At 62.1% G+C, this 57671-nt stretch carries 39 protein-coding genes and 1 tRNA gene (1 of these 40 running past the window's edge); 4 read left to right on the top strand and 36 right to left on the bottom strand.

The genetic code is table 11. The annotated features are described in order from the left end of the window. The 33 genes from IPI01_10730 to IPI01_10570 all read right to left on the bottom strand — a co-directional run. Window positions 1-67, bottom strand: the 5' portion of a protein-coding gene (locus IPI01_10730; GenBank protein MBK7258251.1) for a flagellin. Its footprint begins 779 nt before the window's first position; 67 of the gene's 846 nt are visible here — the first part of the coding sequence; its start codon is at window positions 65-67; its stop codon lies beyond the left edge, outside the window. Between the two features lie 270 nt (window positions 68-337). Continuing rightward, on the bottom strand, window positions 338-1924 hold the full coding sequence (locus IPI01_10725) for a tetratricopeptide repeat protein (protein MBK7258250.1): 1587 nt from the start codon (window positions 1922-1924) through the stop codon (window positions 338-340). Beyond that, the gene (locus IPI01_10720; GenBank protein MBK7258249.1) at window positions 1924-4788 is read right to left on the bottom strand and encodes a tetratricopeptide repeat protein; all 2865 of its coding nucleotides are present in this window, start codon (window positions 4786-4788) and stop codon (window positions 1924-1926) included. The genes IPI01_10725 and IPI01_10720 overlap by 1 nt, the downstream gene beginning before the upstream one ends. After that, window positions 4785-8945, bottom strand: a complete 4161-nt coding sequence (locus IPI01_10715) for a tetratricopeptide repeat protein (protein ID MBK7258248.1) — start codon at window positions 8943-8945, stop codon at window positions 4785-4787. Before IPI01_10715 ends, IPI01_10720 begins: the two co-directional genes overlap by 4 nt. Then, a complete protein-coding gene (locus IPI01_10710) occupies window positions 8942-9529 on the bottom strand; it encodes a class I SAM-dependent methyltransferase (GenBank protein ID MBK7258247.1) in 588 nt (195 codons plus the stop codon). The genes IPI01_10715 and IPI01_10710 overlap by 4 nt, the downstream gene beginning before the upstream one ends. A gap of 75 nt (window positions 9530-9604) precedes the next feature. After that, a complete protein-coding gene (locus IPI01_10705) occupies window positions 9605-11503 on the bottom strand; it encodes a tetratricopeptide repeat protein (GenBank protein MBK7258246.1) in 1899 nt (632 codons plus the stop codon). Continuing rightward, the gene (locus tag IPI01_10700; GenBank protein MBK7258245.1) at window positions 11500-13137 is read right to left on the bottom strand and encodes a glycosyltransferase family protein; all 1638 of its coding nucleotides are present in this window, start codon (window positions 13135-13137) and stop codon (window positions 11500-11502) included. The genes IPI01_10705 and IPI01_10700 overlap by 4 nt, the downstream gene beginning before the upstream one ends. Next, window positions 13134-13973 (bottom strand): hypothetical protein, encoded by an 840-nt coding sequence (locus IPI01_10695; protein ID MBK7258244.1) that lies wholly within the window; start codon window positions 13971-13973, stop codon window positions 13134-13136. The genes IPI01_10700 and IPI01_10695 overlap by 4 nt, the downstream gene beginning before the upstream one ends. A 22-nt stretch (window positions 13974-13995) precedes the next feature. Further along, window positions 13996-15189, bottom strand: coding sequence for a glycosyltransferase family 4 protein (locus tag IPI01_10690; GenBank protein ID MBK7258243.1), 1194 nt, complete (start codon window positions 15187-15189; stop codon window positions 13996-13998). After that, window positions 15186-15923: a class I SAM-dependent methyltransferase gene (locus IPI01_10685; GenBank protein ID MBK7258242.1), complete on the bottom strand. Its 738-nt coding sequence runs from the start codon at window positions 15921-15923 to the stop codon at window positions 15186-15188. Before IPI01_10685 ends, IPI01_10690 begins: the two co-directional genes overlap by 4 nt. 12 nt (window positions 15924-15935) lie before the next feature. After that, a complete protein-coding gene (locus tag IPI01_10680; GenBank protein ID MBK7258241.1) occupies window positions 15936-17813 on the bottom strand; it encodes a glycosyltransferase in 1878 nt (625 codons plus the stop codon). Further along, window positions 17810-22969, bottom strand: a complete 5160-nt coding sequence (locus IPI01_10675) for a glycosyltransferase (GenBank protein ID MBK7258240.1) — start codon at window positions 22967-22969, stop codon at window positions 17810-17812. The genes IPI01_10680 and IPI01_10675 overlap by 4 nt, the downstream gene beginning before the upstream one ends. 112 nt (window positions 22970-23081) lie before the next feature. After that, the gene (locus tag IPI01_10670; GenBank protein ID MBK7258239.1) at window positions 23082-24524 is read right to left on the bottom strand and encodes a glycosyltransferase; all 1443 of its coding nucleotides are present in this window, start codon (window positions 24522-24524) and stop codon (window positions 23082-23084) included. Window positions 24525-24542: 18 nt separating this feature from the next. Beyond that, window positions 24543-26696: a glycosyltransferase gene (locus IPI01_10665; GenBank protein ID MBK7258238.1), complete on the bottom strand. Its 2154-nt coding sequence runs from the start codon at window positions 26694-26696 to the stop codon at window positions 24543-24545. Next, entirely contained in the window at window positions 26593-27678 is a 1086-nt protein-coding gene (locus tag IPI01_10660; protein ID MBK7258237.1) for a class I SAM-dependent methyltransferase, read from the bottom strand. Before IPI01_10660 ends, IPI01_10665 begins: the two co-directional genes overlap by 104 nt. After that, window positions 27675-28502, bottom strand: a complete 828-nt coding sequence (locus IPI01_10655; protein MBK7258236.1) for a glycosyltransferase family 4 protein — start codon at window positions 28500-28502, stop codon at window positions 27675-27677. Before IPI01_10655 ends, IPI01_10660 begins: the two co-directional genes overlap by 4 nt. A 292-nt stretch (window positions 28503-28794) precedes the next feature. Beyond that, window positions 28795-29931: a hypothetical protein gene (locus tag IPI01_10650; protein ID MBK7258235.1), complete on the bottom strand. Its 1137-nt coding sequence runs from the start codon at window positions 29929-29931 to the stop codon at window positions 28795-28797. A 124-nt stretch (window positions 29932-30055) separates the two neighbouring features. Then, window positions 30056-30415, bottom strand: coding sequence for a hypothetical protein (locus IPI01_10645; GenBank protein ID MBK7258234.1), 360 nt, complete (start codon window positions 30413-30415; stop codon window positions 30056-30058). Continuing rightward, a complete protein-coding gene (locus tag IPI01_10640; protein ID MBK7258233.1) occupies window positions 30405-31160 on the bottom strand; it encodes a class I SAM-dependent methyltransferase in 756 nt (251 codons plus the stop codon). Before IPI01_10640 ends, IPI01_10645 begins: the two co-directional genes overlap by 11 nt. Then, complete coding sequence (locus IPI01_10635) at window positions 31157-31762, bottom strand: methyltransferase domain-containing protein (protein MBK7258232.1); 606 nt, start codon at window positions 31760-31762, stop codon at window positions 31157-31159. The genes IPI01_10640 and IPI01_10635 overlap by 4 nt, the downstream gene beginning before the upstream one ends. Before the next feature lie 262 nt (window positions 31763-32024). Further along, window positions 32025-33524 (bottom strand): tetratricopeptide repeat protein, encoded by a 1500-nt coding sequence (locus tag IPI01_10630; GenBank protein ID MBK7258231.1) that lies wholly within the window; start codon window positions 33522-33524, stop codon window positions 32025-32027. A gap of 272 nt (window positions 33525-33796) precedes the next feature. Continuing rightward, window positions 33797-34369 carry a PepSY-associated TM helix domain-containing protein gene (locus IPI01_10625; GenBank protein ID MBK7258230.1) on the bottom strand — a complete coding sequence of 191 codons (573 nt, stop codon included), beginning with the start codon at window positions 34367-34369 and terminating at the stop codon, window positions 33797-33799. 26 nt (window positions 34370-34395) lie between these two features. Then, window positions 34396-34860 (bottom strand): DUF4920 domain-containing protein, encoded by a 465-nt coding sequence (locus tag IPI01_10620; protein ID MBK7258229.1) that lies wholly within the window; start codon window positions 34858-34860, stop codon window positions 34396-34398. Window positions 34861-34895: 35 nt separating this feature from the next. Continuing rightward, window positions 34896-34970, bottom strand: a tRNA-Val gene (locus IPI01_10615). 15 nt (window positions 34971-34985) lie between these two features. Continuing rightward, the gene (locus IPI01_10610) at window positions 34986-35801 is read right to left on the bottom strand and encodes a tetratricopeptide repeat protein (protein MBK7258228.1); all 816 of its coding nucleotides are present in this window, start codon (window positions 35799-35801) and stop codon (window positions 34986-34988) included. 131 nt (window positions 35802-35932) lie between these two features. Next, entirely contained in the window at window positions 35933-38290 is a 2358-nt protein-coding gene (locus IPI01_10605) for a glycyl radical protein (protein ID MBK7258227.1), read from the bottom strand. A 4-nt stretch (window positions 38291-38294) separates the two neighbouring features. Continuing rightward, window positions 38295-39197 carry a glycyl-radical enzyme activating protein gene (locus IPI01_10600; GenBank protein ID MBK7258226.1) on the bottom strand — a complete coding sequence of 301 codons (903 nt, stop codon included), beginning with the start codon at window positions 39195-39197 and terminating at the stop codon, window positions 38295-38297. A gap of 10 nt (window positions 39198-39207) precedes the next feature. Then, window positions 39208-40404 carry an aminopeptidase P family protein gene (locus IPI01_10595; protein ID MBK7258225.1) on the bottom strand — a complete coding sequence of 399 codons (1197 nt, stop codon included), beginning with the start codon at window positions 40402-40404 and terminating at the stop codon, window positions 39208-39210. 69 nt (window positions 40405-40473) lie between these two features. Continuing rightward, window positions 40474-40800, bottom strand: a complete 327-nt coding sequence (locus IPI01_10590; GenBank protein ID MBK7258224.1) for an EamA family transporter — start codon at window positions 40798-40800, stop codon at window positions 40474-40476. A gap of 23 nt (window positions 40801-40823) precedes the next feature. Beyond that, complete coding sequence (locus tag IPI01_10585; protein ID MBK7258223.1) at window positions 40824-43229, bottom strand: PAS domain S-box protein; 2406 nt, start codon at window positions 43227-43229, stop codon at window positions 40824-40826. Between the two features lie 1934 nt (window positions 43230-45163). Then, entirely contained in the window at window positions 45164-46180 is a 1017-nt protein-coding gene (locus IPI01_10580; GenBank protein MBK7258222.1) for a hypothetical protein, read from the bottom strand. Window positions 46181-46186: 6 nt separating this feature from the next. After that, window positions 46187-46393 carry a hypothetical protein gene (locus IPI01_10575; protein ID MBK7258221.1) on the bottom strand — a complete coding sequence of 69 codons (207 nt, stop codon included), beginning with the start codon at window positions 46391-46393 and terminating at the stop codon, window positions 46187-46189. Window positions 46394-46439: 46 nt separating this feature from the next. After that, a complete protein-coding gene (locus IPI01_10570) occupies window positions 46440-48017 on the bottom strand; it encodes a M20/M25/M40 family metallo-hydrolase (protein ID MBK7258220.1) in 1578 nt (525 codons plus the stop codon). A gap of 163 nt (window positions 48018-48180) precedes the next feature. Between IPI01_10570 and IPI01_10565 the strand changes: the two genes are divergently transcribed. Then, on the top strand, window positions 48181-50067 hold the full coding sequence (locus tag IPI01_10565; GenBank protein ID MBK7258219.1) for a PAS domain S-box protein: 1887 nt from the start codon (window positions 48181-48183) through the stop codon (window positions 50065-50067). Window positions 50068-50095: 28 nt separating this feature from the next. Here the strand turns inward: IPI01_10565 and IPI01_10560 are convergent, their stop codons facing one another. Next, complete coding sequence (locus tag IPI01_10560) at window positions 50096-50833, bottom strand: hypothetical protein (GenBank protein MBK7258218.1); 738 nt, start codon at window positions 50831-50833, stop codon at window positions 50096-50098. Between the two features lie 149 nt (window positions 50834-50982). Here IPI01_10560 and IPI01_10555 point away from each other — a divergent pair, with 149 nt between their 5' ends. Continuing rightward, window positions 50983-52545, top strand: a complete 1563-nt coding sequence (locus IPI01_10555; GenBank protein MBK7258217.1) for a tetratricopeptide repeat protein — start codon at window positions 50983-50985, stop codon at window positions 52543-52545. 163 nt (window positions 52546-52708) lie between these two features. Further along, a complete protein-coding gene (locus IPI01_10550; GenBank protein ID MBK7258216.1) occupies window positions 52709-54226 on the top strand; it encodes a T9SS type A sorting domain-containing protein in 1518 nt (505 codons plus the stop codon). A 121-nt stretch (window positions 54227-54347) separates the two neighbouring features. On the opposite strand, the gene IPI01_10545 is transcribed toward IPI01_10550, so the two are convergent. Then, window positions 54348-54632, bottom strand: coding sequence for a DUF2202 domain-containing protein (locus IPI01_10545; GenBank protein ID MBK7258215.1), 285 nt, complete (start codon window positions 54630-54632; stop codon window positions 54348-54350). Further along, window positions 54535-55755, bottom strand: coding sequence for a hypothetical protein (locus IPI01_10540; GenBank protein MBK7258214.1), 1221 nt, complete (start codon window positions 55753-55755; stop codon window positions 54535-54537). Before IPI01_10540 ends, IPI01_10545 begins: the two co-directional genes overlap by 98 nt. Before the next feature lie 208 nt (window positions 55756-55963). On the opposite strand from IPI01_10540, the gene IPI01_10535 reads away from it, so the two are divergent. Beyond that, a complete protein-coding gene (locus tag IPI01_10535; GenBank protein ID MBK7258213.1) occupies window positions 55964-57517 on the top strand; it encodes an alpha-N-arabinofuranosidase in 1554 nt (517 codons plus the stop codon). The last annotated feature ends 154 nt before the right edge of the window (window positions 57518-57671 follow it).

The following is a 57671-nucleotide window of genomic DNA, read 5'->3' as shown; positions in this document are numbered from 1 at the left end:
AAACCGTATTCTGCAGACTGAGCAGGTTCGCGCGCATCGCGGAGGTGAGGGATATCTGCTGTGCCATGTTCTACTGCCCCCTTTCTGGGTGGTGGTTGATGTTTGGATCTACAAGTGGTGGTGTCTTCTGTAACTTCTTGTCTCGATTCACCTTCTGAGAATATTATCGGTAGGTTGCTGGAGGACTTTAGAGCGTCAGGGAGAATTTTTCGGCGTGCAGGGCGGACGATGGGACGGGGGTACGCAACGACAGTATCGGATGATCAGCGGAAGACTTTAGGGGAGACACACCACTTTTTTCGTGCCGGCACCACACGACGGCAACCCACCCCAGGGGTCACGGCAGGGAAGCAAGGTCGGCAACGACACGGGCAATAACGGCACCCCAGTTGCCGGGAGCAGGCTGACGGTAGAGACGCGCCGTCGGATACCAGACCGTTCCCTCCCCCTCCAACAACCACCGCCAATCCGGCGCGTACGGCAACACGACCCATACCGGCCGACCTAACGCCCCCGCCAGATGCGCTACCGCCGTGTCCACCGTGATCACAAGATCCAACTGCATGAGCAATGCCGCCGTGTCCGCAAGATCATGCAATCGCTCCCCCATATCCTCGATCTGCACCCCCCGCGGCACCTCCAAACGACGATCACCCCGCTCCCCCTTCTGAAGACTTATCCATCGCACATCCCCCGCTTCCATGAGCCCCGACAGATACGATGCGGGCAACGACCGCCGCATATCGTTCCGGTGCGACGGATTCCCCGCCCATACCACCCCGATCCGACGCCCCGCCCCCCCGTCCCGACTCCACGCCTCCCACACCGCCGCCTTTGCAGGATCCGGAACCATGTACGGGACCTCCTTCGGAACAGTCGCCAATGTGGTCCCGAATACTCCCGGAAGCGACATGAGGGGACATTCGAGTGCACAAGCAGGAACCTCTGCCCCCCGCACGACAACTTCCGCAACACCCCGCACGGTCCGCATGAGCTCAACGAGCTCCGGCTGACATTCAACGACCACAACACCACCCGCCGCCGCTACCATCGGAATGTACCTGGCACACTGGATCGCATCTCCAAGCCCCTGCTCGGCGTACAACAGAATGCGCTTGCCCGCAAGCGGCTCGCCAGTCCACTGGCGCGACGCATCCTTGCGGCGATACGTGGCATTCCTCATCTTCTCCCAACGCCACTCGTATTCCTTCCAGCCCCGCGGATACTCGCCCATGACCAACAACGCATGCGACAAGAGCCAGTGCACATCGGGATGCTCGGGATGATGCCCGAGCGCGGACTCCAGCACGGCAACCGCGAGAGCCGGTTGGCGCTCCTGGATGGAGATGTAACCAAGATTCAGCGCTGCAGGCAGGAACGCCGCATCGAGGCCCAACGCCGACCGATATGCCGTTATCGCGTGCGCAGCATCGCCGGTCTCCTGAAAGAGCAACCCGAGATTGTTGAACATCTCGGGCACCGGCGGACCGAGTTCCAGAGCTTTCACGTATGCTGCCATCGCACCCGGAATGTCGCCAAGTTCCCTGCGGGCATTGCCCAGATTGTACGCGATGGCCCCGGCCCCCGGCGTTGCACGAAGCGCGGTCTCAAACGATCGTACCGCCTCGCTATAGTCCCCCGTTCCGTGGAATGCGAGCCCGAGACTGTTCAACACCGCGGGGTTGTTCGGAAACCTTCGCGCCGCTTCCCGCAACGCCGTCACCGATCCCTGCGCGGCACCCGTTCCGCCAAGGAATTCCGCCCACTCGACGAACAACTCCCATGATGCATCCCTGCCGGCGGACAGTTGCTCATATCCCGAACGCGCGAACACCAGATCGCCCCGGCGGCGCGCCTCCCGGACCGCCTGCAGCGTCACGGAAGGCTGCTTCTGCTCCATCGGTATGTCCCAGCGGGCATTCATCACCGTCCCCGATGCCTGTCCACCAATGAATGCAACGCCTCACCGACACGAGCTATCACGGGAGACCAACCCTCCCCCCGCCTCTCACGGTACAGATGCATCCCCGGATACCACGGTGAGTCGTCACGATCACGCATCCACCTCCAGTCAGCATCCTCCGGAAGGATCAACCACACCTGCCTCCCCAGTGCGCCTGCAAGATGGGCCACCGCCGTGTCAATGCTGATCACCACATCGAGCATGCTCACCGCCGCGGCGGTGTCCGCAAAGTCACGCAGGTGCGGACCAAGATCCACCGGCCGAAAACCTGTCGGCACCTTCGCGAGTTCCGCGGCCGCATCCCCGACCTGAAGACTGTACATCCGCACACCCGCCACCGAGAACAGAGGGGCCATCAAGGGAAGCGGACACGTCCGATTGCGAAGCACCTTCACCTGCTGGGTCCCCGACCAGACGACACCGACCGCGGGCCCTTCGCCATTGATGATGGAACGCCATTGCCGCACATCGGCGCCATGCACATTCAGATAAGGGGTCTGCTTCGGAATGGTCTTCAGCGAGGTCCCGAAGATCCGGGGGAGCGACATCAACGGCACATGGACGTCGAATGCAGGAAGCGGTGAACCCGTTCCCACGACGGCATGCACCATCGGCAGGCCCAGGAAGAGCCGGACCAGCGCCGGTTGGCATTCGAGGACGATACGCGCCCCGCGTGCATGCACCATGGTCAGATAGCGGATGAACTGTATCGTGTCACCGAATCCCTGTTCCGCATGGACCAGGATAGTCTTCCCCCGGACATCCTCGCCGTTCCAGAGCGGCTGTGAGAACTTGCGCAACGGGCTGGTGAAATCCGATCGCCGCCAGCGCCATTCATACTCCACCCACCCCCGCTCGAACTCGCCGTCCTGGAGGAGCAACTGCGCCAGATTCCAGTGCGGCTCAGGAAAGTCCGCCCTGCAGGAGATCGCGGTCTCATACGCGAGCCGCGCCCCCACCCGATCATCCTCGGCTCTGAGGATATTCCCGAGGTTGTTGTGTGCTTCCGCGAGCGCGGGGTCCAGCGCGATCGAACGGCGGAGGACCTCGGCCGCGCGGGCACGGACACCGTACTCGCTCAACGCAAATCCGAAGTTGTTCAGGACCGCGGCATTCGAGGCATCCAGCTTGGCAGCACGTTCGAACGCGGCGATGGCATCGGAGAGGTCGCCTTCCTGCTGGAGACAGACCCCGAGATTGTTCCACGCGGGAGCTATCGTCGGGTGGAAGGCCAGAAGCCGACGGTACGTATCAATGGCATGGCGGCGGTTGCCCGCCTGCGTCAGAGCGTCCGCATAGGCAAGCAACGGTGCCGGATCCAGGAGCGCCCGCACATCGTGGCGGGGTGGTGCACCTCGCAAGACCGGACCCCGCAACGACGTGCCACCGGAGAGAGCGCGCGACGGTTGATGCGGCATCGATGCCATCCTGCGCAATTCTCTGGCGACCACCGCGAAAACCTCCGACCATTCCCCGGCATGCTCCTGACGATAGATCGTCATGGAGGGATACCACGGACTGTCCTTGCGCCGCAGCATCCACCGCCAATCCGGCGCGTGCGGGAGCAAGAGCCAGACGGGTTTCCCCATCGCCCCTGCCAGATGTGCCACAGCGGTGTCCACCGTGATAACGAGATCGAGCACGCTGATCAGCGCTGCCGTATCACTGAAATCACGGATGTTGTCGGTGAGGTCATGACACATGGGGAACAACGCGCGGGATGCCGCGGTATCGTTCCGGACCTGAAGACTGAAGAACTGGATGCCGGGGATCGCGGCCAATGCCGTGAACTCTCCCGGGGGACACGACCGGGAGCGGTCGTTGCGGTGACGCGGATTGCCGGACCACACGCATCCCACACGCGCTCCTGCAGGGGATCCCTGAAGGCGCGATCGCCACGCTGTCACGTTGCCCTGATCGGAGAACAGATACGGCACCGAAAGCCCGAACACATGTTCGTTGTCCATCCCGGTGATCGCCGGGACGCTCAGCATGGGGGTCCACATATCATACGAAGGCATCGCGCTGCCGCGTGGCACCACCGCATCAACGCCAGGGGCAGAGAGAAGAAGCGCAGCGAGCTCCTGGGCACATTCCACGATCACATGCGCCCCCCGGTCCTTGAGGTCGCGTGCAAAACGTATGAACTGGATCGTATCGCCGAGCCCCTGTTCGGACGCCAGGAGGAGTGTCTTCCCCTCCAACGGTCCACCGGTCCACCGCGGATGCACATCCGGGCGAAGGGGATTGGCGTGGTCGCTGGTGTCGAAGCGGTATTCGAATTCCCGCCATCCGTCCGTGAAGCGTCCCTGCAGAAGCAACACCAGGGCATGATTGTAGTGGAGATCCGCATACCCGGGATCGATGGCAAGGCCAACGCAGGCGACCGCATCGGCCTCATCCAGGCGCCCCAGCGCCTGCAATGCCACGGCAAGATTGTTGTACATCCGGACATCTTCCGGGCGGAGTTCAAGGGCACGGCGATAGGCATGCTCTGCTTCGGCGTGTTCGCCCAGCATCGCACAGGTATTCCCCATGGTGTACCATGCATCGGCATCTGCAGGATGGAGAGAAACCACCTTCCGGAACGCGGCAAGCGCCTCCACGGTCCGTCCTGCATCCTTGAGCGCACGCGCAAGATTGTACTGCGCCCCTGCAGACACCGGGTCCGTTGCCGCAGCCTGGCTGAACAACGACACGGCTTCGGCGTAATCGCCACGCTGGACCGCCCTCATGCCGAGAACGTTCAACGCTTCGGCCTTGGATGTCCGCCGGATCGCTGCATCCTTGTCGGATGCCGACTGCTTCTCATTACTGATGATCATAGTGCTCTCGTATCCGGTGAATATCGTGCCCCACACCCTGCAACACATCCTCCCAGACTCCGCGTTGCGACTCGGCGCAACCTCATTGTCGGGTACCACGCTGTCGTTTCGCCTTTCGTGAGCCAGCGCCAATCCGCATGGACAGGGATCAGGTTCACGACCGTCTTGCCCAGGGCACCCGCCAGATGGGCGACCGCGGTATCCACGCTGATGACCGCATCACAATGGCTGATGATACGGGCGGTATCCATGAAATCCCCGATCACCGGCGATGCATCGATCACGTGATGTTCTCCGTCCTGTTCCTCCACTCCTGCACCCGGGTGGCCAGGCTGGAGACGTACGTACGTGACGCCATCGGAAGGAAGGAACCGCAACATCTCCTGCCGTGAGAGCGATCGTTCGCCGTCGATCGACGACACACTATTGCCCGACCATACCAATCCGATCATGGGTCCCGGCTGAGCCTCTGCGAAGAGTACAGGCCTCTCCGATGCTGGCCCTTCCGGCAGTACGATATACGGAATGTTCGCCGGCACATTCTGCGGCGTCGTTCCGAGGATCCCCGGGATGCTCAACATCGGAACGTGCAGGTCGAACGCCGGCGGGGCGTCGCCTCGCGCGATCACTGCATCAACACCGGCCACGCAATGGAAGAGCGCCGTCAGTTCCCGCCGGCACTCAACGATGACGCGTGCACCGAGATCGTGCAGGAGGCCGGCATACCGTACAAACTGAATGGCATCACCAAATCCCTGTTCGGCGTACACAAGTATCGTTCTTCCCCGGATGGATTCGCCGTGCCACCGCGGTTGCGGGTACGGACGGCATGAGGCGTGCGCACCTTCCATGCGCAGGCGCCATTCATATTCCACAAACCCACGGGTCCACTCCCCCGTGGCCAGCAGCGCAAGGGCCAGATCGAAGTGGACGCCAGCGTGGTCAGGGGCAAGGGCCACCGCCCGCTGAAGGTCGCGCACCCCCTGCCCGGGATTCCCCTCGTGCATCCGCGCGACCCCGGCATTGGCTGATGCTTCAAAGGAGATCCGCCGTTCCAGCATCGCATGGCATCGCGCGACCACATCCTGCCAATCGCCCTGCCGGGATTGTCGTAGAAGCCGGACCGACCTGTACCACGGGGTCGTTTCGCCTTCACCTCCCCAGCGCCAGTCGTGATGCTTCGAGAGCAGCAACCAGACTTCCTTCCCGAGGGCGCCAGCAAGATGCGCCACAGCGGTATCGATCGTGACGACGACATCCAGGACGGAGATAAGTGCCGCGGTGTCTGTGAAATCGATGAACTCACGTGTCCAGTCTGCGCCGATCATGGCAAGCGGCGACCCGGCGAAGTCATGGTCCGGATCGTCCTTCTGAAGGTCGACATAGACAACACCCGGCACGTCTGCAAGCGGGGCCAGGGCGGCGATCGGAACCGACCGGTAGCGCCCGGCGGGATTTGTGCGGCTTCCGGACCACACCATCCCGACCCGCAGAGCGGACCCTATATGGACGAACCTCTCCTCCCATCGTTCGCGTGCCGCATCATCAACCGTGATGAACGGGCCCGATGGGAACGCCCCCCTGGGATGTCCGAGGACACCGGGGAGGCTCATGAGTGGAAGCTGTACGTCGTGCGGCGGCAGGGATCCACGGCGGACGACGTCCGCTACGTACGGCGATGCTGATACGAGCCGCTGGAGGGGCAGCGGCGCCTCCACGATGATGCGTAAGCCGCGGTCAGCCACCGCCTGCAGATACCGGAGACAATGGATGACATCACCGAAGCCCTGTTCTGCCCAGAGGAGGATCGTCCTGTCCGGCATCGGCGTACCGTCCCAGCGTGGCATCGTGTACGGGACACGTAAGCTCTGGAAATCCGGACGCGCCCAACGCCACTCGAATTCTTTCCAGCCCTCTCCGAACTCACCGGTGTGGAGAAGCGCATGGGCGAGATTCCAGTGCGCATCCACGAATCCGTGATCGAGTGCAAGAGCCCTGCGATACTCATCGATGGCAGCCCCGAACCGTCCCTGACGGTAGAGCACGAGCCCGGCGTTATTCCTCGCGAGCTTCTCCGGCACTCCCATCATTCTCGCACGCTCACTGCATGCCAGCGCTTCATCCAACCGCCACAGGTCGCACAGGACCCGCCCCATGTTGTACACAACGTCGCCGTAGTCCGGCCTGATCCGGAGCGCCTTCTCGAAGGCATCCACGGCTCCCTGCAGGTCCCCCGTGTCATGCAGAAGATTGCCGAGGCTGTTCCATCCTTCGGCGTGCGAGGGCTGAAGTTCCAGCAGCCGCCGGACACAACGAAGGCCATCACCGGCGCGCCCCGTCTGATGCCCGAGTACGGAGAAAAGATACAATGCGTCATGGTCGTCCGGCGCATTGCGGAGGATCGCGCGATAGGCAGCACCCGCCGCTGCAAGGTCACCGGCCTCATGGAGTTGAAGCGCTTGCTCGATGCCTGGCAGGGCGGCCACGGACGGAGCCGGGGAGACACGTTCCGATACGAACCCCGACAGTTCCTCCACCACACGATCCATGACCTCAGTCCATGCACCGGGTTCCGGTTGACGGAAGAGGTGCATCGTCGGGTACCACGGCGAATCCCTGCGGCCCAGCATCCACCGCCAATCCGGTGCGTACGGCACCATCAACCACACGGGAATGCCGAGGGCACCGGCAAGATGCGCCATCATGGTATCCACCGTGATGACCAGATCGAGATGCGCGACAAGGCCGGCAGTATCCATCACATCATGGAACGCCGCACTATGATCCACCCAGACACTCCGGAGGCTCCCCGGGACACTCCCGGCGTTCACGTTCTGTTGCAGGTTATACACCGTGACACCGGGAACCTCCGCTATGCGGCTCATGAGGTCCACGCCGCAGGAACGGCGGCGGTCATCGATGTGCCCCGTACTCCCCGCCCACACGAGTCCGACCCGGATGCGGGAGGGGTCGCACTCGACACGTTCCTTCCAATGATCCGCCGCAGGCGTCACACGCAGGTACGGTACGTTCGCCGGGATCGTTGCCAGGGTCGTCCGGCAATGACCGGGAAGATCCAGCAACGGACAGTGGGCATCATGCGCTGGAAGGGGTGTGCCCCGCACCACGACCCGTTCCACGCCGGCAACGGTGCCAAGCAGGCGAACGAGCGCTTCGGGGGCTTCCACGATGACGCGCACCCCCTCCGACGCAAGGAGGGGGGCATAGCGGATGAACTGGATCGCATCACCGAGTCCCTGTTCGCAGACGAGGAGCAACGTCATCCCGCGGCGTGCCGTACCGTCCCAACGGGGAGAATCGAAGACACGGGCATCAGGTACCGTGGCCAGCCGCCAGCGCCACGCATACTCCTCCCATCCCCGGTCGAGCTGACCGGCAAGGAGATGCACAAAGGAGGATCCCCAATGTGCGTCCGCGGACGCCGGATCGATCCCCAGGGCGCGGCCATAGAGTGCCCGTGCGTTCACAAGGTCGCCGCGCTCCCGAGAGAGCTTCGCAAGATTGTTCAGCGGGCTGAGATAGTCCGGACGGAGTTCGATGGCACGCGTATAGGCATCCATCGCTTCGCCGGTGCGGTCAAGACCGGCGAGGATATTCCCTTTGCTGTTGAAGGCTTCGGCAAGACCGGGACGAGCTTCCGTGGCACGGGTGGCGGCATCCAGAGCGCCGTTCAGGTCGCCGATACCACGCAGCGCATTGGAGAGATTGCAGAGCGCATCCGCCGACGCCGGCGCAAGGTCGAGTGCGGTGCGGCACGCATGCACCGCATCGCGGTAACGTGAGCATCGGACCTGGACCATCCCCAGATTGTTCCAGACGCCCGCCTGACCGGGGTCGAGCGTGAGCGACCGCTCCAGGCACTCCAGGGCTTCCTCGCTACGCCCCGTTTCGGAGAGGACAAGCCCGAGGTTCCCATATGCGGGGGCGTATGCAGGGGCAAGCGCGATCGTCCGGCGGAACCAGGATTCCGCCTCGTGCCATTCATGACGCTGGCTGCAGATCACGCCCATCAAGTGCACGGCGGTCACATCCTCCGGATGGCCCTCGAGGATCAGGCCATAGGCCTCCCGGGCACCGGCAAGGTCCCCGCTACGGTGCTTTTCGAGAGCGTGTTCTATGGAGGCGGTGGTCGTCATCCCTTCACGGCGGATTTCTTCTGACAAACGAACATGAGGTACGCATCCGGCCCGGCCGGCACCTGGAACTCGAAGTCATTCTCCCAGAGTATCGAGAAGCCGCACCGCTGCAGGAGCGACTTCCATGAACTCTTCGTCAGGACGCTGTAGTGATTCACGTTCATTTCGTGGTGGCACGCCGTATCCGGAGCCGGCACTTCAAGGTAGAGGAATCCTCCCTCCTGCAGGATGGCCGCGAACCCGAACAGCGTGAAGAACGGCATCACGCTGTGTTCGACGCAATGGCGCGCCCAGATCAGATCGAAACTTGAAGACGGGAAATCGAGGAACGACTGCTCCATCTTGTACACGTCATGTCCCTTCTCCCGGCACACGCGCAGGTCCTCATCGTTCACCGTGATCCCGACAGCGTGATATCCCCGTTCACGGATCACATCGAGCGCCGGCCCCTGTCCACACCCGACGTCAAGTATCCGGCTGGGTTTCCGCAGCCCGCTCAGGTCGAGCACCTTATCCAGCATGATCGCGGTGACACTCACATGAGGTTCGGATGGCTTCTCCGGATACGTCTGATCGATCGTCATCGCAAGGAAATCGGCGAACCGCTCCAATCCCCCCGCCGGGATCGGCAGCACAGCATCACGCGTGAGCATAGATTCCTATTCCTCCGTACGATGAGAATGGACATGGACACGAGACCGGAGCAGAGTATCGAGTGCCTCGCCGACAGCGTGCACCGCCCCGCTCCAGTCGCCACAGTGTTGCTGACGGAACATCGTTACATCCGGGTACCAGGGCGTTGTCGCACCGGACACACCCCATCGCCAGTCAGGGATCGCCGACACGAGGAGCCAGACCGGACGCCCGAGGGCACCCGCGAGATGGACGCTCCCGGTATCCGTGCTGATCAGCACATCGATATTCTGCAGCGCGGCAGCCGTCTCCGCGAAAGTTGTCAGCCCCGCCGAAAGGTCGATGACGGATGACGCCTCCGGGCGATCAGCAAGCTCGTGGGTCGGTTCTCCCTTCTGCAGGCTGTACACATGGCACTGGTCGCGCCCGAGGAGAGGCAGCAGGTCGCTCAGGCTGCACGCCCGGTGACGGTTGTTCTCCTGCTTCGGATTGCCGGACCAGATGATCCCGATACGGAGCTTGCCATCATCGGGGAACCGTGTGCTCCAGGCGCGGACCTTTTCCGGATCGGCGAAGAGATACGGCACGGTTGCCGGAACATTGCCGGGATGCGTACAGAAGAGGCGCGGCAACGACATCAGCGGACAGATCACATCACACGGAGGGGCATCCGACCGTGAGGTGACGACACCGCGGATACCGGGAATGCCTGCAAGGAGGTCGGCGAGTTCCGGTGGCGTGCCGAGGTAGACGTGTGCACCGCGTTCTGTGAGGAGCGATGCATACCTCACAAAATGGAGGGTGTCGCCGAACCCCTGCTCGGGGTACAGCAGCATGGTTTTCCCCTCAACCGGCTCCCCCTGCCACGCACGCATCGAAGGGTCCCACCCCGGGGTGAGGAACCCCTCATGCTTCCATCGCCATTCGAATTCTTCCCATCCCTGCTCATACTCCCCGAGAAGGAGATGGAGGTCGGCGAGGTGCCAGTGCGCGTCGGCATACGACGGATCGGCGTCGAGCGCCGCGCGGAGGTACATGCGGGCATCCTCCAGGCGTCCGGCACGGCGCGCGGTGAACGCCAGCGCCGTGGTGATCTCCGGGCGCAACGGCTGTGCCAGCCGGGCGCGATCGAGCAGGTCGTGCGCCGCGGCCAGATCGTACTGATGCAACCGGACAAGTCCCAGCAGGAACGTCGCCTGCACATCGGCCGGATCGAGGCGCAATGCCTCGGTGAGCGCGATCGCGGCATCCTGGAACTTGTGTTCGATCGTATACACCGAACCGAGAAGAGTGTGTGCGGGAGCGAACCCCGGCGCACGGGTGATCACAGCCCGGAAGGCCTTTTTCGCGTCGGCGAGTCGCCGGAGTTCCAGTGACGCGCGGCCATACAACACATGTGCTTCAAGCAGAGCGGGATCGGCAAGACGGACACTGCCGGCATCGTCGGCGGCCATGGCATACTGTCCGGCAGCAAAGTGTATCGATGCACGATTGAATCGTGCTGCATGGAGCCCCGCATCGGCCTCCAGCGCGAGGGTGTAGGCATCCACTGCCTGCACACGAGCGCCCAACGCCTCCAGCGTCACTCCCTTGTTGAAATGGGCCGGACCGAACTTCGGGAACAGACGCAGTGCGTCATTGAACGCATCGAGCGCCGCATGAACATCCCCCTTCGCACGGAGCGCAAGCCCGAGGTCGTTGAAGATCTCCGCCGCACCGGGTTCCAACGCGGCGGCGGCCTGCAGCACCATCACCGCCTGGTCGTGATCGCCACGGTGGGTGTGCAGGATACCCATGAGCCGGAGCACGGCAACATTGGACGGGTCCGCGGTGAGCACGTAGCCATACTCACGCGCCGCATCGTCCAGCCGTCCGGCACGATGATGCTCGAGCCCTGCCTGCACGTGTTCCGCCACGGCGGTCATGCATCCTCCCCCGGGACCGTGATCGTTGCGATCCGTGACAGTTCCTCGCGGATCTGTTCCACCACCGGCATCCAGGCACCGGGGCCGGGTTGACGGAACAGCCGTGCCGTCGGATACCATGGGGTATCATTCCGCACAAGAAGCCAGCGCCAATCCGGATTGTACGGCAGCATCACCCACACCGGGCACCCGAGGGCCCCGGCAAGATGCGCCGGTGCGGTGTCGGCGCTGATGAGCAGATCGAGGTTCTCCATGAGCGCGCCGGAATCACCGAAGTCCCGGATCTCGTCACCATGATGGACCACGGGCAGTCCCGGAGGGAAGCCTTCCGCGTGCACATCCGATGGCGAGAAGAACGTGTGCCACACCACGCCCTGCACCCCGAACAGAGGGAGAAGTTCCTGCTGTGGGATGGATCGCTTCCGATCGTTCTTGTGAGAGGGATTGCCCGATGGAGCAATGCCAACATGCAACGCGCGGCGGCCGGCACTGAGCCGCGTCCGCCATGCAGCTGAGCGGTCTTCGGGCGCGTGCAGGTACGGCACGCGGGACGGGATCGTGTAGGGCGTCGTGTGGAGCATGGCGGCGAGTGAAAGCAAACCGATCTCATGTGTCACGCCCATGACGGGCCGGTCCGGCGTCGTGAGCTCGACCGGTCCCCGCAAGGATGCAAGCAACGGCAGGAGCTCCGCACGGCATTCGACGACCACGCGCACGTTGTCCGCGGCCAGGAGCGGAAGGAACCGCACACACTGCAGCGTATCCCCGTAGCCTTGTTCGGCGCGGACCAGGAGCGTTCCCTGTGGACGGACGACACCATCCCATGCCGGGTGCGATCCCTCACGCGTGTGGGTGAGACCCTCCGCGGTCTTGTGGCGCCATTCGAATTCCTTCCATCCTTCTTCCCATGCACCGCTTTGCAGCAATGCCAGGCCGAGATTGAAATGAGCCTCCGCAGAGGCAGACTGCAGGCTGACCGCGTGCCGGAGCAACTCGATCGCCTCGGTGAACCGGCCCAGATCCTGCACGACCCCTGCAAGGTTGATCACGGCCTCCACGAACTCAGGCCGCAATCGGAGAGCGCCGCGGTACGCGGCTTCAGCCTCCCTCGGCCGGTCCTGGCGTGCAAGCACGCCGGCAAGATTGTACCAGGCATCGGGCAGGTCCGGCTGGAGCCTGAGGGCACTGCGATAGGCTTCTTCGGCACGCGCATGCTGGCCCCGTTTGTCGTACACGTTGCCAAGATTGTTGAAGGCCTGTGCCGACCGCGGATCACACCTGAGTGCTTCCCTGTATGCACCAACAGCGCCGTCAAGGTCCCCGGCATCATCAAGAGCGGACCCCAGATTCAGATGGATCACGGCAGTATTGGCGTCCCACGTGATGGCAGTGCGGTACGCGGCGATCGCAGCCTCCGTATCACCTGCCCGCCGGAGGGTATTGCCCAGATTGTAGTGCACGGAAGCATCCCCGGGTCCCAACTCGACCGAGCGCCTGTACGCAAGAACGGCTCCGGCAAATGCTCCGGCATCGGCGAGGGCTTTGCCGAGATTGAACCAGGCATCGGGGGAGGATGGATGCTGTTTGACGGTCGCCTGGAAGGCGGCCATGCTATGTGTCATTGTCTGTGTCATGTCTCTACCGGATTCCTGGCAGGATCACTCAACCCGGCGCGGACCGCTTCGACGCGCACCTTCACCGAGGCATCGTCCGGCCGCAGGTGATGGAGCATCACGAAGATCTCTTCAGCAGCGTCACGGTTCCCATCGGCGATATGCTGCGCTGCCTGCTGCAGCTTGATCGCTACGAAACTATGATCGCGGTGAACGAGGTACAGCTCGAATCCAGGAGGGATCTGCCCGAACTGAACACCCTGGTTCAACATCAATCCGCTGAAGACCCGTTCAAAGACCTGTGCCGCCGCCTGCACACTCCGGTGGAGATGCGGGATGCCATCCTGCTCCAGCATCGCACGGATGACCTCTCCTTTGTATGACCCGGCCAGCCCCTGCACGAAGTGCGGATACGGCCTGCCGATCACCTCGGTATATCCCATGTCGCTGCACAGCCGGTCATGATACTCCTTGAAATCCCCCGTGAGATCGAACCGCACCAGATTCCCGAAGACGCCGATCGCCGGGGATGATGCATGCAATTCCTCCAGGCGCTCGAACCACATATCATCGTAGAACCAATGGTCGTCGTGCAGGAGGATATAGTGCGCATACCCCGGTATGTTCTTGATAAGATTGTCAAAGTTCGCCAGATCGTGACCGGTATTGGGCCGCGTCAGGATGTACTCGGGGGTCAGGGTGTCAAGGTATCTCCTCCCTTCAGGATCGTCCCCGTTGAATCCGACCGCAAGGTCGAACCTGTCACGGTTCGCGATGAACGGCGCATTGAAGCAATATCGCCCGAGCGATCGCCAGGTCCGCTCCGACGTTGCCACACAAACGACTGTCTCCTGCATTGCAGACTCCCCGCACCGCACATCAGGCATACTGATGGGCAGGTACGTTGTGTGATACCTGTTGCTTGTTCAGGACCGCATGAAATTGCCGTGCCGTGCGCTCCCAGGTCAGGGGCGCCATGGATCGTCCGGCCTCACTCCCGATCGCGCGCACCTGATCGCGATGGTGATATGCCCAATCCAGCCGCTCGACGAGCTCATCGAGCTGCGGATCATCCCACACTGCCACCTGCTCGCCGCCATGGGATATGGAGATGGGGCGCAGCGCCCGGAGAGGCATGCTGTTCCTGTCGGTCAGCACATCCCGGTGGCCCGACGAATATGAAGCGATCACGGGTTTGCCGCACGCCATATACTCCATGAGCACGAGATTGGTTCCCCCTTCGCAGCGGTTGGGGAACACACCGATGTCCGTATTCCGATAGATCCGTGTCATCATGATGTTCGGCAGCGGAGGCAGGGTGATCACCCGCGATGGATCGATGCCATTCTCGACGAACATCCTCTCCATGATCGCCATATACTCGCCTGACTGCGGGTTGAAACGGATGTGCGGCGATGCCGTCATGGTCTGCATGCTGGCAGCCCAATGGTTGTACCAGCTGTTCACCAGCATGACATCCCGATACCGGTCCTGCATCACCTTGAACGCCCGGACCACCAGGTCCTGCCCTTTCCGAAGTTCGAACTTTCCCCCGGAAAATATCACGAAGGCATCCTGCAGATACTCCTTCTCCGCATGGCCGGGGTTGAAGATCGTCGGATCGATCCCCTGGATGATCGTCGTGACATTCGTGAGCCCGTATCCGCGGAGCACCTCCTCGCACCAGGAGGATCCCGTGACCACGACATCATAGAACCGCCGGCCATTCTCTATGAAGGACGGCTGCAGCACAGTATCTTCAAAGAACGTGTATCCGGCATTCCATGATCCATGGAACGCAGGCAACGCAGGACGGAGCGTCTTATCCACGATATTCTGGAGGACGGGCACATCCACGGTCACCGCCGCACCATTGCGAAGCTGCTGCTGTTCGTGCTCCGGCACCAACAGACCCTTCAGGAGCCGGTAGTCGAACACGTCCTGGATCGCGGCCTGGTCAAACCCTTCTGTGATGAGTCCGACCGGAGTGATGCGCGACAACTCTTTGGTGATGTACTTGCCGCATACACCCCAACCGTGAAAACTGCCCGTCGGCAAGACCGCATACATCATGGCCTTCCTCCTGTGCCGTTCGCCGGCTGACGCCGCGCACGAACGAGATATTGGAACGTGTAGAGCTGCTGGAGATCTTCAAGCGTGACGCCATGCAGGGTCACCTTGCCAAGGGTCAGGTCCCTCGGCCAGCTCCCTCCGGACGGCATGTCCGCATCGCAACTGCTGATCAACTGATCGATGAGATAGCCGCTCCCCGTGAACATCCGGCCGATCTCGATCATCGTGAAGAACCGGATGTGCGTGGCATCGAGCAATCCCTGGTTGCCGTAGGTCCAGAACCCGTTCACAAGGTTCTGGAGCAGGCGGACGTTCTGAGCATTCGGGATACTGGCCACCACGGCGCCTTCCGGACGGAGGTGCGCGTGGAGGGAACGGAGCAGTTTCCACGGGTCATACAGATGCTCCAGCACGTCCGCCAGGATCACAACGTCCACCTCCTGCAGCGGTATCCCGGCGTCTTCCAGGGTGAATCGCTCCACATCGCAGGTGACCACATGATCCAGGACCTTCCGGGCTTCCCCCGCCGCTTCACGGTCGATCTCAACGCCGATATACGTCGTCCCTGGATACTGTTGCTTGATCATCTTTCCCGTCGCCCCACCTCCGCACCCGATCTCCAGGACCGTCCGGAACGGCATATCCAACAGCCCCAGGAGCTCCATCCGGGGACGGTCCTCATATTTCTCTTCGTAACGTGCAAGGAGCGGCGAAAATGTCCGCGTGGCTGTCATGGTCCTTCCTCTCTATCTTTCCACCGGTGAGGCTGCCGCGGCCTCATGAGCGGCACGGTAGTCGGTCCACAACGAATCCAGGAACCCCGCTTCCCCTGCTGAACGTGCGATGCGTTTCCACTTTTCCAGGAAGAGGACCCGGTTGCGGTCCAGGATCTCACGCGACGTTGCCTCCGAACGGAAGTACTTGATGGTCCGCAGCGCCCGTATCGACCCGCTCCATTCGTGCTCGTACCCCGCTGTCGGAACGATGTAACACTTGACACCCATGAGACGGCACTGCAGGCCGAGATCCCATTCCTCGAAATAGCATGGGGTGAACATGTTCTCGAACTGCATGCCGCCGGGACCGAACACGTTCGTGCGGACGCCGAACAGGAATCCGGACACCGCATCCACATTGACGGGCGCGGAGAACGATCCCCGCTGGAAGTACTGGATATCCTGTGCCGTGGCAAAATCAAAGAAACTTCCCTGGGGCCCGACGACCGCCGCATCCGGAAGCTCGTTGAGCGCACGCTCAAGGTTGGCGAACACTTCGCCCGAGACATGAAGGTCGGCATTCAGGATGAACGTCACCGGGCTCTGCGACATCGCCAGGCCGATATTCCAGGCCCGGGCGACGCCGACATTGTGGCTCATCGAGGCCATGTAGTCGATCCGCGGATGCCCCTGGAGCTTCGCCGCCATCTCCGGACTGTTGCACACCACGATCACATCGCCGGGGATGGTACGAAGATCCTCCAGCAGCGTCATGATGTTATAGGGACTGGCCGGCGACATGTCGAGCACGGGGATGACGAAGCTCCGCTCCACCGGCGCCGGCGTTGTGGATGGCACCACAAGCGGACGTGAGGATGGTGCCGGAGCCGGCTCACCGGCGATGGACTGCTCCCGGAGTTCCTGCGCCGAGAACGTGTCCGCTTTCCCCCCGATCGCCACCTGGAGAAGGTCATCGATCCGGTGGGCGTACGTGTGAGCCCGGTGGATCAGCCGCCGTCCGCGTGCTGCAATACGTTCGCGCTCCTCTTCATGCTCCAGGTAGTACCGCGCCATTTCGACGAGCGTGTCGTCCGTATATTGTCCGAGATCTTCACACCCCCGGAACATCTCATCCTGCCCGCTGCCGGCCGCGTTGTCCGTGAGCAGGAATGTCCCCGTCGACATCACCTCGAACAGCCGCATGTTCAGGTCGTTCTTGATCGCATTGTTGAACACGATCCGGCTCTCGGCAAAGAAATCAGCCATGTCGGTCCAGAAACAGCGCTGATAGGTGACCTTGTGGAATTTCTCCAGCGCATTGAGCAGGCGGACGCGCCGTTCGGTATTGAGCGAACCAACGAACCCGATGTCGTGTTTCTTTTCCCCGGTCGCCCGCCGGTGGATATCCGGATCGGCGCCCAGGGGGAGCCAGTGGACATGCTTGTTGCCCGCTTCCCGGAACGCAGGAATGTATTCGCGCTGCGCGATGAACACATGATCGAACTGCCGCGCCCATTGAACATGCCACGCAAGGTTCAGGTGGCTGTCGATGAGGTAGCAGGCCTTCGGGACCGGGACCGATTCCAGGTTCCGCGGGAAGTGCCCGTTCACCGACTCCACCCAGAGATAGAGGTCGGGATGCATCGACGTGGGCAACTTCCGAAAGAGCGCGGCAAGGTCCGGCTCGTACTCCGTCGGGATCTGCTGGTCCCTGATCGGCTGGCGCATCGCCTGCAGATTCCACGCCTGGATCAGCCCATCATCCATCTTGGGCCCGATCGTCACCACCTGGTGATCCGTCCGCAAAGCACGTTCGAAGTACACCGCCGTGGTCACAGGATAGTACACATACGCAAGCATGACGCGGGCCTGCTGTTTCTGTGGGTTCGGCTGGGAGAGTGTGTTCATTGTGCGACCGCCATCCCTTCTGTTGACTGAAGAACCATCATAAGAGAACGCGCAAGGGGATCCTGCCCCGCCCCCATCAGATCCCGGACCACCTGCGCGAAGAATCCGCGTCCATCGATACCCCGACGGCGCAGCTCGTCCATGGACCGCTGCGCACCCTGGATATCGCCGCTGCATGCGAGTGCCGCCGCATGTGCGGCGATCGCAAACGGGTACTCCGGCGTGGCCAGGCGCGCCTGTTCCAGCGTCCTGACCGCACCGGCAACATCACCGGCCTCAAGCGCTACAAGGGCATACTTCACCGGGGCTTCAGGCATCACAGGGTCCAATCGCATTGCACACGCCAGAGCTTCAAGAGCACCCGGAGACTGCCGTTCTTCCGCAAGACTCACACCCAGGCCCAGGAAGGCACGCGCATCGGCCGGATCGAGTTGCACAACTTTTTGCCAGAGCGGGATCGCAGCGGCATGGTTGCCGAGCTCCTGTTCCTGTACCGCAAGTTCCCGCACTGCGCGGAGGTCATTCGCTTCTCCGCGCGCAAGCTTCTCCCGGCCGATCTCAGCATAACGGATCGCCTTCTCGCGCGTCCTCGCTGCATCCAACCGTCCATAGTGATGGACCGGGATCTCGATGCGTATGAGCGGGAACCCGCAGCGCTGCAGGGACGCTTCGACGACCTCGTGCACCGGCTGCTCGTACACGACCCGGGGATCACGCGGGAAGAGGCGCACCTTGTCGCTCGGGATCCAGCCCGACCCGGCCTCTTCGGCATACGTGCCGTCATTTCTTCGCCATCCTTCGACCCCGGCCTCGGTGACGTAGTTGCGCGTCGTGAACACGACACCGGCAGGTGACCGTCTCAGGGCCTCCATCATGGCGGCGAACTTCTGACGGTCCGCCAATGCCAGCCGTTCATCTGCATCCAGAGACAACACCCAGGCGCCGCGGGCATGCGACATCGCCACGTTCCGCGCCGCCGCATAGTCATTCTGCCATGACATGGCATGCACCTGTGCGCCGCATGCCGTCGCAACCTGCACGGTACGATCGGTGGATCCTGTATCCACTACAACGATCTCATCGACGAACGCCGTCGCATCGGCCAGACAACGTGCAAGCGCGGCCTCCTCGTTCCTGACGATCATGCAGAGCGACACCCCGTCGGCCGGGGCGGGGCCGTACGGGCCCTGCTGCCGGCGGACAGCGCACGCCATGTCCAGCACATCCTGGGCCGGCCCGTGTTCCGCGATCACATGTACAAGGACTTCCAGAGCCGCCGCGATCCGGCCGGCACCGCTCAGGATCTCAGCATGGACCACCGCCAACGTCCGGTGGTGCGGATGATACGTGCAGGCGTCACGGACGACGGGCACCGCGGACGCATAGGCGCCGCTCTCGTGGACCATCTCGCGATAGCTCACGAGGACCGCCGGGTGGGTGGGCTCCAGTATGAATGCCCGTTCGATGGCGCTGCTCGCCTGCACACGCTCACCGGTGACCCAGAGCAGGGCACCGAGATGAGCGAACGCCATGGCGGATGAGGGGTCGGCGGTGACCGCCTCCCGGAACGCTCTGATCGCTGCCGCATCATCGCCATCATCCACGGCGAGCATTCCCCTGAGAACCAGGGCGCGGGCACACGTCGGATCGAGAGCGAGGGCCTTGTCGGCACATTGCCGCGCCAGCGTCGTCTCGCCCATTCCCTGCATGGCACATCCTGCGATCTCCAGCCACACGGGATCCCGCTTCACACTGTCCGGCGTCGGGAGCAGGAGGTTCGACACCCGTTCATACTCATTCATCCGGAGAAGGAGCCAGGCGCGCGCGGTATGCAGGCGCGGACTCTCCGGCACGCGGACGATCGCTTCGTCCAGGATCGTGACGGCTTCTTCATATCGTTCGGCTTCTTCAAGAGCACGTGCAAGCGTACACGCCCGCAGCACCTCTCTCCGCGCACCGTCGAAGTGGTCGCTCGCCTGCTGCGCGCGCACCGGCAGGGGGTTTTCCCTGACGGTCACAGCCGCGGCTCCGGCTGGCACCGTCACGGCGCATTCTCCTATCGACCGGATATCCCCGCCCGCAAGCAGAACCCGGTAAGCAAGATCATCCACGACGGCTTCGATCGAAGCGAGTGTCTCATCCAGCAACCCGACCTGCGCAATGAGGCCACCGCGGAGCATCCACGCATGGACCGGAAGTGTCGACAGGGACACTCTTCTTCCTGATGTACGTTCCTCAAAGGCACGTACGGCTTCGTGCCCCTGGACGTCAGATCCTGAAAGCACCGAAGGAGCAACTGCTGCACATGCGGGTTCCGCCTGAAGGACCGCGCACAGCCTCTCCTGCCATCCCGCTGCGCCTGCAACGCCATCCCGGATCACGCACAAAGGCCCGTCACCCGATTCCCGCCATGTGTTGTTGACGAGCCTGGCGTACGATCGGCCGTCGGTCACATCCTGCGGAACGACGACACACGTCACGGCATTCTCATTCCGGGCGGAATGAACTGATGATCTGTTCGCACTTCCTGCAGGGAGCGCGCGTGCGATCAGGGAGAGCATGGTGCTCCATTCGCGGTCCGCCGGACGTTCATCCGCGGTCGCACGCCCGCCATCCCGCAGGCGCCGACGAAGATCGCCGTCGTGCAACACTGCACGCACCGCGGCTGCAAGTTCCTGCGGCCGGGCGGGGGTGACGAGCAGGGCGTTCTTGCCCTGCACACAATATTCCGCTGCTCCCTCCGTAGCGGTGCATACCACCGCCAACCCGGCGGCCATTCCCTCCAGCGGCGGACGCGGACAGGAATCATAATGCGAAGCATACACCAGAATGTCGGCCGTTCCGAACAAGCGGGTCTTCTCCTCATCCGGCGGTGCCTGATGGAACTCACACTCCACATCACGAAAGATCTCCGGGGGCGTGTTGGAGATCCTCACGATCTCAAAGCGTTCGCCTTCCGCACGCAGGGCCGTGAGCGCCTCACGGATGTCGCCGATCCCCTTGAATGTCAACGGCTCCAACGCTGTCCCTGTGCTGTCCGGCCCGACGATCAGGATGCGGGGCAGCACCTTCTCTGCGGGATGCGGGAGGGGATGGAAGATCGCGTGGTCCACACACACGGGCACGATGTCTTCGATCGTCTCGCCGCCATGTGCGCGGATCTTCCTCTGGAGCGTCCGGGAATTCGCCACGACCTGTACCCCTGCCAATCGGTACGACGCAGCCGACATGTCGCGCATCTGTCGGACCTGCGCCGCCGCCGGCCCGCCCGCCGTGCCCGGCGTGTCGCCGAAGATGAACTGGTCCCCCTGTGCGAAGTAGATCTTCACCGATGCGGTGACTCGTTCCAGTTCGAAGGCATTCAGGAAGTATGTTGCGATCACGGCATCCACGGCAGGGACACCTGCCGCGAGTGGCATGCTGACGGGAACGCGGACGACCCGGGCGTGCACTGCGATCCACTCCGGAGGCTCTGAATAGGTCACGATCGTGACGTCATGACCCAGATTCACCATCGAGTTCGCATGATGCAGCAGGGTCTGGTTCCCTCCCGTCACGCCCTGAATGCTGTGGATCAGATAGGCGATCCTGAGGGGCTGGATGTTCCCGGGCCGATCGATGCTCGTTCCACTCACGTGCTGTTCTGCCCACGTTCTTGTTGACTGTTCGTACAATGAAGGATGATTCATGACGATACGCGCGATGAGGTCCATCCTCCGCCGGTTGGCGCTGGTGTTCGTCCCTGTCGGCTTGATCCGGTACTCAAAGAGCGGTTCCGGAATGCGCACCCCGACCCATCCCTTCTCGATGCAACCCACCCAGAAATCCCAATCCTCATATCCTTCGCGCATAGCTTCATTGTACCCGCCAACCTGGTCCCACATGGCCCGGCGGATCAAGGCGCAGATCGCGATCGTGTTGTCCTTGTGAACGACCGTCTGTGCGTCGAATGACGGCAGCACGAACACCTCGTTCACAAGTCCGAATCGCCTGATATGGGTATACACAAATCCGGCCTCCGGCGCCGATCGGAACGCCGCAAGGCATGTCGCGATGAACCCCGGCGCGATCCGGTCGTCCGCATCAAGCGGAACGAGAAAGTCCCCCGTTGCCGCACGGGCGCCGGCATTCCGGGCGTTCGAGACCCCGTGGTTGGGCCGCTCGAGAAGACGCACGGCGCGGTCAGGGTGATCGGCCATGAACGCCCGGGCAACATCAGAAGCATTGTCCGGACTGCCATCATTCACAACGATCATCTCCCACCGCGAGTATGTCTGCGCGAGCACACTCTCCATTGCTTCCCGGAGGTACTGCGCTTGTGCATAGCACGGGATGATCACGGAGACGAGTGGCGCATCCTCCCGCGGCGGCGCCCCTGCGGCAGGCAGACCTTCGATCTCGGCGATCCGGGTGTCGATCATCGCCACGCGCGCCTTGTCTTCGGCACGGACGAACATTGCACGCAGTGCGCGGAGATGGACGAGTGCAGTCGCGTGGTCATCCTTCCCGAGGGCCTCCTTCACCAGCCGGATCACTTCTTCGGCGGCATCGGTAACGCCGGTGTACCACCAGCGGTTCGGACGGTTACGATGGCTTTCCAACGCTTCGAGGGCAGTGGAACGTCCGAGGCCGATCGCCACCGACGTGCGGGGCTTCGTGGTGCGAAGCTGGCGGGCATGCTCGAACAGAGCGATCATGCGCTCACCCATGTGGTGCAGGGAAAAATGCTGCTCGACCCGCCGGCGGGCTGACGTTCCGAGGCGCGCACGCAAGGCAGGATCCGCTACCAATCGTTCGAGGATCGCTATCACCCGCAACGAGGCCAGGAACGGAACACCTCTGGCATGGAGCAGCCGGATGGCCTCCAGCAGCACCGCTGGCTGTTTTTGCGCAACGATCCTTCCCGAGAAGAGAATGACCGGAAGTCCATCCTCGACACCAAGGGCCGCACGCTGACGTGCCCGCGCCGACGGGTCGGGCTGCCAGAGCCGTGTGTCGATGTTGGTGGTGCATACTTCGATCCGGGAGGGATCGCCCCCGCGGCGTATCTCCCAATCCCGCAGGTATGCCGACGAGGTGATATTCAGGTCCAGGACTTCCTGCATCTGTACCGCCTGTCGTGGATAACCGCCGTTGTTCCACTCCTCATCTTCCATGTGGCAGTAGTCCACGAACGCTCACCCGGGGAACCTGAACGCAGGTACGGGACAAGCTTGTACCCGAGTTCCGAATTCGTGACCATCACCGTGTCGATGTCGCGCGAGGCGATCAGGTACGCCAGGAAGCGCGGATAGTCTGCCAACCGGAGGAAGTGCTCCAGGGGAAGATATCCGGTGTCAGGCGGCTGAACTCGGCAAGCCACGAATGGTCTCCCTCCGTCGTGCTCGCAACCGTTACCTCCCACCCGTTGTGCCGCACTTCGCCGATCACATCACCATTGAACTTGTCCGCCCCGCCCATGGCGAACCACGGAACGATCATGAGCAGGCGGCGGCCGGGCTTCACGAGCCGGTTCGCCGCAGGGAAGTCATCATGCATGGGAGCGTAGGCACCGACGGTTGCCGATGTGATCCTGGGGAATCCGCCTTCCCAGAGATGCGGGTATCGCGAGCGCAGGGCGTCCCTGAACGCCGCACGGGCTGATACTTCCAGGTTCGACCAGCGGTCCGTGTGCTGCGCACGCCGCCTGTACCAGTTCAGGAACTCCGGCACCGTGCTGCCCCAGTATCCCAGGGAGGCGTGCAGCCAGAGATCCCAATCTTCAAGCCCTCCCCGTGTCGATTCGTCGAACCCGCCGACCTGCTCCAGGACCGAACGCCGTATCATGGATGTCGCATCCACGATGTTCTCTTCGAGGAACGCCTCGTTCTCGTGGAAGCCCCGCTGCCAGAGGTATTCCTGTGCTCCGAAACCGACACCGAATCCCTTCACGAACGCGTGTTCAGGGAACGTGGCAAGATGCCAGAACCACTTCTCCACCGCGGTCGGCTCGAGCAGGTCATCGCTGTCCAACAGAACGATGTACTCCGACCGGGCCGCCCGCCAGCCGGTATTGCGCGCAGCGCTCAGCCCGCGATTCTCCGTATGGTCGATCACGCGGATACGCTCGTCGCGCCCCCGGTAGCCGTCGAGCATCGCCAGCGATGAGCGGTCCGTGGACGCATCGTTCACGATGATCCACTCCCACTGCTGGAACGACTGCCCGAACACACTGTGCGCGGTCTCGGCGAACTCTCTCCCCGTGTTGAAGAACGGCGTCACGATGGACACCTGCGGTGCGGCTCCGGGATCGGTGGGGGCGTAGTGCATCCCAGGGCGCCCCGGAGCAACCGGTGTATTCTTGAAGTCCGGATGTCTCTGGTCGATCATACCGGTACTCCTGCGGCGGATTGCACGGTTGTGAACGTGTGTGAGGCCGGAACCGGGAGGATCCCCCGCGTGATGGCCGAGGCCTTTGCCCGGCGGCATACTGCTCCTGTTCGCCGGCATGGTCGCGCTGACGCTCGAACCGCTCTTGCGCCAGCAGTACAGGAACTCCGAGAGGTTCGCCACCTCGCACTGCTCCGCGATCCTGAGCCAGAGATCATAGTCCTGAGCGAACCGGTATGTCTCGTCATATCCCCCCACACGTTCCAGCACGTCGCGCCGCACCATGACGGTCCCATGGCCGAAGCAGTTGTGCGCACCAGCAGGCCGCCCTGATCTCGCCATCGGTGGCGAACACCGGCTCTACCCCTGCACGGCATTGCTGCCGTCGATGTACATGAACCCTGTTCCCAATAGGCCGATCGAGGGATGGGTGTCGAGGAACGCGACCTGCTTCGCCAACCGCTCGGGCAGCGCCACATCGTCACCGTCCATCCGGGCGATGTAGGTACCGCGGCACTGCGCGATCGCCTCATTGAGCGAACGTGTCAGCCCCTGCCGTTCAGTGTGCACGATCGACCGCATGCGCGGATCGGCGTACCGGGCGAGGATCGCAGCGGTATCATCCGTCGAACCATCATCCACAACGATCCATTCGAAATCCTTGAACGTTTGCTGCGCAATACTTTCCAGGGCCAGCGGCAGGAATGCGCTGTTGTTGCAGGTGGACATCACGACACTGACGCGCGGGGCCACGGCAGCCGCCACCGGCTCACATTCCGCCCACACCTCGCCCCAACGCACTTCCTGGTGTGTGACACGCAGACAGGCCTCGCGCATCTCCGCCGCGAACGATTCCAATGTATACTCGGTTTCGTGCGTCGGGTCCAGCCGATATTCCACACCGAGTTCCCTGCGCAACGGGATCCGCCAGTCGCGTTCGAACAAGGGCACCCGGATGAGCACCCGGTGCGGCGTCGACAGCCGTATCAATTCCCGGAGGAACCCGGGACGACCGGCAATATGTTCGAGCACGTTCGACAGGATGATCACATCCACGGCGCCCGTGGAGCGGAGCTGCAGCGCGTCTCCTGCCACGTAGGTGACACGCTCATGCGCATAGCGGGCACGGGCGGTGGCGATATTCTGTTCGCTGAGATCGATCCCGGTGACCGTTGCGCCGCTCCGCTCAGCCACATCATGTGCCACAGCCCCGATGCCACAGCCGACATCCAGCACCTTCTCACCCCGGTGCACACGGTCCACGAAGAAGTCATGGTATCTCATATGGCGGTGTTTCGTGTGCACTCCGCCGCCATAGCGGACGGCGAGCTCCCCCTCGACCGGATAGAGCCGGTCTTCGACACCGAACAACAGCCGGAGGCCATCTTCGGGAGGGAGGCCACGGGCGCGGCGTGCCAGATATCCTCCGATCGCATCGATGCACGCCGACTCGTCCAGCCGGTCCAACCCTTGCTCGATGCTCTCCTGCGGCTTCACTGCCAGATTTGTACTGCCGGGTCCTGCCACGATATCGTTCAGGAACGCCACCTCACGATCCACGATCTTCCCGATGCCGCACACGTCCACGATGTGTGCCCGGGCCGCCTCACCAAGCCTCCGCGCAAATGGAGCGTCGCTCAACAGGCGAACGATCGCCGTGGCAAGAGCGACGGTATCTGCCGCCGCCAGCAGGCCGGTCTGTTCATGGCGTATCACATCGGCGATACCGGGGACATCCGTCCCGACGACCGGCATACCCGCGGCCATCGCTTCGAGCAGAGCCTTCGGGTGCCCTTCGAAGTGCGACGGCAGGACGAAGACCTTACTGCGGTGCATGTACCCGGGGAGCTGCTCCGAGGGTACGCGCCCGAGCCAATCAACTTTGCCGCTGGCGGATGCGGGATGGGCGCGCAATGCGGCGTCCAGGGGGCCCTGACCGATGATCGCGGCACGGATCGGGAGAGCATGCACGACGTCGAGCAACAACGGAATGTTCTTCTGCTCGTTCAACCGGCCGATGAACAGCAGATCCCATTTCTTCTCGGTTCCCCCGGAGGGGGCAAACAGGTCCGTGTCGACGTAGTTCGGGGTGACCAAAACCTTGCCAGCCACCTGAGGCAACCGGGCTGCAACGTCGGCCGCCATGGTGGGTGTTGTCACCACGATGCGGGCGGCTCCGGAGAATACCGCCTCTTCGATCGCCCGGGCATGGTGTGCTGCGGCAGAATCGTTGCCGGATTCGCGGCCAGCGAATGCCGACCAGAGGTATCCGCAGCGCGCGACCATGGGGCGTCCGAAGTGCCGGGCAACGCGCAACGCGACATCTGCGCCGTTGGTCTGGTTGGACCGGAACACCTGCACCGTGGAGAGAGCGCTTGCATGCACGTGTTCGATGGATCGCTCATACTCTTCAGGGGACAAGCCGCCGGTGTTGGCGCATATGCTGATCCCCGGGAACCTCGGACCATAGGCCATCTCTTCGGAACCGCCATAGCTTACCAGCGTGACCTTCATTCCACGGGACAGACAACCGGCGATAGAGGGCCATTTCCCGTTCCAGCATGCCGACCTCATCCCACGCGGCGAGCGACATGCCCCGGGTCAGGAAGACCCCGAGGTGCGCACCGGACGTCACAGGGGTTTCCACACGGAGTGGCGCAGGCTGTTCAGGCCCGGATGGCGTAGCGGCAGGCTGTGGCTTGCGGCAAACGAACAACATCATGTGCCCGAATGTCCTCTCGACGACGCTGCTCGATCCGAGGAAACGGCGCACGGCAATGCCGTATCGCGGGTGAGAGAGCAGCGACCGTACGAAGCCCAGTTCATCTTTCACCCCCTTGATGCCATCGTAGCCGCGCATTTCAACGATCTCGAACCCCGCTTCACGGATGAACCAGGCGAACTCCTGGGCACGGAATGCATATTGATAGAACCCCAGGTCCGATGCGTCGCCGCCATACGCGCCGACCATCCCCTTCAGCCGGCGAAGTGGATGAAAGTGAGGCACGGAGATCATGGCGACACCGCCGGGCGACAGAACGCGATGCGCCTCACGGAGGAATGGCTCCGGACCTTCACGGCGGTGTTCCATCACACCGAGAGAGACGTATCCGCTGTAGGCACCGTCCGGCACATCGAGTGCCGTCACGTCGCCTGACGTTACGGGGATCCCCGGGAAGATGCTCCGGACATGTTCGACCGTACGCGCCGCCCATTCAACACCGACCACATTGTAACCGCGCCTCCGCAGCGCAACCACATACTGACCGATGCCACACCCTGCCTCCAGGATCGTCCCGGTTGCAGGCAGGTACCGTGTGAACGGCTCTTCGAACCATGCGAGCTGCCCGGCTTCGGCCTCCGCATAGGACTGCCGGTTGAGAGCGCCGGACCAATGATGATCCCAGAACTCCGCGGTCGCCGCCTCCAGATAGTATGTGAGACGGCCGTGTTCGACCTTCCGGACCTGACGACGGGGCTGAGGGTGCGGACTCACGGCATCCTCCGTTCGGTGGTCTGGATGTTCCCCCCCATCATCCTCGTTCCGTGACGCGGAACGGGAACAACGAACCCGTCAAAGAACCTGTGCCAGAGCGACGATTGCCGTTCATAGGAGTTCGCCTCGGCGGTCAGGCGTCCGTTCAGGGCGATCGTTTCCCACGCGCGGGGATCATGGTGGATCGCAAGAATGCCCGCGGCGAGATGGTTCGCATCTTCAGGAGCGGTCATCCATCCATTGACCCCGTGGTGCACCAGATCGATCGCCTGGCCGACCCGTGTCGTCACCAGCGGCACGCCGCAGGCCATCGATTCGAGGATGGCCTTGGGCCCACCTTCCTGCCGCGACGCCACGACATAGGCATCGATCGCGTGATAGCACGCTGCCACATCCTGATATCTGTCGACCTGCACATGCTTGTACGGCACATGCAACTGTTCGAGGCCGCGCTTCATGTACCCCCGCGCCGGCCCCGTGAGCAGTACCATGAGGCCGGGGATCCGGTCGCGCACACCATCGATCGCCTTCAGGAAAATGTCCGGGCCCTTGATGAGTTTCGGCTCGAACCCGTCGCCCCAGCCATTCCCGTCCTTCTGGAATGAACCCACCACGAACGCATCCCGGGGGATACCGAGCGCTGCGCGCGACCCCGCCCGGTCGATGGAGGTCCGCATCCGGAACAGGTCCAACTCGACCGCCAGCGGTATGCGGTGGATCTTCGCACGGTCCATCCCGGTCCGCGCCATCACTTCTTCCATCTCGGAGTAGCTGACATGCACCCTGCTGATGCGTGGATGCCAGAACGACAATCGCTGGAACATGTCGTCGAATTCCGGGTATCCGGTGCCCGGTGTCCCATGGAAATAGGCGAACGCAAGCCGGTTGGCCCTGTCGTGTTCGATCGTTTGGAACATGGCGTACCGGCTGATGAAGAAGATGCACTGTTGCCGTATGGACGTCACGTCGGCAACGACCTCGGCCTGGATGCCGAGACGGGCTGCAACAGCCTGCACGGAACGCGCCTCTTCGGACAGGACCCAGGGGGCATTATCGCCCACAAGGTAGAGCCGCGAGTATGGCACTTCGGTATGGAGCTGCGTCGTCATAGTCCCTTCACGGTCGGATCATTCCCAGGAGCGGTGCATGGTCATCGCCGATCAGCAAGAGGACCATGGCCAGTGCCCAGGTCAGCAAAACGGTTCCATGGATGTCGCTAACCGGCATGCCTGACGTGATCGGGACGCCATAGTACGATGTCTGGCTCTTCCCGATCCAGTACGAGAAACCTCCGTCCGGATTGTGATGCAGCCTGATCATCTCCAGCAGCGCCCGGGCATAGTCACGCACGTCCGTGGCGCGGTGATCGGTCCTCTGCCTGCACTGGTGCAGCACATAGGCAGCATCCACAAGGTGGCAACCTTCGTGCGAGGGGAGTGCAGCAAGGCATGTATCGATCAACCGTTCCGGTGCATGCACGGGTTCGCCGAGCCAATCCAGGGCGGTCAGCACCTTCATGGCCCCGTTCACCAGGTGTCCGTGGTCCGGCCTCGGCCCACTGAAGTAGGCACCGGTCGTAGGATCCATCAGGGCCCGGAAGAACCTGCGGACGGTCCCGAGGAGCTGTGCTTCCGCTTCATGCGGCGCAGCGCCGTGGCCTGAAGCCAGCAGCATCGCAAGCGCGGAGGCCTGACCTCCGGCACTCCATGGTGTTTGCCAGTCGAAACTCTCCAGGAAGAACCGTACCCCCTCCACGGAATCCGGAAGATCTGTATAGCGGAAGCGCGGAGAGGCACCGACCTGGATGAGCGATGCGATCGCCTGTTTGCTTTCGGCACGAACGGCGTTGCGTATGGTACTCACCTGTTGCACCGGACTCGGCGAAAGCGATGTGCTCCGGACGAGAGAGTCGACCAGTGGGGCATCCACGAATGCACCGCTTCCCCAGTAGCTTTCCGGCGACGGGGCTTCGGTCTGATACGAGCGGATGGATCCCACATGCGCTTCCCGCTCACCCTCCGTCATCCGTTCCCACGTACCGAGGAGGACATGCAGCTTCACCGCCAGGGCCGTATAGCCCAGGCCGATCGCTGCCCCGGTCGGGAGTACACCCGCGGTTGCGGGGAGATAGCGTGCAGGGGTGTCGGACACGCGCAACCGATCGATGAATCCCGGAAGATCGGCCACAGTAGTCTGCACCCACGTACGCATCGGCAGCCGTTCACCCCGCATGGCGGTCATGGCATCCATCATCCCGCCTCCGGTAGAGTGTGCACAAAGGAGTCCTGGCGCTGCTTGAGAAGCGTAACAAAGAGATCGAGATACTGTCCGCACATGCGGTCAGCATAGGGACGTCAGAACCGTCCCCCAGACAGGCTCACCCCCCCCCCCCCCGTGGGCTTTGTTGCGCCCGGTACGCCCCGCCCCCGCGGCACGCACCTTCCCCCCCCCCCGACGCCGTTGTGGCTTTCCGTTCATCGCACTCATTGACGCGGTGGATGACCACGGCGCGGTGGCCGGTACGGGACTGGTAATACGCAATGTCATCATCGGTGAATGCGGACGTGCGCAGGTCGCCGCGCGGCTCGGTCAGCAGGATCACATCGATCGCGGGATGGTGCAGATCGAAGATCACCTGGATGCCCCGGGCGCGCAGGAACGCCGCAAGGGAGGAACCGAACTGGTTCCCTCCACCCCACGGGCCCTCCTGCAGCCGCATGCCGACGCTAACGACCATCAGCGAACACGCCCCCTTCCGTCTTCAGGAATGTTATCACACGGTCGAGGTCTGTTGTCACCTGCGCCCCTGGAACCGCTGCGGGCACGGCGCGGGCCGGCTCGCCGATCCTCAGGACCGCCAGCCCTTTCTTGAGATCGGGGAACTGGACCATGGCGAATCCTTCTGGCCATGTGCGCTGCCAGTTTGCAAGGGCCTCCTGCTCGGGTTCGCGGTTGGCATCGTCAAGGACGATGAGCGCGTCCTGCGTGAGATACGGGGCAAGGTGATACAGCGGCGCTTCGCGCCCGTACCGGTATGCCGGCGGGCCGTCGATGAGCACGAGATCGAAACGTATGTCATGTGGGATCTCGCGTGTGTACGCCGGATGGTACGTGGTGAAGACCCGGCCCGCGCACTCGGTGACCGCCAGAGGAGCATGAACGAGATGCACATCTGATGATCCTCCGAGCGCACGGCGGGTTTCTCCCAGATACCGCTGCGAATGGTCGATGGACATGATAGGGAACGGTGTGGTTGTCCCGAGCCGCTGCTGCAAGCGGGACAGGAACAAGGTGGAAAGACCGCTGCCGAATTCGAAGATATGCTTCGGCTGCTTCCACAGCACAAGCATTCCCAGGAACTGGAGTGTCTCCGCTCCCAGTGTCGAGGGGTTGATGCGGCCGAGAAGGTCCTCGTCGATCGGAAAGGCTCCCTTCCTCTCATACAGCTCGTGCAGCATGCCGGTGTCGAGTACTGGGCTCATGGATATTCATCTCCCTCGGGTATACGTGCGGCGCACCACACCACCCAGGGCCATGCGGCCTCGGTGCATGTGGCGCGTCCTATCAGTTCTTGGTTGCCCCGGACATCAAAACTCTTTGTCCCGTCCGTCACAAAGCGGCCGATGCTCTCCCGGTTTCCCCACGATCCACTCATCTCCACACGGCCGACCAGGTCCTCATGCAGCGCCCTGAACCCATCGGGCATGAAGCGGAAGTAGTCGCACGTATCATGCACCGGATTGAAGGAGCAGCTGGTATTGATCGCGACCCCACCGGGCACGAGCACACGCCGTTGTTCCGCGAGTGCGCGCCATGGTTGACGCACATGCTCCAGCACCTGATCCGTGACCACACAGTCAAAGGAGGCATCGGCAAACATGCCCAGATCCGAAACATCCACGGGCGGATACGTCGTCACGGTGAATGCCGTGTCCCCGGGGAACATGCGGCGGATCGCCGGTTCCGTGCCTTCGCTGACCATCAGCACGCGGCCACCGAGCCCGACGCGACGGATATATTCCTCCAACGCGTTGTACATCGCGAACCGTGTGGTCGAATACCGTCTGCCGATGGTGTCGCTCATCGAGACTCCTGTCGTGGTAGACCTTGCCCGGAAGGGCGAGGCACTTCCGTGTCTTCATCAATTCGAGTGCCAGTAAATGGAGGAAGATTCGCTAAATCTTGGATCGAAAACGGATTAGCAGGAGGAAAGGGCGGAGGGTGGTGGCGACTATCAGCCATATGAGCGGGATCGACGGCAGGTCAATAAACGCAGCATCGCCTCCCCCCGGCCCATCCCACCGCAGGCAGAAAGGAGGCGATACTGGAACGCAGGATCGGTATGATCAGGCGCCGAGACGATTCCACTGATCGCGGGCTGCCGTGTTCCACGGCTCCGCGTCGAGTGCCTTGCGATAGAAGTCCTTTGCGTCCTGGCCCCGGCCGAGTACTTCACAGATCCGGCCGATCCCGAGGAGCGTGTCCACATCGCGCGGTTTCTTCTCCAGGATGCGGACATAGATCCGGAGAGCGTCCTCCGGCCGTCCGGCCTCCACGACGCAGAAGTCCGCGAGATTCTGAGCGTAGATGTCGTTCCCCGGGTCAAGACGGACCGCCTCTTCATACTGCACGCCCGCATCTGCGACGCGACCGCTCTGGTAGTAGAGCACGCCGAGATCGTTCCGTGCGGAGGCATCCTGCGGAGACGTCTGCACATGCTGTTCGAGAAGACGGATGGCTTCATCCCTGCGACCCGACGCGAGCGCTGCACCTGCAGCATCCAGGGCGTTCAACCCCGGCTGTGTGCCACCCGGCAACGTCTGCCGCACCTGGAGTGCGCTCCGCATCTCGCGCGCCTGGGTGTTCCATGGCTCATTGCCCAGCAACGTATCAAGGAACACCAAAGCATCATTGTCCTTCTGAAGGTCCACGCACACCTGCGCGAGCGCCAGCAATGTTTCGGCGTCACGCGGGGAGATGGTCAGGATCTCCACGTAATGCCGGAGAGCGGCCTCCGGATCACGCAACTCGATATATGTCAGGTCGGCCAGATTCTTGCGATAGATGATCTCCCGTGGCTCGCACTCGACCGCCGTACGGTATTCCTCCAGGGCCTTCGCTGCCGAACCAGCCCGGTAATATAACACACCAAGATCGTTGTGGGCGCGGCCATCGCGGGGATGCGCCGCCACGAACTGTTCCAATCCGGCGATCGCTTCATCGTCTTTCCCCTGCGAAGCGATCGTGCAGATCTCTTCATATGTCAGGACCGGCGCCGCCGCTGCAGACTTCACGTTGCGCGACTTGAACTGCATGAGTTTGTCCAGCGCGTCTTCGACCCCAATGCCGTTGCTGGTGTTCATCGACCGCTGCGCCTCCTCGATCATGGCGCGGAACGCATCGGGGGTGACCGCCAGGCCGCCTTCGGGCGGCAAGGCGCTCAACGCCTTCTGTGCAATGGGATTGGACGGCTGCACGTCTGCGAGTGTCGAGAAATACCGGCGCGCCTCTCCGAACTTTTGCGATGATGCACAGATGTTCCCGAGGATCTGCAGCACCGCCGGGTCATGCGGGGTAAGGTCCAGGACATGCTGGTACGCCGAATAGGCTTCGTCCGGCCGGTTGAGCCCGACAAGGTAGAAGTCCGCGAGGGCTTTCTGGACACCGGCATCTGCCGGGGCCTGACGCGCCGCATCGCGGTACAGCTCCAACGCTGCATCTTTGTCACCACGCCGATAGGCCAGTGCTGCACGGTGCTCTGCGGAGAGCGATGCCGCCGTCCCCTGCACGGGAGGAGCGGCCATGAGAGTGGCTGCGCTTTCGCCGGACTTCCTGAACATCGACATGACCTCACCTCCTGCGTGGAAAATCCTCTACTCGGGGTTCACATCCTCCTATGCAACGGGTGTGCCAGCATGAACACTGTACGTACACATGCATGGTTTGGTCAAATCATGCATTTTCAAGGGATTAGCAGGGCCGGTCGCCGGTGGGTGGTGGAGAATATTGACCATGCGGTTGAAAAGTGGTGGCCCGGAGAGGGGAATACGCAGGAAAAAGCCCGTCTACGCAGGGTGTGCGTGAACGGGCCCATTTCACATCGCAGCCGAAAAAGGTGTCAGAAGACGTAAAGATGGAGGAGCCAGTATCCGACCGGAATCAGGACACCGACCGAAACAAACCACGCCCCTCTTCCCGTGATCCCGGTCTTCCCCTTGAGGACGAACATCCCCGTGATCGCCACGATGATGAGGCTCAATGCATACGCATCAGCGATGTAGGTCCACGCCTTCTTCGGTGCATTCAGATGAAGCTGGTTGAACTCGAACAACACCTGGCGTGGCCGGACCGACTCGACGATCACCTTCCCTGTAGGAATGTCGATCGCATAGGTCATCCGGTCGTAGAACAATTGGAGCGTTTCAGGGTCCGGACGGAACACGTTCTTCGGTTCATCGTCAAGGCCGAGCCGCTCACGGGCGACCGCGATCAACTCTTCCCGGGTCCCGCCATCGAGCGGCCCGATCTCACGGCCCTCCCGCTCGACGGTGTAATTGGGATTCCAATCAGCAGTATGGTTCACCGCAATGCCGGACACACCATACACGAGCGTCAGGCCAACGATGATATACCCGATGTCGCGGTGGAGGATGTTGTTCCATTTCCTCCATTTGAAGCGGGGCGGGCGCACAGGACTCACGGACGGGGGCACGGACACTACTGTATCGATGCTCCTTCACCCATGATGCGGACGACGGTCTTCGGACCTTTGACGGTCGACGGATCGAACGGTTTCCCGGTCTCTTCGGCCTGATGCTTGCCCTGCTCGATCAACTGTTCCACCGTGTAGGTCTTCGCAGAGATGACACCTTCAGCAACGGCGGTCTTCCCCTTGGCATCCATCGGGAACACGATGACGCCGTCCTCGACCTTGAACACGATGCTCTCATACTCCTTGTCACTGGCGAGCCGGATCCAGCACCCGCGCTTCGAACAGACATCGACGACCGCACCCTGCACACGTACCCGCTTGCCGTTGAACTTCTCGGGATTGGCGAGGATCTCCGATACCCTGGTGACCTCTTTCAGTGTCAGGGTCTTTCCATAATTCTTCGGGTTCCCCGCAAACGCCAGCGAGGCGGTCAGAGCCAGTACGCACGCGATCGTCAACACAGACTTCATACTTCCCTCCTTGATTGGATGAACGTGAACCTGAGTGGACGCTGTAGGGTTCGAACCTACGACCTTCGCCTTGTAAGGGCGACGCTCTGAACCAGCTGAGCTAAGCGTCCCGATGATCCCCTGCATCACACATTCAACGCGCTGCTGAACTCCCGCCTGTACGTCCGGGTGATCTCATGCTCCTCACCCAGCATCTTGAAGATGGCCACGCACGCCTTCCGCGCACCATCGTCATCATAATACCGATCTGCCCTGATCACAGCGATGAAGTGCTGCAACGCCTGCTCATGATCGAACCGGGCCAGGGCCTGCAACCCCTCACCGTATGTCTGTTTCGCCGTCCCCCCGGGGAGGGCCTCCGCACCCGCCAGCTTTTCCGTCAACCCGGCAACGGTCCTGATGGCATCCACCATCGGGAATTCCTTTGAATCTTCTTCGAGCCCCCGCACAAGCTCCAGCGCTCTGTCCGGATGGATCTCCAGCAACGTCCGCGCCAGCAGCACACGTGCATGCTCGTGTCCGGGCTCCTTCTGCAGCACGGCCTCCAGGACCGGTCTGGCCTCATCCGCATTCCCCGCGGCGATGGCCTGTTCGGCGTGAACGATCTCACCCGCCAGCGGATCGGGCAGGGCCTTGTTCAGCCACTGGACCACGGCCTGCTCGGGCAATGCACCGGTGAATTCATTCACGGGCGCGCCATCAATGAACAGTTTCACATTCGGGATGCCGCGGATACCGAACCGTGCTGCGATCTGCTGATGCCGATCGGTGTCCACTTTCGCAAGGACCCACCGCCCTCCCGCGTTCTCCGCCAAACGTTCCAACACGGGGCCGAGCGCCTTGCACGGGCCGCACCATTCCGCCCAAAAATCCACAAGGACGGGGACGGTACGGCTTCGCTCTATGACCTCTGATTCAAAATCCTGAATTTCGTGGCTCATACATCCGATCGATGGACAACGAACAACGACGATAGCATATTAATATACGATACCGGAGACTCACTCACAAACCGTGGGCGGTCCGACCCCGGCATGGCCGCCCCGGGCGCGTCTCTGACGCCCATTCTCCGCTAGAACGACTGATGCTCCGTCCGCTCGATGATCTCGTCCTGCAACGCCTTGCCGAGATCGCAGAAATAGTCGCTGTAGCCGGCCACCCGTACGATCAGGTCGCGGTGCTCTTCCGGATGCTCCTGCGCCCGCCGGAGCGTCGCCGCATCCACGATATTGAACTGGATGTGGTGTCCGCCCATGGTGAAGTACGAGCGGACCAGCCGTGTCAGGTGATCGATCCCTTTCTCGCCTTCCACCAACTCGGGAGTGAACTTCTGGTTCAGCAACGTACCGCCGGTACGGACATGATCCATCTTTGCCGCCGACCGCAGCACAGCGGTCGGCCCATTCCTGTCGGCTCCCTGGACGGGCGAGATACCCTCGGACAACGGGACGCCGGCCTTGCGGCCATCCGGCAGTGCGCCTGTCACCGAACCGAAATACACATGGCATGTGGTGGGCAGCATCTGGATGCGGTAGACCCCACCCTTCGTATTCGGACGGCCATTCACTGCATCGTAGAAGAGTTCGAATCCGTCGCGCATGAACGCATCGGCCCGCTCATCATCATTCCCGTATTTCGGTGTCCGGTTCACCATGAGGGCACGCAACCGGTCGTGGCCCACAAAGTCATCCTTGAGCGCGGTGAGCATCTCCTCCATCGGCACGGTACGGCTCTCGAAGACATGGGTATGCATCGCCGCGAAGCAATCCGCAAGCGTGCCGATGCCGACACCCTGGATGTAGTTCGTGTTGTACCGCGCCCCACCGTCCGAATAATCCTTCCCGCGCGCGATGCAGTCGTCGATCAGGATCGACAGGAACGGCGTGGGCACATACACGGCATAGAGCCGTTCGATGACATTGTTGCCACGCATCTTGATATCGATGAAGTGACGCAACTGCGTGCGGTAGGCGCCGATCATCTCGTCCATGGTCGTGAACGTGCGGGGGTCACCCGTCGGCACGCCGATCATCTTCCCCGTCCGCGGGTCCACCCCGCCGTGCAACGTGATCTCAAAGACCTTCGGGAAATTGAAATAGCCGGTGAGGATATAGCTTTCCTTGCCGAAGGCACCGGTCTCCACGCACCCGCTGGTCCCGCCATCACGCGCATCTTCGATCGTCTTCCCCTGCCGCAGCATCTCTTCAATGACGGTGTCCGCATTGAAGATCGAAGGCTGTCCCCACCCCTTCCGGATGATATGCAATGCACGCTTGATGAACGCATCGGGATTCTTGCGGCTCACCTGGATATTCGAACTGGGCTGGACGAGACGCATCTCATCGATGACATCCAGAACGATATACGTCACCTCATTCACCCCGTCGGAACCATCGGTGCGCAGGCCGCCGCAATTGATGTTCGCAAAATCCGTGTAGGTCGCGCTTTCCGCCGCCGTGACGCCCACCTTCGGCGGGGCCGGCTGATTGCTGAACTTCACCCAGAGGCAACCGAGCAGCTCCCGGGCAGCATCATCCGTGAGCGTTCCCTGCTGCTTTTCGGCAAGATAGAACGGGAGCAGGTGCTGGTCCAGTCGGCCGGGATTGAACGAATCCCACGGGTTCAACTCCGTCACCACGCCGAGATGAATGAACCAGTACATCTGCAACGCTTCGTGGAACGTCGCCGGTGCGTGCGCGGGCACCCGGCGGCAGATCGCCGCCACCTGCAGCAGCTCCTGCTTCCTGACCGCGTCGCCACATGCCGCTGCCTGTGCCTCGAGCGCTTCGGCGTGCCGTTCCGCATACCGGATCACCGCCGCGGCACTGATCTTCATCCCGCGCAACTCTTCCTGTCTGGCATATGCCGACGGGTCGTTCAGGAAATCCAGCGCGGCGATCGTCCGGTCGATCTCACGGATGGTCTCCAGCAGCCCGCGATGATAGATCTTCTTGTCGAGCACCGTATGCCCCGGCGCACGCTGCTCCATGAACTCCGTGAAGACACCGGCCTCGTACGTTGCGAGCCAGGCGGGCGTCATTTCCGCGAACAACTTTTCGCGTATCGTCCGGCCGCGCCAGAACGGGATCAGCGTGTCGCGGTAGGCAGCGCGTACCTCGTCGCTCACCGCATACGGGATCTTCGGACGGGCATGAAGGATATCCAGGTCCTGCATCGAGTGGCAGCAGATCTCCGGATAGGTCGGCGTGGCCCTCGGCGCCGGTCCGCGCTCGCCGACGATCAGTTCACCGTCGTTGATACAGACCGTCTTGTGTTCGAGCAGATGCGCGAAGATCATCGCGCGGGCTACCGGGGCGGAGTGCACACCCGACACCCGTGACGCTTCCGTGACCAGGAGTGCCCGTTCGGCTGAGAGATACGGCTGGATAGACACGCTCTGTTCGCGCAACGCGCGGACCCGCTCCGTCATGGCTTCATCCTCCGATGTGCACGGCAACACCGTGCGCTGTGATCAATGATGCAAGTGTCTGTACCCGGTCCTGTGCGGGCGACCGCATGCCCTCCATCGCATACGCCATCCCCAGCGCATGATACTTGCCGGAGGCTCCGGCATGGAATGGCAGGAGATGGATCGACGACACCGTCCCCAGGTCCGCAACGTACCGTGCTATCGCACGGATATTCTCTTCGTCGTCATTCACGCCCGGGACCAGCGGCACGCGTACGGTCACCCGGGCACTGGTCGCGGCGAGGTCCCGCAGGTTCTCCAGGATACGTACATTCGAGACACCGGTGAACTGCCGATGCCGCTCCGCATCCATCAACTTCACATCGTACAGAAAGAGGTCCGTCAGTGGGACCAGGGCATGGACCTTTTCCCATGCCGCGAATCCCGTGGTCTCCACGGCCGTCCGCAGGTCCGCTTTCCTGCACGCCGCCAGCGCCCCGGTCAGGAACTCATATTGAAGCAGCGGTTCACCGCCGGAGAATGTGACGCCGCCTCCCGATTCATCGTAGAACACGCGGTCTTTCAGGACTTCCGTCAGGAGTTCTGCGACCGTGATCTCCCGGCCCATCAATTCGCGTGCACCGGTGACACAGGCTCCGGCACATGTGCCGCACGCCACGCAGAGATCCTGCGCACGCTGCACACCACCCGATGCCTCCGAGAGCGCGTGTTCCGGACATGCCTCGATGCACGCACCACAATGGGCACACCGTTCGGTCCGGTAGGCCACTTCATGCGCGCGGTTCAATCCCTCCGGATTGTGGCACCAGGTGCACGCAAGCGGACATCCCTTGAAGAAGACCGTCGTCCGTATGCCCGGGCCGTCGTTCACCGCGAACCGCATGATATTGAAGATCGTCCCTGTCATTGCGACCTGCTTACCACCCGGGAAGCACATGGAGTTCCGTTTGCGGGTCCGAGAGATACTCGGCCCCGCTGGCCGTCACCACCACCATCTCTTCGATCGTCACTACGCCATGGCCCGGAACGGTCAGGCGCGGTTCGATCGTGAACACCATCCCCTCCTCAAGCGGCACGAACGGCTTCTTTCCGTATTTCTCCCAGGGCGGGCCAAGCAACGCCAGTCCATCATGCGCCATACGTCCCACCTGGTGGCCGAGGCCATGCGGGAACTCCGCGAACCCCGCGGTCGCAAGAACGGCGCGCGCGGCGGCATCTGCGTTCACCCCTTGTGCGCCTGGCCGGATCTCGTTCCGCGCTGCCTCGATGGATGCGCGGATCGTGGCGAACCCGTGCTGCACAGCCTGCGGAGGAGATGTCTCCCCTTCGCGCAGGACGTACCAGGAGCGCTGAATATCGGAGACGTATCCATCGACGCGAACACCAAAGTCCATATTGACCACATGCCCCGGCTGCACCTGCCGTCCGGTAGGGCCATAATGAGCGCCGGCCGTGTCGGGCCCGGTGAAGACCGACGGACATGTGCCGCGGTCCCATGCAAAGCCGAGCCCGCGCCGCTCCACTTCCGCCTGGACGAACGATGCGATCCCCGCCTCGGTGGCCCCGGGGCGGATCTGTCCGGATGTGAGTGCGAAGATCTCGAGGGTGTGGCGGATCGCCTCCTTCATGCGCGCGATCTCCACACCGGTCTTGCGTTGCCGTAACGCCGCGATGATCGGTTCAGCGCCGACGATCTCTCCCGCGCATTCCGCCATGCGGAAGATATCGACGAGGTCCAGATACATCCCATGCGTGAGTCCGTCACAGATCTCGGAATCCACCGAGAAGTTCAACGCCACCCGCCGGGGCGCAAGCCGGCGTAGCTCGGCAAGAAGGGGGGCACGCACTCCGGTGTCATAGACCTCAACCCGGTCGTACGCCCCGGTATCCACGACCATCTGACGGTCGTACCGCCCGACGATGGCGACCCGCGAACCGTCGGCGCCGAACAGAAACGCGCTGTGCCAGGTGAGGTCACACCCTACGATGTACGGAAGGATCGGGTCGCCATTGAGTGATGACTCACGGACGTACGTGATCCAACAATCAGCCCCGGTTCCCGGCACAAGGGAGGAAGCCTGGGCCGCTTTTTCGCGGATAAGATGGTGATCCATACTTAAAGATACGTTATATAATGCAGGAATCAATGGCAGGATGCCGGGGTCCGGAGGTGCGGGACCCGGTCAGGCCCGCCAGAGCATCAACATCCCGACGCAGATGGTGCACAACGCGAGGATCTTCTGGAGCGAGAGGGCTTCCTTGAAGAAGAGAACAGAAAGGCCCGCGAGCAGGACGATACTGCTCGCGCTCAACAGGGGGTACGCGATCCCCAGATCGAGCTTCTCAAGGGCCTTAATATAGAGGAGGGTGTTCCCCAGACCGAGTGCCAGGGCAAGCAGGAAGAGCCCCCCCTTCTGCTTGGTCCACTCCGGTAACGCAGCGGCGTGTTTGAACAGCAGATTCGCCGCGGTGTTCAGCAGAACGGCAATGAACAGAAGAACATACCCCATGCACAGACCCTTTCTCTGGCTGGTCAGCCCCTGTCGCTGATGACGGGTGTATCGACCAGGCTCACGAACGTGATGGAAAAACGGCTGCCGCCGTCGCGTTCAACCTTCAAGACCCCCTGGAGTTGGCGGGTGAGGATACTCACCAGGTTCAGCCCGAGGGTCTTCGCGGTATCGGGCTCGAGATCTTCCTGCAGGCCGATCCCATCGTCGCGGACCTCGAGACGCAGCGTACCATTCCCCATATCCTGCATCCCGATCGCCACGCTCCCCGTACGGCCGTCGGGGAATGCATGCTTCAGCGCATTGCTCACCAGTTCATTGATGATCAATCCGCAGGGGATCGCCGTATCCAACGGTAGCCGTGCATCACAGATATCCACCACCGGGTTCACGCCGGACCGTTGATACGAGAAGAAGAGGGTCGTGACCAGCGAATCCACGTACTCGCGGAAGTCCACGCGTGCGAGATCGGCGGATTTGTACAGACGTTCATGGATGAGTGCCATGGAGCGGACGCGCCCTTCACTCTCCTTGAAGAGGGCGTGGTCGCGGGGATCGTTGAGCGCATCCGCCTGCAGGCTGAGGAGGCTCGAGATGATCTGCAGGTTGTTCTTGACGCGGTGGTGGACCTCCTTGAGGAGGACCTCTTTCTCATCGAGTGCCCGCTGAAGCACCTCGGCAACGCGCTTCTGCTCCGTGATATCCACGACGATCCCGCGGAGGCCGATGGGACCATGCTCGCCCTGAACAACGCCCGTATGGACGAGAGCGGGGAAGACGACACCATCGACGCGGCGCATCATGTACTCCACACCCGCTTGTTGTTCACCGTTGACCACCCGGTGGAAGTTCACGCGGGCGCGTTCCTGTTCATCCGGGGAAACCACATCGAAGAGCGTGATCCCGGCAGAGAGATGCTCGGGTCCGTAGCCGAATGTCGTGTACGAGGAGCGGTTGGCAAAGGTGATGCGGCCGTTGACGTCGGCCTCGAAGACCGGCTGAGGGAGCAGCTCTGCCATCTGATGGAATTTGTGCTCGCTCGCCCGCAACGCGTGCTCCGCGGTCCGGCGTTCCCGGATCTCCTGCTCGAGCCCGGCGTGCAGGATGCCGATATTCTCGGTCATCTCATTGATCGACCGGCCGAGGATCTGGATCTCATCCGTCATGAAGCGGGTGTCGACGCGCACATTCCTGTCGCCCCTGCCGAACCTCTGCACCGCAAGCGCGAGTGTACGCATCGGCGCACCGATGATCAGCCATATGGCGACGCCGGCGATCACGGTGATGACCGCGAGGACCGCTGCGAACCGGCTCACGGACACCTGCTCGAACGCACGGATGGCCGCATAGGTGTCATCGATCGACCGCACCAGGACGAAGCGGAGCGGCCGGCCGGGGATCTGTTTGTACAGCACGAGGCGATCGGTACTCACATCTTCGATGAAGCCCTCATCCTTTGTGCGTGTCTCCCAGAGGACGGTCACGGCCAGGTGCTCGCTTGCCGGTCGGTGGATCCGCGAACGGTCGCCCGCGGACACGCACCGGTCGCTGGTGTCCAGCACGGCCCATGCCGTATCGGGCACCATGAGGGACTGCGGCAGGTCCCATGCATCGATCCCGGCACTATCCGTGGGGAACGCGCGCGTGCAATGCCGGACCAACTCCATTTCCCCGAGCGCGCGTTGTTCCATGAGCATCGTGCGAAGATTGCCCCGCACGAAGAGCGCAGCGATGGCAAGGGGGAGCAGCGAGAAGAGGACGAACCAGATGGTGAGACGGAGGCCCAGGATCCGGCGCACCTCATGGCCGGTTTCCGTCGGCGGCAGCGGCTGCCGGGCATGGTAGGACCAGAGCGGACGCCGGAAGACCTCGGGCAAGACCAGGAACACCACCGTTGTGGTCAGTGCCGTGAGGCCGTACTCCATAAGAAAACCATCATACATCGCCCATATCGCACCCGACAGAGTCGTCTCGACAGGAAAGGCCCGCAGGAAGATATCCGGATAGAAGAACCAGACGGTGAGCAGTGACGGCAGCGCACACGCATAATAATAGACGAAGAGGACGATGTTCCAGGCAAGGAGATAGCTGACGATGTGGCGCCGTGGGTAGACGAACCGCCCGTAGGTCCAACCGATCCACAGACAGCCAACGAGGTGCGATGTGAGGATGTACACGCGCAGGGCCGGATCGTCAGCAAGGCTGGACATGGCTCCGACGATCGACCCGCCGACAGGTCCGGTCAGGGCGGCACCGATCGTGACAAAGATCTCACGCGGATCGGTGAGGATCCTTGTGGCGGGAATGCGGAAGTGCAGTCCGAGCAGGATGGTGAGCAGCCCCAATCCGCCCATGATGACCGCGACGTAGAGATTTCTGCGAGAGAGGAGCCCTGGTGACTGGGGCCCCCCGGGAAGGTACTTCTCCACACCCCCTCCGATCGTTGCATGGAAGATAGAAAATCCACACCACTCTTGCCACTTACCGCGCGGCACCTGTCAGCGCACCTGTCAGCGAACACATCCCGGAAATAGTGCGGCCACTTCAGACCTCGAGAGCGCCACTTGTGGAGCGGCTGCACTGTTCGAAAAATACGCCAGCATGCTATGCCGGAGCCAGGCGAGTGAAGGAGGGAGAGGCCGATCCCCCGTCAGATCGATGCCGCTGACGAACAGCCGTCCCCGGCCGACACGGAACTCCGCCACCAGCGCAAGCGGCCTGTTGCGGTTCCAGTCATCGATCAGGCGGACGATGGGAACAACAGCCGGGTCGCGCTGAGGAAGACGGATTGCGCGGGCATTGTGGATCGCATCCCACCATTGCCAATCCGATGAGGATCCTGTCGGGAACGAGCGTAATGCAGGATGGCGGGGATCGCAGAGTATCCCCAACGTGTGCGGCGCCTGCCCCTGCGTCCAGGCAGTGTTCCAGAAGATGGGAGAGAATCCCACCTCGATCGGATCGGTCCCGGGAGCATTGCCTGTATCCGGAGGCGCGACCAGCAGGACGCGGGCTCCCTGCTCAAGACTGTCGAGCAGTGGAGGGGTCAGAAACGTTGCCACGCGGATCTGGCGATCGTCCACCGCGGGCACACGTTCCGAATAGACCCAGATGTCCCAACGATTCTCGAATTCTCCCACGCGCACAGAGAGGGTCAGTTGTTGCGGCACACGGGTGCGGCCGAACGGCACACTGATCGATCCAACGGTCGTCAGCGTTCCGGTCGGGATGTCGCACGGACCGAGGACGCCGCTCCGTTGCAGATCACCCTTGCTGTTCACAAGCCGCCAGCGCGGCCTCGCCCCCCGGAATGCAGATGGGCCGTAATGCGACACGTCGATGGCCGCGTGCAACGTTTCGGCATCCGTGAATGTCAGCTTCGGCAGTCGCGCAAGCGGAACGGTGCTGTTGCAGAATCTCCGGTATTCATCGGCGCCGACGTACCCCTTGGGCTCCCAGAACGCATTCAAGACACCGACCACCGCCGTCCCCTGCCCGGGGAAATCATGAAGGTCCAGAAGATGGAACCCCCCCAATGCCGGCGTGCGAAGCAACGCCTCGATGTCGGCCTTGTAACACAACGTTTGAAGCCGTCCCGAAGCCATGAGAAGATCGTGCGCAAGGTGGCCCAGATGATGGTCCCCCAGCGTCGTCCGGACGATCTCAAGATTGCCGGCACGCAACACCCCGGTGTACTTCCTGATCTCATCGAGATCGGGATACACGCACCACTGTCCGACCTCATGACTGATGATGGGAACGGTGAATCGGGCGACATCGGTGCGATAGTCGGCGGCCGTCTGCGGGGGCTGGCCGTTGATGATGCTCTTCAATCCTGCACCCCACATCTGGAGCCGCGGGCCATAGTACACGTGGTACTGGTTCTCCGGCAGCGCCGACCATCCGGCCGAACCGGTATACAGCCTCCCCGGGAAATGCGACTTCAGGTGTTCCACAAGATCGCCGAGGTAACGCTCCTGATGTTCGCCAGCCGGTTCATTCCCTGCGGCAAGCATGCAGAACGAAGGATGATGTCCGTACGAACGGATGATGCGCTCCGATTCGGCATAGAGCCATGCATCCAATGGCTTCCCATTGCCGACGGCGGCCCACATCCCCGCCTCGACGTGCAGATAGATCCCGATCTCATCAGCGGCGGCAAACGCGGCCTCCGGCGGGCACCACGAATGGAAGCGGATGTGGTTCAGCCCGAACGCACGGCATTGGCGGTAGATCCTCCGCCATGACTCGACATCGGTGGGCGGATAGCCCGTCCGGGGAAAGATCGCGGACTCGAGGGTTCCACGCAGCATGACCGGGCGGCCGTTCACACTGAACTGCGTCCCCTTCGCCACGAATTCTCTCACACCGCTGCGCACGATACGCCTGTCCAGCTCATGCCCGTTCTTGTCCTGAAGGATGACCGTGAGCGCGTAGAGCGCGGGCGAGAACTCATCCCACAGGAGTGCACCATCGCCAAGCGGATAGTCGATCTCCACGACCGATGTGTCGGAGTTGGCTGTGACCGGATACGAGCGGACGGGAACCACATGCTGCCGTTCCCGGTCCGACACGCTGCACTGACGCTGACACGCGCCGGGGTGGATGCGTCGTTGCCCCTGACGACCGATATCCGGAATCGGAAGGACCGTGCGGCGGCATCCGGGACGACGGCGATGTCCGCGAACCCCGTGGCAGGGCTGGCCGCGAGCGTCATGGCGCCGACGATGCCGTTCCAGTTGGTCTGCGTGTGGTCCGTAACGCTGTGCGCGCTCGATCCTACATCGACCGGGTCGAGCCGGTTGTCGACCCGTACGGTGACGACATGCGTTCCCGGTCCAAGGACTGCGGTCAGGTCGAACGTATGCGGTGTACCAAGACTCGCGCCTTCCCCGGCAAAGGTCGTATCCACCCAGACACGCGAGTGCCAATGGGCCCGCTCGAGCGAGAGCATGATCCGCCGGCCGCGCCACCCACCCGGGATAGATACCGTACGCTGATACCACGCCGCGCCGACATAATGCTTGCGCGGCGTGAGCCAGAACGGAACGAGGACCTTCCCGGGTTCGCGGAACCGCGCCATCGCCGGGTCCGTGAACCAGCTGCTATCGACGATCAGACCGGTCCAGGCGGTGTTCACCCGGATATCATCACCCTTTCCCCGCTCCGCCATGGATCCCGGCAACCGGAGCCCATCGGTGAGCGTCCGGGAGAACCATCGCTCCGCGACCCCGCGATCGCTCGGGTCGGTTTGAAACCGCCAGATCCCGGACAGGTCGATCCGTTCGTCACGTGGAGGCCCGGCTGCATGCAGCACGGCGCATGACATGAACAACCCCAGCATACTGCGGAGGCAGAGGGAGGAGAGGGATGCGTGCATGGGTGATCAGGCCTTATGGTCGGTCGGACGCGGCACCGTGCCGTTCCACCCGGCATCGATGAGTTTCTCCGTAATGCGATCCGGATGGTGGATCAATGCAGGAAGGCACTGGGGACAGATATGCGTCTCGTGGCCGGCAAGCCGGAGGACGAGCACAGGGAAATCATTTTCGGACCGGCCACAGTTCAGGCAGGTTGCAGGTGCTGAAGGCATGGATGTTCCTTGTGTCGATGATGGATGAAGTCGTCTGGTAAGAAGTTCACTCGCGTGTTCGTACGCGCGGACGGCCATCGCGATTGGGCACGGTTCCCGCCGGCCATGCCTGCGGTGCCCCGGTCTTCCTGTCGTCCGGCATCACGCGGCGTTCGCGCGGGATGAATTCCGGGTCCTCGGAAGCAAGATAGACAAGGCATGCGACCAGCGCTGCATTGTTCTTCAGGTCACTGAACACCAGCTTATCGTACGTATCGCGGTTGGTGTGCCACGTGTACGAAAAGTAATCCCAGTTCGTCGCACCCAGGCCGAAGGCCGGAGCGCCGGCCGGGGCAAAGGATGCATTGTCGGTCCCCCCGCCCGCCGGCATGCCGGGGAACTGCACCTTGATATCGCGGGTGAGTTCGGCCGGGATGCGCGACAACCACCGGGCCAGATGGCTTCCGGCATCGAGGAGGCCGGCGGCTCCCATCGATGTGATCCGGCCGGTCCCGTTGTCCTGATTGAACAGCGCCTGCAGTTTTTCAACGACCTCCGGATGGTCGAGAGCATAGGCGCGCGACCCGTTCAGTCCCTGCTCCTCGCTCCCCCAATGGCCGGCGATGATCGTGCGATGCGGCCGGGGGTAGACCTTCCGGAGGATACGCATCGCTTCCATCATGATGAGCGTGCCTGTGCCGTTGTCCGTGGCGCCCGATGCTCCGTCCCAGGAATCGAAGTGCGCGGAGAGGATCACATATTCTCCGCCACGCGCCGCACCGGGCATCGTGGCGATCAGGTTATTGGCCGGTTGGGTGTCGAGGGTTCGCGAGGACGCAGTGATCCGCACGAGGGGATGGTCGCCCGCGGCCGCGAGACGGTACAGCAGCGAATAGTCTTCCAGCGCAAGTGTCACGGCGGGGATCTTCCTGGTGCGTACATCGAAGATGCGGAAGGTCCCCCATCCGGAACTCCATTGCGATGTGATGATCCCGGCGGCGCCCGCCTTCTCGAGGATCTGGATGAGGGAATCCGTCCCGACACCCGGACTCTTGAGCCGGAGATCCCAATTCTCCTCGATCCTTTTGCGCAATGCTTTCAAGCTATCGAAAGAGTCCCTGGTCGCGAACTCCTCCCACACCTTGTCCGGCCGCCCGGTGGGCTGGCAGGCCGAGAGGAGCACGAACGTCCCTTTCACCGAGGGAAGCCAGGTGAAGAAGCCCGCCGAATCGCGAACGTCAGGGATGATGGAAAGCCTTGCCTGGGTCCCCTGTTCCGGAGTGGAGGGAGAGAAAGCCAGCATCGTACCCTCCAGGGAACGGACACGGGGTTCGAGCAGGTCGATGTGGGAAATGCCCCTCTCCCATCCACGCCAGGTGCCATACTGTTCATTCTTCGCCTGGATGCCCCAGCCCGCATATCTGTCAATTGCCCATTGTTGTGCCTTGAGCATGCCCGTTGTTCCGACGAGCCGGGGGCCGACCACATCCAGAAGTTGATGCGCAAGCACGGGCAGGGCAGAGGAATCCATGGCCTCCACCCAGATCTTCTTGATGACCGGATCATCGGCGGGAAAGGTTTGTGCAAACAACGGGCATGCAAAGAGCATGAGAAGAGCACAACGGAAAAGAGCGCGCACGGGCATTCCAACGGTTGGGGATAAGGGGGTATCTCGATCCAGTGGATAACATACTATTGTCGGCGGGAAGAAGCAAGAAGAGAGCGATAGGTGGTGACTTGCAGTTTTTTTTCCTTTATATTCTTTGACGTATAAGATTGGGGGATCGCTTTGCTCACGTCAGGAACGTATGAACACCTATCCTCCGCAGCAGGACATCAGCGACATTGCGCGTTTGCTCATCGATCACTCCCGGGCCTGGGTTCTCTGGCTGTCGCCTGAATATGTCATCCGCTATGCATCGCCATCCGCGAGGGCCATCACCGGTTACGCGCACGAGGACTTTGAGAAGGACTGCGATCTTCTCACGCGCATCATTCATGCGGACGATCGTTCACGATTCCTGGACCACCAGCGCCAGATAGCCTTGTCCCTGGCGCCGGGCGAGATCACGTTCCGCATTCGCCACTTCGATGGCTCGATCCGCTGGATCCGCCACCAGAGCGAACCGGTGTTCGACGGTGACGGCCACTTCCTGGGCACGCGGAGCGACAACACCGACATCACCGATCAGCGCTTCTATCAGATGATGCTGCAGTCGCAGTACGATCTCGGACAAGCCCTCGTGTCCGCACGCAGTCTGAGTGAGACGCTGGAGATCTGCCTCAACGCTGCGATCACCATTTCGGGCCTGGATTCCGGCGGCATCTATCTCCTGGATCCGGTGACGCGGAACCTCACTCTGGTCACCCACAGGGGACTGCCGGAAGACTTCCTTCACAGGGCCACGCACTATCCGGCCGGCGATCCGCACATCGCGTTCATCATGTCGGGCAAGCCTGCCTACTCGGCGCTTGTCTCTCCGGGCATTCCGGACCAACTGCGCGACCCGATGGTCTTGTTGAGGACGCTCGCCGTGGTTCCCTTCACGTACGAAGGAGACGTGATCGGCTGCATGAACGTCGCATCACACTCCCTCGAGGTGATCCCCGACGAAGCCCGGAGGGCGTTGGAGACCATCGCCTCTCAGGTCGGTGGCGCGATCGCGCGTGCCCGTTTGTCCGATACGATCCGGCAGGAGCGCACCAATCTCCACGCTCTGTTCAGCACGATCAAAGACTTCCTCTTCATCCTGGACGAAGATGGCAATATCGTCTTTTCCAATCCGGTCGTGTCCGAGCGCCTCGGGTACAATGAGTTCGAGCTCTACGGTATTCATGTCACGATGGTGCATCCACCCGCGTCGCGCCAACAAGCGGGAGAGATCGTCGCGGCCATGCTCGCCGGCACACGCGATTCCTGCCCGCTGGAGCTCCTGGCACGGGACGGACGCACGATCCCGGTGGAGACCTGGGTGATCCGCGGGGCATGGAATGGCAGGCCGGCGATCTTCGGGATCAGCCGCGATATCACCGACCGTGAACGGAAGGACCAGGAGGTGCAGCATCTGCTCAAGGAGAAGAACCTGCTCCTGCATGAAGTGCACCACCGCATCAAGAACAACATGACGCTCATTACGAGCCTGCTCTCACTCCAGGCCTCGTCCATGACGGATGAGCGGGCGATCGGCGCGCTGAAGGACGCGGAATCCAGGGTACGCGCGATGGTCGACATCTACGACAAACTGTACCGCGACACGGACTATCGTGCGATCGGCCTGCAGTCGTACTTCACATCGCTCCTCAACGATCTCAGCAGGCACTATACAACATCCGCCCGCATCAGGATGGATCACGATGTGGATGATGCGCTCCTCGACACCAGGATCGTCTTCCCTCTTGGCATCATCATCACCGAACTGGTGACGAACGCACTGAAGTATGCCTTTCCTGGAGACCGGCAGGGGGTGATCGAAGTGCAGCTGAAAGTGGATGGCGGAACCCTCAGGTTGAGGGTGGCCGACGACGGGATAGGGATGGAGAGCGAGCTCCTGGATCACCATGCGCACGGTTTCGGCATGCAGCTCGTCGGCCTCCTCGCACAACAGATCTCGGCGGAAAGCACGGTCGTTGCACACAACGGCACCGTCTTCACGCTCATCGCCCCCATGCCCGAATGCGCGATCGTGGCTTCCTGAGGGGAGAGCCCTGCGGCACGGCCGGACCTCAGTCGAGGTCCGCCAGGGCCTCACGGATCCTCTGCTTATCTGCTTCATCGCTCACAAGCACGATGGGAAGCTGCAGCGACTCGCGGAGGACGACCCTCGCCTGCTCATCCTTCCCCCAATCGATGTAGAGCATGCCCAGTTCCCGACGATGCCGGAGTGTTCCGGGGGCAAGTGCGATCGCCTTCTTCAGAGCCACCTCCGCTTCCGGGTATCCGCCGTCGGGCAGCGTGCCAAGGAAGACACTGGCAAGCTGACGTTCGATCCATGACACATTCCCCAGGGCACGGTAGAACGAGCCAAGAATGGTGTAGGCAATGTCATCATCCGGCTTCAGGAGAAGCGCCCGGTCAAGGGCGTGTTTGATCTCCGCACACATCCTGACCTTCGCCTTCGATCCCTCGAACATCGCCAGATTGCCCAACGATACCGCCAGCCAGGTATGACCCTCGGCGACCGTGCTATCGGCGGCGACGCATGCGCGCGCATACCGCTCCGCTTCCAGATATCCGGTGTGTTTCGCTTCATCCGTTGCCACTCCTGCCTCCACGTTCGCCAGTCGAGCCAGCCTCCAGAGCGCGGCCGGACTGGGCGGAGCGGCGTGCAGCACCTCCAGATACATCGCCCGGGCGTCGGCGTAGCGCAATGCGACAAATGCCGAATCGCCTGATGCGAGCCGGGCAGCGGGAGCAGGAGCGGCGGCGATGAGTCCGCCGAGAAGAAATATGGCTGCGATCACAGTATCGTTTCCCACGTGGTTTGAATATCAATGTACAGTGAGAACGCCTGTCCGGACAACTGCAGAGGCGTTATCAAATCATCATGTATCTTTCATCAAAGCCGGAAAACACCTACATTTCCGTCATGATCCTACTTCCAACGAAAAGCATGACGAGCCGCCCCGCACCGTTGTGGACCATCCGTACCGGCATCCTCGCCCTGATCATGGGGTTCCCGGTGTTCGCTGCGGGCGCACCGTTGCCCCCCGCCGACGGGATCAACTGGACGGCGGTACATGATATAACGCTCCGTGGGATCGATAGGTTCTACCGGCTCGACAACGATGCGGCGCTGCGCCATTTCGATTCGGTGGCCGTCATGGCACCCGGCGATCCCCGCGGACACTTCTTCCGGAGCATGGTGCACTTCTCCCTGTACGCTCTCGACCGGGACCGCCGGTATTTCGAACTCTTCATGAAGGAGTCTGACAGGGTTGTCGATGTGTGTGAGCGGCTGCTGGACAAGGACGAGCACGATGCCAACGCCAAGTTCTACCTTGGCGGCATCCACGGATACCGGGGCATGGCATGGCAGACCGAGGGGTCGCTGGTCAAGTCCGTCAAAGAGGGGCGTGAAGGATACGGCCTTCTCGAGGAGGCAGTAGAAGCGCGGCCCGATCTCTACGATGCACAGATGGGGTTCGGCCTGTTCCGGTACCTGGTGGCCAAAGCACCCCGTTCGCTGCACTGGATGCTGAAACTCATGGGTATCACGCCCGACCTCGACGGTGGGCTGCGGATGCTCAAAGCTGCTTCCGAACGGGGAACGTACACCCGGAACGAAGCACAACTCTACCTTGCGCAGTTCCTGTTCAATGAACAGCGCCAGGACGAAGCGTTCGTGCAGTTGGACCAACTCGTGGCGCGGTATCCTGAGAACACGCTCTTCCTCATCCTCCGCGCAAGCTGGCTGCAACGGACGGGCAAGCCCGAGGAGGCCCTTGCAGACGCCCTGAAGGCCGTGGAGCGGAACAAGGCTCACCCCCTCCGGTATGTGGAGGACCTCGCATGCAACACGCTTGGATCACTCTACTTCGCGCGTAACGAATTCGGCACAGCACGGACCTACTACGCCCGGTACATCGATTCGCTCAAGGGGCCCGAGCGCGTGTGGAACTGGACGTGGTACCGCATCGGGGCATCCCATGAACTCTCCGGCGATCGCGCTGGCGCGAAGACATTCTATGCACGGGTGCGCAAGAGCTCCGATCCGATGCGGCCGATGGATGCGTACTATTACCGTCGCGCCCAGGAGCAGATCGGACGTCCGATCGCTCCTCCCGAGGCATCACTCCTCCGCGCCGCGAACGACGCGAACAGCAAGTCGCATGAACGCGCCCTCGGTCTCTACCAGAGCGCGCTCGATTCCTGTCATGGCGACGTGGAATTGAGCGGCCGGGCGCTGCTCGGCATCATGCAGATGCACTACGAACTCAAACGCTATCAGGATGTGATAGCGACGTCCGGGCGCCTGTTCCGCCTCTCCCCCGAGCGAGAGCTCTGGGTCCTCCCTCACGGATATCATAAACTCGGACAGGCGTACGCCCGTCTCGGCCGCACGGCGGAGGCCCGGAAGGCATTCGACATGGTTGATGAATTCGATGACTACGACTTCCAGGATCAACTTGAATCGCGCGTCGCCGGAGACCTGAAGGATCTGCCCCCGCATTGAACCGGGCATCAGCCGGTCACGTGGTGACTATTGCACAATCCCGCATGCCTCCGTGGTCCTCCCACCCCTGATTCCTGCATAAAAAGCCGATTCCGAGAGTGGCAGACTAATTGCGATTCTCTTTGCATTGGGGTTACCACCACATGCAAAGGGAATTGCACGTATGAAACGTCTTGCTCTCATGTTGTTCCTCTCCGCCGTCGCGATATCAACCGCGACCGCTCAGCTCACGATCACCAGCACGGTACCCGCGAACGACGCAACCAGCGTGGCCGCGGCGACCACCATCAGCATCACGTTCAGTGCTGCGATCGACAGCAGCATCCTCGCCTATCCGGACCGCGGGGTCTTCACCAATGTCGACACCATACAGGTCATCGGGCTCAGTCCGGACAAACGGACCATTTCGTACTCGGCACACCTGACCCCGGGGCGGGCGCATTATATCGTGTACTACTACGTTAAGGCCGCGAGCGGAGCGGCACTCACGGCGCCACACATCTTCTATTTCACGACAGCGGCATCCTTCCCGGCACCGTCGGTCAGCGGCACCGTGCAGGCAGGATCCAGCGGGGTCGATCCGGCCAATTGTCTGGTCGTCCTGACGGATGGGCCGATCTCCGGCGGGGGGAAACCCAATCTGATGCTAGGCGGCGTAAGCACGACCGGCGGGGCATTCACGATCCCCCACGTTGCCAATGGCACCTACTACCCGGTTGCCGTGAAGGACATCGATCAGGACGGGGAGATCAACCCCGAATCTTCCGGCGACCCGTTCGTTCAGGGAGGTGCATTCACCGTCGCAGACGCAAACGTCACAGGAGTCCTGCTCGAGCTGGCACGGATCCAGCCGCTCTCGTTCCGGACCGCGTGCGACTCCGCCACAGCCGCAGCGGCAACGCTGCCTGCCGATCGTTCGCTGCGCCGGCTAAGCTGTTATGACCCCGATTCTCTTGGCCTCAGCGGCGATTGGAACTTCGAGTATCACATCCCTTCACGTCCGTCAGGCGCGCGTCTGCGGGTAGGCCCGATGGGGTGTGAGATCGATTCTCTTGATATGTGGACCAGACAATCGATCGCACAGGCCCGGCCTCTGTCGGATCTTGCGAGTGCTGCAGAGGCGTCGACGTTTCTCACGAACTGCGAAAACGCCGGTGGCAACGCATTCCGGACCCAGCCCATGGGGGATACGATCGAGTTCAGCCGTCACCTCAACCTCGGCGATCTCCGGTGGAACGAATTCAGCTACATGATCACCGATACTTCAAAGAACTACTGGGCAGCATCGTACTGGTGGGGACACTCGAATGACTCGATGTGGATCCAGAAGAAGGTCATGCGGTTCCTTGGCGATTTCCAGACCGGTGCGATCTTGAAGACCACGGAAGTCCGGCCTTCGGATGAGGCGACCGTCCCGGAACAGGCAACGCTGACGCAGAACTATCCCAATCCGTTCAACCCATCGACGATGGTGGCGTTCAGTATCCCATCCACTCAGGAGGTGACCCTGACCGTGTACAATCTCCTCGGCGAGCGTGTTGCCGTCCTTGCGGATGGGATCTTCGCCCGGGGAAGCTATGATGTACAGATCAACGGGGCAGGCTGGCCGTCGGGTGTCTATTTCTGCATCCTGCAGACGTCCAATGCGCCGATGGTCCGGAAGATGGTCTTGATGAAATAAGTGGCGCAGGGCCGGCGGTCTGTTCCACCATGGAGCGGCCTGCAGGACCCCGATGTGAGAGAACATGCAATGGGCAGCACCACGGGCCGGACCGTCGTGCTGCCCATTTGTTCAGCACCGATCACCAGCCACGACCCCGTTCGGTGCCGGAGGCAATGATCGCATCGAATTCCGTCTGGGAGATGTACTGTGGTGTGTAGCTCGCGCCGCCCGCCGCAAGGTTCTTCACGAATGCCCGCATATGGTTCCGCGAGCCCCGTTCAAGGTTCTGATAGACGCATGTGATGTCGGTGGCGTGGGGAGTGCCGTTACAGCACCCCGCGCACTTCATACGTGAACCGGTACTCCTGCTTTGCCCCCGATGAGAATTGCCAGAGGACCGTGCGCAGGCAGTCGTTGACGTCATACCCGTAGCTCACGGTCGCCGCGATCGATCCATGGCCGCGAAAGTGCCCCCGTTGAACCCGTCCCGCGCTGTCGCATTCGAAGGTCAGCAACCCGGAGAGCCATCCGTCAACATTCTGCAGCACCTGACGGAGGACTCTTCCCTGCCCATCATACGTGTACGCGGTGGTGGACACCGGGACATCACCCGCCATTTCCGTCTTGAGGATCAGCCTGCCTGCCCGGTCGTAGTCAAAGAGGAACTCGTGTTCTGTCCCGGTTCCTCCACGGCGGATCGAACGGACGAGCCGTCGCGAAGCATCGTAGACATAGGATGTGACCGAACTCAGCCCATCCGACCGGGTGAATCTCTTTGTGAGAAGTTTTCCTTCCGGGCCATACGCATAGACGGATGGCCCGCCGAGTGTATCGTTATAGACATACTCCTCCCGTACCACCCGGAAGCGGCATGTATTGGTGATGAGGGGGTCGGGGAAGCTCCACACCTGGCACAGCGCCGGGACATACTCATACGTGAATGTCTGTGACCAGCCCTGCGTGAAGCGCCATACTTCCGTTGCGAGATTGCCGTGTGCGTCGTAGACATACGAAAGCGAAGCAACGGTATCAGCGTCGTTCATGACCACACCGTCCACAACCCCGCCCCGGAGATCATACTGGTACACCGCCTCGCCATCGAGCCAGCCCTTGTGGCGCTGGAATGTCGCACCCACCCGCCTGCCCGATGCGTCGTAATGATACGCTGCCGTGCCGCGGACCCGGTCCGACCGGCAGAACCGTTCGGCGACCCTGTTCCCCCGCTCATCATACGAGAGCACTTCAAAGGAAGTGATCGTATCCGAGAATTCCCTGAACACGGTCACCAGCTGGCCACGGTGGTTGTACTGGTACGAGTTCGTCGAATGTTTGGACCGGTCCGTCAGCTGCCAGAAGGCGCTCGCGATCCGCCCGTCCGCATCGTAGAAGAACTCCGTCGTCGCCTCCTCCCCGAGCGTATTATAATAGAGTGTACGGGAGATGCGGAATCCTTCACGAATATGTTCAGGGGGTTGAGGATACAGCGCGGCAGGGGTCAGGAACAGGAACAGCACCAGGAAGTGCAAGGAGCGGGTATGAAGCGTCATGGGGGCCTCCCTCAGCGTATAATTGAAGGAATCCAGAATCCGCACGGAATGCAACACGGCAGCGACGACGCTCATGCAAACGGGTACGGGAGGCACCGGGGTGCGACAGGACGCACTCCCGCCATTCGAGTTTCCCCTTGTCCTTTGTCGTGCGCGGTGCTATCTTTTACGAGCATCCCGACCACACCTCATCAACCGGAGTCACACCATGCATCACACACGCAGGGCAGTCGCATTGCTCCTTGTGACCGTGGCGATCCTTTCCGCCTCCGCGGTCTTCGGCGCCGAACCGTTGCGCATCACCATTGGCGTAGCGGGCAAGGACACGATCAACCGCAACATCTACGGCCATTTCTCCGAGCATCTCGGTCGCTGTATCTACGGCGGCTTCTACGTCGGCGAAACGAACACCCGTGTACCCAATACCCACGGCATGAGGAACGACGTTGTGCAGGCCCTGCGCAAACTGCGCATCCCGCTCCTCCGCTGGCCGGGTGGATGTTTCGCAGACACCTATCACTGGAAGGACGGGGTCGGGCCCAAGGAGAACCGCCCGACGATCGTGAACACGTGGTGGGGCGGCGTCACCGAGGACAATAGTTTCGGGACCCACGAGTTCCTTGAACTCTGCGAGCAGCTCGGCGCCGAACCGTACATCTCCGGCAACGTCGGGAGCGGCACGGTGCAGGAGTTCGCCGACTGGATCCAGTACGTGAACTTCGGCGGCATCGGGCCGATGGCGAATCTCCGGCGGAAGAACGGACAGGATGCACCCTGGGCGGTGAAATACTGGGGTGTCGGGAACGAGACCTGGGGATGTGGCGGCAACATGACCGCCGAATACTACGCGAACATCTACCGGACATACACGACGTTTGCATCGTCGTCGTGGGGCAAGAGCCCCATCTTCCGTATCGCATCAGGTGCGGGCGGGGGCGACTACCACTGGACGGAGGTCCTCATGCGGGACGTGCCCCACTGGATGCTCGACGGCGTCGGTTTGCATCACTATGCCGCACGCTGGGGAAGCATGGGACCGGCAACAGGGTTTCCCGAGGCGGACTACTACGACACCATGAAGCGTGCGTGGCAGATGGAAGAACTCGTCACTGGCCATGCGGCGATCATGGACAAGTACGACCCGAACAAGAAGATTGCCCTGGCGGTCGATGAGTGGGGCGGTTGGTATGCGGTGGAGCCCGGCACCAATCCCGGCTTCCTCTACCAGCAGAATACCATGCGCGACGCGGTGCTTGCAGGCATGACCCTGAACGTATTCAACAACCGTTGCGACCGTGTGCGGATGGCGAACCTGGCGCAGACCGTGAACGTATTGCAGGCGGTGATCCTCACGGACAGTGTGCGCATGCTCCTCACCCCGACCTATCATGTGATGGAGATGTACGTCCCGCACCAGGACGCGGCCATGCTGCCGGTCTCGTTCACCAGTCCGATGATCTATGCAGGCAAAGACACCATGAAGGCCGTGTCGGTCTCCGCCTCGAAGGACAAGAACAACGTCACACACATCTCTCTCGTGAATGTCGATCTGCGCGTTGCGCAGGATATCCAGCTCCAGTTGGGCGGAGGTGTGAAGAAGGTCAGCGGCCGCATCCTGCGGTCTGCGAACGTGCAGGACCACAACACGTTTGAGAAGCCGGAAGCGGTGAAGCCGGTGGAGTTCGGCGGAGCGAAAGTGGATGGCGGGATGGTGAAGCTCACGCTGCCGGCGTGTTCGGTGGTGGTGCTGACGGTGAACTGAGCAGGACCCCTGAAAAAGCGGGAGACGGGACTCGAATTCCGCCCCGCCTACGGCGGGGCGAGAACCCCCGTCACGCCCTCGGCGTGACGGGGCCCGTGAACTGATCACGCACAAAACAGAAGACCATAGTCTATGCTTTCAAGACTATGGTCTT

The organism is Ignavibacteriota bacterium (assembly GCA_016707525.1).
In the GTDB taxonomy this organism is placed as follows: domain Bacteria; phylum Bacteroidota; class Ignavibacteria; order UBA10030; family UBA6906; genus JAGDMK01.
Note: the sequence above shows the minus strand (reverse complement) of the source record. Positions and strands in the feature narration are given on the sequence as shown.

Bases quoted from the DNA above. Each gene is read 5' to 3' on its own strand.
- IPI01_10725 (MBK7258250.1), bottom strand. From the start codon at position 1,924: ATGAATGCCCGCTGGGACATACCGATGGAGCAGAAGCAGCCTTCCGTG.
- IPI01_10720 (MBK7258249.1), bottom strand. From the start codon at position 4,788: ATGATCATCAGTAATGAGAAGCAGTCGGCATCCGACAAGGATGCAGCG.
- IPI01_10715 (MBK7258248.1), bottom strand. From the start codon at position 8,945: ATGACGACCACCGCCTCCATAGAACACGCTCTCGAAAAGCACCGTAGC.
- IPI01_10710 (MBK7258247.1), bottom strand. From the start codon at position 9,529: ATGACGATCGATCAGACGTATCCGGAGAAGCCATCCGAACCTCATGTG.
- IPI01_10705 (MBK7258246.1), bottom strand. From the start codon at position 11,503: ATGACCGCCGTGGCGGAACACGTGCAGGCAGGGCTCGAGCATCATCGT.
- IPI01_10700 (MBK7258245.1), bottom strand. From the start codon at position 13,137: ATGACACAGACAATGACACATAGCATGGCCGCCTTCCAGGCGACCGTC.
- IPI01_10695 (MBK7258244.1), bottom strand. From the start codon at position 13,973: ATGCAGGAGACAGTCGTTTGTGTGGCAACGTCGGAGCGGACCTGGCGA.
- IPI01_10690 (MBK7258243.1), bottom strand. From the start codon at position 15,189: ATGATGTATGCGGTCTTGCCGACGGGCAGTTTTCACGGTTGGGGTGTA.
- IPI01_10685 (MBK7258242.1), bottom strand. From the start codon at position 15,923: ATGACAGCCACGCGGACATTTTCGCCGCTCCTTGCACGTTACGAAGAG.
- IPI01_10680 (MBK7258241.1), bottom strand. From the start codon at position 17,813: ATGAACACACTCTCCCAGCCGAACCCACAGAAACAGCAGGCCCGCGTC.
- IPI01_10675 (MBK7258240.1), bottom strand. From the start codon at position 22,969: ATGGAAGATGAGGAGTGGAACAACGGCGGTTATCCACGACAGGCGGTA.
- IPI01_10670 (MBK7258239.1), bottom strand. From the start codon at position 24,524: ATGGCGAGATCAGGGCGGCCTGCTGGTGCGCACAACTGCTTCGGCCAT.
- IPI01_10665 (MBK7258238.1), bottom strand. From the start codon at position 26,696: ATGAAGGTCACGCTGGTAAGCTATGGCGGTTCCGAAGAGATGGCCTAT.
- IPI01_10655 (MBK7258236.1), bottom strand. From the start codon at position 28,502: ATGTTCCAGCGATTGTCGTTCTGGCATCCACGCATCAGCAGGGTGCAT.
- IPI01_10650 (MBK7258235.1), bottom strand. From the start codon at position 29,931: ATGATGGATGCCATGACCGCCATGCGGGGTGAACGGCTGCCGATGCGT.
- IPI01_10645 (MBK7258234.1), bottom strand. From the start codon at position 30,415: ATGGTCGTTAGCGTCGGCATGCGGCTGCAGGAGGGCCCGTGGGGTGGA.
- IPI01_10640 (MBK7258233.1), bottom strand. From the start codon at position 31,160: ATGAGCCCAGTACTCGACACCGGCATGCTGCACGAGCTGTATGAGAGG.
- IPI01_10635 (MBK7258232.1), bottom strand. From the start codon at position 31,762: ATGAGCGACACCATCGGCAGACGGTATTCGACCACACGGTTCGCGATG.
- IPI01_10630 (MBK7258231.1), bottom strand. From the start codon at position 33,524: ATGTCGATGTTCAGGAAGTCCGGCGAAAGCGCAGCCACTCTCATGGCC.
- IPI01_10620 (MBK7258229.1), bottom strand. From the start codon at position 34,860: ATGAAGTCTGTGTTGACGATCGCGTGCGTACTGGCTCTGACCGCCTCG.
- IPI01_10610 (MBK7258228.1), bottom strand. From the start codon at position 35,801: ATGAGCCACGAAATTCAGGATTTTGAATCAGAGGTCATAGAGCGAAGC.
- IPI01_10605 (MBK7258227.1), bottom strand. From the start codon at position 38,290: ATGACGGAGCGGGTCCGCGCGTTGCGCGAACAGAGCGTGTCTATCCAG.
- IPI01_10600 (MBK7258226.1), bottom strand. From the start codon at position 39,197: ATGACAGGGACGATCTTCAATATCATGCGGTTCGCGGTGAACGACGGC.
- IPI01_10595 (MBK7258225.1), bottom strand. From the start codon at position 40,404: ATGGATCACCATCTTATCCGCGAAAAAGCGGCCCAGGCTTCCTCCCTT.
- IPI01_10590 (MBK7258224.1), bottom strand. From the start codon at position 40,800: ATGGGGTATGTTCTTCTGTTCATTGCCGTTCTGCTGAACACCGCGGCG.
- IPI01_10580 (MBK7258222.1), bottom strand. From the start codon at position 46,180: ATGCACGCATCCCTCTCCTCCCTCTGCCTCCGCAGTATGCTGGGGTTG.
- IPI01_10575 (MBK7258221.1), bottom strand. From the start codon at position 46,393: ATGCCTTCAGCACCTGCAACCTGCCTGAACTGTGGCCGGTCCGAAAAT.
- IPI01_10570 (MBK7258220.1), bottom strand. From the start codon at position 48,017: ATGCCCGTGCGCGCTCTTTTCCGTTGTGCTCTTCTCATGCTCTTTGCA.
- IPI01_10565 (MBK7258219.1), top strand. From the start codon at position 48,181: ATGAACACCTATCCTCCGCAGCAGGACATCAGCGACATTGCGCGTTTG.
- IPI01_10555 (MBK7258217.1), top strand. From the start codon at position 50,983: ATGACGAGCCGCCCCGCACCGTTGTGGACCATCCGTACCGGCATCCTC.
- IPI01_10550 (MBK7258216.1), top strand. From the start codon at position 52,709: ATGAAACGTCTTGCTCTCATGTTGTTCCTCTCCGCCGTCGCGATATCA.
- IPI01_10545 (MBK7258215.1), bottom strand. From the start codon at position 54,632: ATGACGTCAACGACTGCCTGCGCACGGTCCTCTGGCAATTCTCATCGG.
- IPI01_10540 (MBK7258214.1), bottom strand. From the start codon at position 55,755: ATGACGCTTCATACCCGCTCCTTGCACTTCCTGGTGCTGTTCCTGTTC.
- IPI01_10535 (MBK7258213.1), top strand. From the start codon at position 55,964: ATGCATCACACACGCAGGGCAGTCGCATTGCTCCTTGTGACCGTGGCG.